Below are 57,671 nucleotides of genomic sequence, written 5' to 3'. Positions count from 1 at the left end.
CCAAGTTGGATCACTAAAAAGATGTATGGTTAATTCCTCTTTTCCTGGAGGAACAGGTGTCAAACAAGCGCGGATCACTTCCCCATCATCTAATTCCACAGTGCAAGCATGACAAGTTCCCATTAAACAACCAGTAGGAATTGATACCCCTGCCCTATCTGCAACATCTAATAAGGGTTCTCCGACTTCGGCCTCAACGGTAATATTATCTGGTAGAAAACGGATCTTCATAGTTATTAATTATTGCTCTTTATCTAAGACAAAAACGGTGTTAAATCTAAATGAGTTTCGATTTCCGTAGCTAAAGAATCTAAAATTTGTTCTCGTTGATCTCGATAATTAGCAACACCTGTAGGTAAAGATTTTAAACCTCTTTGTTGACGCAGACGATTTAACCATGCACGTCGCCAGGGGCCGTTATCAAAAATCCCGTGTAAATAAGTACCCCAAACAGATTGACAACTATCTACCAAACCTAAGTTAACATCATCAAATAGCGGTTGACAGATATTTTTACCTGTTGGTTGTTCTAGACGAGATCGTCCTTGATGAATTTCAAATCCATTTACAGGTAAACCCATCTGGGGATAATTAGAAGTAACTTGACGCTGACGAGCTATTTTTTGTCCTGTAATTACAGTTTTCATGGGGAATAAATTTAACCCTTCATATCTGCCAGCTTGGCCTTCTACCCCTTCTGGATCAGCTACTATTTCTCCTAACATTTGGAAACCGCCACAAATACCTAAAACCGTTCCCCCAGAAGCCGCATAGTTTTGAATTGCTGCCGCCATCCCAGTTTTTTGCAGCAGGATCAGGTCAGCAACTGTGGTTTTTGTACCGGGAATAATTACAGCGTCGGGATGTCCTAAATCTTGCTTAGGACTCAGGTATCTTACTGATACGCTGGCTTCTGATTCCAAGGGATCAAAATCAGTAAAGTTGGCAATTCTCGGTAAACGAATCACAGCGATATTTAATTCAGATTGTTCTTTATGGGGTTTGCGTTCCAGTAAGTCTAAAGAATCTTCCGCCGGAAATACTTCCTGTAGATAGGGAATAACACCAACAACAGGTATTCCTGTGCGTTCTTCTAACCATTTGATCCCAGGTTCAAGAATTGATCGCTGTCCCCGGAATTTGTTAATGACTACACCTTTGATTAAAGCTCTTTCGTCGGGTTCTAATAGTTCCAAAGTACCAACTACATGGGCAAAAGCACCACCTCGGTCAATATCAACGACTAATAAAGTAGGTGCATTCAAATGTTTCGCTACCCGCATATTAGTTAAATCACGGTGCTTGAGGTTGATTTCTGCGGGACTTCCTGCACCTTCACAAACGATTAAATCAAATTCTGTTTCTAGTAGTTTGAGTGATTCTTGAATTGCGCGCCAACCGATTTCAAAATATTGGGCATAGTAATCTGTTGCACTAACGTTGCCGACAGGTTTACCTTTGAGGATGACTTGAGAAGTCATATCACCTTGGGGTTTAAGTAGAATAGGGTTCATTTCTACTAAGGGAGCTACTCCCGCAGACCAAGCTTGCACTGCTTGAGCGTAACCTATTTCTCCACCACTGGCGGTGACATAGGCGTTTAAAGCCATGTTTTGACCTTTAAATGGAGCGACTCGCCAGCCACGGCGTGACAGAATACGGCAGATAGCTGTAGTTATCAGTGATTTCCCAGCGTGGGATGTTGTTCCCACTACCATGATTGATTTCATAGATTGACTTTTATGTTTTTTGAGCGGCGCTACAATTTTGGGTTGAAAGATTTGTTATTTGCTAGTCTGCTCATCAAACGAAAAAAAGAGCAGATCAAAAAACTAGGATCAGGGATCATAATTTCCTAAACCTAGCTTTCACTTTGACTTGCTTATTTGAAGATGTCAATTTTTCTCTAAAAAGGTAGTCGAAACCAACGGGTAATGGCATCATTAACGCGATCGCCTAATGATGGGCTAGGCCAAGTTGTATTTAGGAATTTTTCTACTAATTGATAACCCAGAGGTGTGAGCCGAAAACCGTCGGTAATACCTTGTCCATCCACTTCTCGCCGCAATATTCCCACTTCGATTAACCAACCTAAAGCATTATCACAGACTAATTCTGACAATGGGCGTTTGGTGTAACCTGTTTGAAAACCTGTTTCTGTGGCGATCGCCCCCAAGGATATACTCTGGGTTTGCATGGCTGTAAATAAACTCAGATGAAAAGGTGAACAGATCAGCGATCGCTCGGCTCTCTCTAATGTTTTCTGAGTGTAAACAAAGGGTTTCGGGTTTGGAGAATCTAATGTAGTCATAGGTTTATTGTTGCAGGGTGTGGGGAGTTGGGGTGATGGGGTGAAAATTAATTCTTTATTTTCAAGTTATTCTTTCTCCTAACTCCTTCTTACTGTCACCTGTCACCTGTTCCTTGGTAAAGTATTGTAAAATCTCAAGAGCATCAACAGTCTGAAACAGGAAAGGTTAATTATGGCACTAGCAGTTGGTACAGTTGCACCTGCATTTACCACTAAAGACACAAACGGCAATACAGTATCTTTATCTGATTTTGCTGGTAAAACAGTAGTTCTGTATTTTTACCCCAAGGATGACACACCAGGTTGTACCAAACAAGCTTGTAGTTTCCGGGATGCCCAACCTGAATATCAAGGTAAAGATGTTGTCGTTTTGGGAGTAAGTAGTGATGATGAAGCTTCCCACCAAGCATTCACCGCTAAATATAATCTGAATTTCCCCTTACTAGCTGACACTGAACAAGCTCTCATTAAAGCTTACGATGTTGATGGTGGTGGTTATGCCAAGCGCGTTACCTACGTCATTAGCCCCGAAGGCAAAATTACTCATGTTGATGGTGCTGTTAACACAACTACCCATGCTAGTGATGTTTTAGCTGCACTTGGTTTGTAGTTTTTTAGAAAAATCTTTTGGGGTGGGCATCTTGCCCGCCCAAGTCGTATCTCATAGTAGTGGGAAGTGCTGTAAAACCTCAACTTCTAACCCTACCGAGGATGAAAAGTTGAGGTTTTTGTTGATCATTTATCAGCAGGTAAAATCATCAATGGTGCTGCATTTTCACCGTTTATAGTTGGTGAACTGGTACTTGGTTGTTGCTGAAGCCAAAGTTTTCTTTGTTTGGCTCTAAAAGCCGCTGCGGCATCATTTAACTGTTGATTTTGTTCTTGCTGATTCCAGTTTAAGGGACCAAACTGGGCGCGGTGCATCAATTCAAACATATTAAAATCTGAGCCGTTACCAAATAATGAGTTGGCGTTTCTATCGGTTTCCAAACTACTAAATGGTTGCTCAGTATCAGCTAAACTAGGTTGTGCTACTAAGAAAGAAGCAAAGCTAATTCCAGCAAAGGTAGCAATTAGGATTTTGTGAACTGGTAAGAATGGTTTTTTCACGAGATTTCCCCTCACATTGTACAAATTTAATCATGCTTCTATTTTAAGCTAGTGTCTTGCGTAATCTAGGTTGAATGCTCAGTAAAGCTACTACTGCAAATCCTAGTAATACTAACAATGCACCCCCAAAGGTAATATCACCCCAGAAAGTGTGCATTACTACATCATTTAATCCCCAGTTGCTGTGGAGATATAAGTAACGAATTGGTTCTATGGCATAGCTGAGGGGGTTAAGGGTGGCGATAACTTGCAACCAACCTGGCATAAAGGATAAGGGTGCTAAGGCGGTGCTGGCAAATAGTAAAGGTAAGTTAGTAACAAAAATTACTGCAATTAATTCAATGTGTCCGGGTAATGCAAAGGCTAAACCCAGGGAAATAGCAGTTACACCTAAAGCGAGAAGGAAGACGATGAGGGCGATCGCACTCAAGCCCGCAGCATCAGGTAAACCTGCACCTAAAAATGCCGCCGCACCCACAATAACCGCCGCTTGCAGTAAACTTTGGCTGATGATAAAAATCGCAGAAGCAAACACAATGGAAAACCGAGAAGCTAAAGGTGCAACCAATAAGCGGTTTAAAAAGCCAAATTCCCGATCAAACATCACTGGTAAACCTGCATTTAATGCCCCAGCAAAGGCGGTAAATACTATTACACCAGCGGCTAAAAATTGCCCGTAATTTGTCGTAGCACCAAATAAACCTTGGGGGGCATTTTGGAATAATGCACCAAACAATACCAACCACATTACAGGTTGAATAATTCCTGCGGCTAAACTGGAAGGACGACGTTGTAATTGAATAAATAAACGACGGGTTAATGCTAGAGTTTCTTGGACTATTTCACCGAAGAAATTGGGTGGGTTTTCTGTTGATAGAGTGGGAGAGGTTATTTGCTGAAAATTGATATCTGTCTTCATAACATTTTTAACATTAGATATACAGGGTGTAAAATGTAAGAATTCAGGAGTCAGGAGTCAGAATATTTGATAAATCTATAAGATTATCAATCAATAGGTGATTTCTAGTCTAACCCTTAACAACCTGATGGCTGAATGCTTACTGTAAAATTAAGGAATCTGAATTATAAACATTTGCTTTTTTGGGCATGAGCAAGAAATATTTATAATTCTTAATATGACATTATATCAAAAAATGATTGAGAAAAGAAATTGCTCAATTTATACCAAACTGGGAGAATAGCAGATGATGTCTAAATTACTAACTCAAAATCTTTATGAACAGGATTATCATTTATGGTTAGAAACAACATTAAAACAATTACAAACTAAAGATTTAGAAAATTTAGATTGGGAACATTTAATTGAGGAGATAGAAGCATTGGGAAATGAGCAAAAGCGGAAATTAGAAAGCTATTTATTACAACTTCTCAAACACTTACTACTCTATCAATATTGGAGCGTTCCCGACTGTCAAAATCATTGGGAATTAGAAATTGATAATTTTCGAGTTGAATTGAGAAAATTAACTAAATCAAAAAATCTCTATAATTATATGTTGAAAGTGTTAGGAGAAGTTTACAATGATGCAAGAAGACAAGCAAAAAAGAAAAGTGGTTTAAATAATTTTCCTGATCAATGTCCTTACACTGTTGAGCAAATTTTAGATGTAGATTATTTACCACAATTTACTTACGGAACAAAATAAGTATAGAATTTATTTACAGTTCATTTAACTATAATTTAGCACAATATTTTTTAGAGAAAGCACTGATATCTGTGTTATGTTAGTATCAGTTACATTTTTGACAGAAAAAAGACAAATGAATCCAAATACTCCACCCACATCATTTAAACTGGTAGTTCACTACATCAACGGTACATCCCAAACATTTGAAGTTCCTGTTTAGGGTTGGTCACAAACTGGTAGTGCAGCAACTCAATTGATGAATATTGGGAAAGCAGATAAATTGTTTTTGTGTTTGTCTGATAATCGTTTAATTGGTATACCCTACAGTAGTATACTTTATTTTGAAATTGATCCATTACCGGAAAAAGTTCCTAATAATATTTTGAAGGATGTTATTTTATTGTCTGAGAATTAAAATAGCAAAACATTATTGTAGGGTGTGTGAGAACAAAGTTCGTAACGCACCATTCTTAAATTTGCAATTAGTTGTGAAAATTGATCAACCAACCTAATCTAAAACTTACCAAAATCACGATAGTTTGTAATACTGTAAAAAGACTAAAACTAAGAGTTTGATTTTTTTCTCTTTGTAGCTGAACTTGGGAATTATAAACTTCCAAATATTTACCATTTTCCTCTAAAATAGTCTTTGCTTCTGCAATACCAAACCTAAAATAGTTATAGTAGAAGTTTGACAGTTTTCGGAGACATCTAAATATTATCTGCGTTAATCTGCGTCTATCTGCGTTCAATTATATCCATGATTTCCTCACAATTAGAAACACAACCTTGAATATTCCAATCCGTTGCTATTATCTCCTGTTTATCACCAACTAAAATCACAGGTATCTCCTGGAAATTAAAATCAAAATCTATTCTCTGTGAACTCTGAAAACTCTGAACATCAATCACCAAATAAACAGGATAAGAAATAGGATAACCTACATCACCATTAATCAAAAAATGATCAGGAATAAAAGTACAAGTTTTAGACAAACTAAACAGAGATAATGAAATATGGATGTTGTTTCTAGTTCTTTGTTTCAATTTATGAGTTAATGATTGATAATCAAAACCAGAATCATCAGGATTAATAATTTCATCTTCTGGAAAAAACGAACAAAGAAATTGTGGATAATATCTAACAAAAGCAACTAAATTTTTACGTTGTTCTAAATTTAAACCAATCGCCAAAAATCTTGTTTGTGGTATATTTATTGCCGAATTTACTTGAGATATATCTTGAATTTGATAATTTATTCCCAAAGTTTTAGCGACGATACCTAATAAAACATCCTCTGAATAAGGTTTAGTAAAACGACCAACAATATCATATATATTCCAGAAATTAGGACGCATTCTATCTGGAAGACGACTACTAAGAATTGCAATGGGAATATTTTTTAACTGTTCATCTTTTTTCATTCTGCTGACAAATTCAATACCATCCATTTTCGGCATTTCTACATCACAGAAAATAAAATCACAGACTAAATTATCCTTTAATTTTTCCCAAGCATCTAAACCATCCCGCGCTGTTATTACTTCATAACCTACTTTATGAAAATTCATTGCTAATAATTCTCTCACTGTAATAGAATCGTCAATTACCATAATTCTTGGTTTTCTACCATCTAAAATAACTTTTGATTCTCTTCTTACTTCTATTTTTGTATTATCAGAAAGAGTAATATTTACAGTAGATAAGTTAGCCTGTTTATATTGTAGTTGATTCCATTCTTTACCTATGAAATGAGTCATTTTTAACCCAGATTTTGTAGTAATTAAATTTATAAAATTACAGTTTTCTAAAATAGCTTCTTGCCAATTACTATAACTACCATCACTTTTTTGAAAATCACAATTATTCAATCTACTATGATAAAAACTCGCTCCCCAAAAATCAGCACATCTAGCGTTGACATTTTGCCATTCACTTTGATCAAACACTGCTCGCAAAGCGTAACATTGGAAAAAATTAACTGCTATAAATCGAGAATAAGTAAAAATTGTTCCTTCTAAATTTGCTTTTTGGAAACAAGTATTTTCACCCTGGACATTCTCTAAATTAGCTTCGTAAAGATTGGCAGAATGAAAGTTAGATTGATTTAATTTACAACTACTAAGATTACTATGACTTAAATCAGATTTGATAAAATAACAACCTGATAAATCTAAACCTTGTAAATCAATTCCTCGTAAATTACCCCGGCTAAAAATACGCTCACCTTTAGATATAGCTTCTATCACTTCTTCTCTATTCCACTGCTTCCCTGCTGGAGAAATTACCCCAAATCTTTCTAATTTATCTTCTAACTCAAAAATTGCGACCCAACCTACACCACCTCCACCCATAATACCACCACCATAAAAATTTGGTTTGGTATAATCTCGCCAATAAAACCAAGGTAAATGACCAGATGGACAGTCTAAATTAAAGTTTACCTTGTTCACATCATAAGGAATAAAAATTTCATGACGACCAACTTTTTTGGCAAATATTTCTTCATCCAGATCATTTTCTATATCTAGCTGATAATATATTTGCCACTGGACACTAAACCCAAACTTACCTTGAGAATAATACACCCATAAACGGTCAATTTTTTGTAAAATATCCGCTTCTATTTCATCTAAATTATAATGAATCCAACCAGGATTTTTGACATCTTTGGGTGTTTTTCCACGGAAAAGAGCAAATGTAATTTCATTAGCTGCTTGCCAATTTCCTGCGGCTAAAAGATGTTCTAATTCGGTGAGTAATGTTTGTTTAGTGTATGTTTGATTGGCTTTTTTTTCTAAAGATTGTTCAATTAGAATAATAATAGCTGTGGCAATTTTTTCTACTGAATTCTTTGTATTATTAATATCTTGCCAAGCTGTTAAAGCTGTTTCAGTATAAGATTGATTTCTCAACCATTCAGAATTTGCTGTTAACTCTGCATAAACCGTCTTCGCCGCCCCTCCAGTACATCCTACGGGTATAACTATTGCCCCTGCATTCAAAGCCCACTGTGCTTCTTGTAATGCTCCTGGACCACCTTCCAACAGTAAATACACGGGTGCTAAATGAGCTAAAACCCATCTGCGTTGTGGAAATGTATCGCCGGCTGTGAGATTTTCCCCATATTCCCAAGGTATAAAACCTTTAGGTTGAATGTGCAAAATGCGGGAGGTACTTTCTGGTTTTTGGTGTCGCCAAAAGCTTCGGGATAGGGCTTCTGGTACACCGGAAACACCACCTGTTAACATGACAATATCCTCTATTTGCGCCAGTTTGCGGCCAGTGGTTTCACAAATAGCAGGGGTAGAATGATTCCAGAATGAGGTACTACCAATTACAGCAACTCGTCGGTGAGTGGTGAAGTTATTTTTTAATTCAGTGATTAAATCGTCCAGTGGAGATGACATCGGTGAGTAAATTTTCTTTCCTAGTATTTTCTCAGATGGTACTCGATGAAATAATTATATTGTGTGTGACAGATGACAGTATCAAAAGTGTCTTTAAAAATTTTTGGTAGTTCCATTGACATGAGTATATAAATTAAAACTAATAGTTGGTTCTGTCTTTATGAATTTTTGATGTTAGTTATTGATAATAAAAATGTTTTTTATATTGTTTGGTTAGATCCAGATTATTTACTTTATTCTTAGAGGAAGTTTGAAAAGTTTTCGGTAATTGATAATTAGCAATTATTCCCAATCACTAATCACCAATTACCAATCACCAAACAAAAATCACTCTATCTCATATTTTGCTTTTTCTCAGCTTTTGGATCACGATTTGCTACAGCAGCTAATTCTGCATCCATTAAAGTTTTACCAGTTGCAGCTAAATAAACATCATCTAAACTAGGACGAGATTGGGCAATTCCAAAAATAGGTAAATCTGCCTTATTTAACGCTTGTTGAATAGTAATTAAAGCGTCATTTTGGGGAGTAACTACTAAATTTAAAGAGTTACCTTGGGCGTTATTAATGATAATTTCTTGGACAAAAGGTAAGGCTGAGAGGATATTTTTGGCTTTTTCCGCTTCTTCGGTGGGTGAAAATTCGCGGATGCGTAAAGTAATGCGATCGCCTCCTACTTGATCTTTTAACTGAGAAGGTGTACCCGTAGCAATTACCAAACCCCGGTCTATAATTGTGACACGATCAGCTAAAGCGTCAACTTCTTCTAAATAGTGGCTGGTGATAACAACTGTAGTACCCGCAGCGCGTAACTTTCGTAAAAATTCCCATACCACAAAACGGCTTTCTATGTCAAGTCCTACAGTGGGTTCATCTAAAACTAAGACATCTGGAGAATGTAACAAACCAGCGGCCAAGTCTAAACGCTTGCGTAAACCACCGGAATAAGTGCCAGTTTTCTTATCTGCGTATTCCTGTAAACCAAGTAAGTCTAAAACATTATTAATGCGTTCTTTGATAACCTTACCGGGGAGGTGATAAAGTGCTGCTTGCAGTTGTAGCAGTTCTCGACCAGTTAAAACCTTATCTAAAGCGACTTCCTGAGCGACATAACCCAGCTTTTGACGTGCTAGTTTAGGGTTATCAAGAACAGATATTCCCGAAACTGCGATTTTGCCAGAGTCGGGGGTTGTGAGGGTACACAAAGACCGGAGAGTGGTAGTTTTTCCTGCACCGTTGGGACCGAGTAAACCAAAGATTTCTCCTGGTTCGACCTGAAAGGAGATATCCTTAACAGCTTCAAAAGTACCGTAGCTTTTTTTTAGATTTTCGATTAAAACCGCTGAGGTCATGACAGCTATAAATCCTAACTATACATTTCGCAACAATCTATCTTTATTGTACGAGTTAGACGTTAGCTGTGATGAGTTCAGTTCTACAATTATGGGAAAATCTCTGGTGAGTGTGGGAAGATGGAGAAACTACAGAGTCACAGAGGACACACAGATGTTATGTAATGGGTAATTGATCATAGGTAATTGATAATTAGGAAAAGGTCAAGGTTTATGAATCAGACTACTTTACAGTTTATTGAAAATAAAAATTATAAAAATTTGTCTTTACCGCATCCTGTGGAATTAGATAATTTGAATATTTTTATCGGTTCTAATGGTTCAGGTAAAAGTAATTTTATTAGTTGTTTAAAATTTTTAAAAGATTGTTTAACTACTATTTCTGATGAAAGTCGGGGTGTTAGTAGTTTTGAAGATGCAGTGAGCAAAATTGGGGCTGAGAGAATTTTAGATAATAGTGTAGACAGTCCTGCGGTTATTAATTTTAGCTACTGTTTTTCTGCAATTGAACAAAATCATGAATTGAAAGATAAAAATATAAAACTTGAATTCAATATCTATGTTAATCGAAAACAGCATATATTGATTCTTGAGAGAGAAATTTTATCAGATTCATCTGGATTTTATTTTTATGTTTTTGATGTAAATAATAGAAATATATCAATTTCTGATCAAGAAGGGCAAAATCATGTGATAGAGTTTGATTCTAATTCTAATTATAATAGGATTTTTAAGAATGTTTCAGTTTTAGGGCTTGATGTACTTCCATTATTCCTTGAAAGCAGCAAATTACGTCCTTATTATACACCTGCTTATAAAATTAGAAGACATTTAATTGATTTTATTTCCAAATGGCAATTTTATAACGCCAATAATATGGACTTGAATCAAATCAGAACTTCAGAACCAAAAATAGGAGGAAGAGATATTTATTTATCTGCTTCTGGGGATAATTTACCTTTAGTTTTAGATAATTTAATTCAGGAAAATATTGACTTTGAAGATAGTATTAATCAAGCTATGAAGTCAATTTTGCCTAAAACTCGTCGCCTTCGTCCTATCCGTTCGGGAAGATTATCTTTAACTGTAGAATGGTATTTTGAGGATAGTAAAGAACCGTTTTATCTAAGTGAAATGTCTGATGGAACTGTGAGAATGTTATGTTGGGCGACTATTTTATATTCTCCTGTACTACCTTCATTATTAGTTATTGATGAACCAGAGTTAGGTTTGCACGTTTCCTGGATGCCAATTTTAGCAGAATGGATTAAACAAGCTGCTAGAAAAACTCAAATTATTATCACTACACATAGTCCTGATTTGTTGGATCATTTTACCGATTGTTTAGAAAATGTCTATTGCTTTTATTCTGAAAATCAAACCCACTTTTCAATAAAAAGACTTAATCAAGAAATGCTAAATGATAAACTAGAAGAAGGTTGGGAACTCGGTGATTTATACCGGGTTGGTGATCCGACTGTGGGAGGATGGCCATGGTAATTTGGGTTTTTTCTGGTGGGGGAGAAGCTGAAGTTGGGATTAGGAATAAAGATAAAAGGGATGAAGGAGGACTAATTAAATTTTTACAAAAAAATTTTCCTGATTGTACATTTGTTCGCAAAACACCAGCACGGATAAAACCGGGACCTAAACCTGGTAAATCTGTTGGTTATGGTAAAACAGGTAAAAGTTTGATTGATCAAATAAGTAAAGAATTACCTATTGCTTTAAAAAATGAACCTAATAAATGTGATTTAATTTTAGTATTTGATGATTTAGATTGTCGAAATCCTATTTTACAAAAGGAAAAATTTTTAGTAGCAATTTCCAAAATATCTGGAACTAATGAAATAGAAAAATTTGTTGGTTTTGCTGCACCGGAAATAGAAGCTTGGATTATTGCTGATTGGGATAATTCAATAGGTAAAAATCCCGATTTTCGGGGTAGACATGAAAAAATGCGTTGGTGGTTAAGTACCCAAAAAAATATTCCCTTTGATCATCCTGAATCTTTTAGTGAATATGATTATAAAAGAGATTGTTGTCAAGAAAAATTATCAGAAGCATTAGTAGATTCAAGCACTTTAGCAGAGTTTGATAGTAGTGACACAAGATTTTCTAAAGGTTATCACACCCCCTTGCTTTTATTAGAAATAAGACCTGACGAAGTTCAAAGAAGATGTCCTTTATTTCGGGAACTCTATCAATATATTCATAATTTTTGCTAAAACCCTTGTAGAGACTTTCCATGGAAGGTCTCTACATTCATTTTTGGGAATGTCTATGACAAATTACTTTCTATTAACTGCCGATATTCACTTTTTTGTTTGACTCCTTTTAACTCTTTCACTAATTCTTTATCCTTAAATATCTGGACTGTGGGTGTGCCGACAATTCCCGCATTAGCAGCAATATCTTGATCTTGGTCAATATCAATTTCTACAAAGTGAATTTTACTGTCAAATTCATCCACGACTTTATTTAATATTGGTTTCAAAGTATGACAGGGACCACAACCAGGAGACACATATTTTACTAACAACACGCGATCGCTTTCATGGAATAATTTTCTTAACGCATAACCTCCATGATGGCGGGTATTTTCTAAATTAAATTCCGCTGCGGTTTCTGCTTTTTCGGTTTCTGGGTGGGGTGTTGTTCCCTCAACTTGGGTTTGATGGAATTCATGAATTAAATCCTTTGCTGATAACCATCTTTCTGCTAACATAGCCGCCATACAACCAGTTCCCGCAGCGGTGATAGCTTGTCTGAATTCATGGTCTTGGACATCACCGGCGGCATATACTCCCTCTATACTGGTTTTTACACCTCCATCTTGGGTGGAAATGTACCCCACCTCGTCTAATTCCAATTGTCCCTGAAATAGCTCTGTATTGGGCTTGTGACCAATGGCGTAAAATAAACCCTTAGCTTTAATAGTGCTTTCTTCCCCAGTTTGTTTATTAATAATTTGCACACCTGCCATTTCTTCCTTACCGTAGACATCTACCGCTTCGGTGTGCCAATGTACTTTAATTTTTGGGTTACTCAAAACCCGGTCTTGCATAGCTTTAGAAGCCCGCATTTTTTCAGAACGGACTAATAAATGGACTAAAGAACCATATTTAGTTAAATATATTGCTTCTTCTGCGGCTGAGTCTCCCGCACCAATTACTGCTAACTCTTGCCCACGAAAACAGGGTGTTGCCCCATCACAAATGGCACAAGCGGAAATTCCCCGACTCCAAAATTGTGTTTCACTTGGTAAACCTAAACGTTTAGCTGTTGCACCGGTAGCTATAACTAAACTATGGGCTTTTACTTCCCTTTCTTGGGAACGGATGGTAAAAGGACGCTGACTCAAATCAACGGATATCACATCTTCTGTATATAATTCTGCTCCCCACCGTTCTGCTTGTGCCTTCATGTTATCCATTAATTCCGGCCCGGTGATACCTTGGGGAAACCCTGGGAAGTTCTCAACCTCTGTAGTTGTCATCAGTTGGCCACCGGGTAAACCCCCTTTTTGGAAACCTTCAAAGACGACGGGTTTTAAATTTGCCCTTCCTGCATAGATAGCGGCGGTGTATCCAGCGGGACCAGAACCGATAATTACTAAGTTTTCGACAGGGGAATTAGTCATAATATTATACAAACTCATAACGACTACGTTTTAATTAGTATAGCATAGAGTAGGTGACAGGGAACAGGGAACAGGTGACAGTGTGAAAAGAATGTAGAGACGTTCCATGGAACGTCTCTACAAAGGTTATAGAAAACGCACATTGAATTTTTACCAGATTTCTCATTAATGTCAGAAGTCGGGAATCGAAATAGATGTTGAGTTAAATTAAATATCTGCACATAAATTATTAGTATCAGCTAGTATCATAGTCAACAAATAATTAGGAGGAATTACCATGAATACATCTAACTCAGAACTGTGGGATAAAATTCGTAATCAATTTGATAGCGCACCTTATCCGAATTATGCTTTGGATAAATCACCGAAAGAAGAGTATAAATATCTGTATATTCATAGTTTAGTTACTGCTTATTATTTAAGAAATCAAAAAGTTATAGATACAAAAGACAAAATTATTTTAGATGCTGGATGTGGAAGCGGTTATAAGTCCTTAACTTTAGCAGAAGCTAACCCTGGTGCGAAAATAGTTGGTATTGATATATCAGAAGAATCAGTTAAACTGGCACAAAAAAGATTAGAATATCATGGTTTTGATAATGCTGAATTTTATACTTTATCAATTTATGATTTACCTCAATTAAATTATCAATTTGATTATATCAATTGTGATGAAACTTTGTATTTTTTCCCTGATATAGCTTTAGCATTAACAGCCATGAAAGATGTATTAAAGCCAGAGGGAATTATTCGTAGTAACATCCATAGCTCGCTACAAAGATTTGGTCATTTTCGCGCTCAAAAAGTATTTAGTATGATGGGTTTGATGGACGAAAATCCAGGAGATATGGAAATAGAACTTGTTCATGAAATCATGAATTCTCTACAAGAAAATACAGAAATTAAGACAAAAGTTTGGAATCCTAATAAAAGTTCCTCTAAAGGAAAAGATGACCAGCAAAGAATATTAATGAACTACTTATTACAAGGAGATAAAGGCTTTAATATTAATGATATGTTTTCAGCATTCAGGACAGCAGACTTAGAATTTATTAAAATGGTAAACTGGCGACAATGGGACTTAATGAACTTATTTAAAGAACCAGATAACTTACCTGCTTTTTTGGGGATGAGTTTACCAGAAGCTTCTATAGAAGAACAACTACAGTTATTTGAATTATTACACCCCATTCATAGATTACTAGATTTTTTATGTGGACATCCCCAAGCAGGAAATACCTTTATACCCATTGATGAATGGACAAATACAGAATGGGAAAATGCTACAGTACATCTACATCCACAGTTTAATAATCCCATTGTTATCACAAATGTGATTGCTTGTGTGAGTGAAGGTAAAACTTTCCCAATTCGTAAAGATTTAGCTGTAACAGAGGACTTTGTTTATGTAGATAGTTCAATGGCACTTTGTTTGTTTTTCTTATTAGAAACATCTTTACCGATGATGTCTTTAGTAGAAAAATGGCAACAGTTTAGACCACTTGATCCTTTGAGTGGAGAACCGATAGAAAAAGTTAAAGTTTTTCAATTATTACAAAAGCTGCTGTTAGTCCTAGAAAGTTTCGATGTGATTATGTTAGAAACCAAATCTTCATTGTAGTAGTGAGCGATTAATCGCTCACTATAAACTTGAGTTTATTTATTGAGATAGGGACGAATATTATTAACTACAGCTAAGGAATCTAACCCGGTTTCTACTAATGCCGGTAATTCAGATAAAATTTTCATAATCACCGCTGCAAAGTTGTATTTTGGATTATCTCCATAATTAATCGTTAAGTATTCTAATAATTCTAACGCGTAATCGAAAAATCCCAAAGTATCAGCTATACAAGCTAATTTGAGGATCTTACCTGGTTCTTTCACCGCAGGATTGAAATTTATCCCTATAGGATCTTGTAGATAAAAGGCATCTGCCCATAATAGTTGTCCAGGGCGATTATTTGATATTATGGGTGAACTAGCGCGAGCGCAATAGGCACTTGCTAACTCAAATAATTGAAAACCATTTTTTCTGAGATGGATATCCACATCTGCAAATAAAGGTTGATTTAAATATAAAGGGGAAAACTCAACTTCAATCTGAATTCCTAACACTCCACGACTTAAAATTTCCGATGCTCCCTGTAAAACTTCTAAATCTGCACCTTGGACATCTATCTGAAGAAAATCTATACTATCAATTCCTTCCGCTTGACAAAAAGTATCTAATGTAGTGGTTTCAAGTTCTATCGTAAAATCTAAGTCCATTAATTCTGATAGATAGGCAAATCGTGAGATAAAAGGTTCATTAGGTTTATACAGCGAACTACACGCATGATCTTTAGTTACATACAAAGTTGACTCACCTACGGACTTACCCAATGCTAGGGGGATATGCTTTTCAGTCCAATTTATACCCCGTGCTTCCAACTCTGCTTCAGCTTCTTCACAAGCATCTGCATCTGCATCGAAACCATAAATAGTCAAGTTGGGTGCAAAAATGTTCCAGTCTCCAACGCCATAATCATCTGCGGATGAGATTTTGCGAGAACCGACATTACATATAGTGATATGAACCTGGTCAAGATGACCTTGTGCTTTCAGGGTGGGAACAAAAACAGGCATGATTTTTGAGGATAAACAGATAATTTGCTGGAACTGAACCTGACTGTACTATATATAACCAAAAATCGCAGGTTGGGTTCAGCGGTAGCGCAACCCAACACTATCTTATATCTTCAATCATGTTGGGTTTCCTTGGGTCAATCTCAGAGGTTGTTTGAAAAGTATTAAATAGAACCAATAATCACCAAAAACCTAACCCCCCTACCCCCCTTTCCTACCAGGGAATGGGGATTTTAAAGCCTCTCCAGTAATAAAAGTAATTCCTTTCCCCTCTCCTTGTAGGAGAGGGTTAGGGAGAGGTAGGGGAGAGGTTTGGAGAGGGGTTTAATTTGTACTTACGTCAACCTACTATACATAAATGTTCATTTTTATCCCTAAACCAACAATATCAACTAGGAGAGAAAATAATTTTACTGTTTTTATTTCCAGGTGTCGTTTTCTGGAAAGTATTCTATATCAAGGTTTTAGGCTATTTTGGCAGCATTTTTTCACCCCTGAGACAGATGGTAAAAAAAATTTTTTGCTGGGGATGATATGAAACTGATCAGAACTGGGTAAGTTCTTCTCATAAGGAAACAAACAACACTCCCCTCGAAAGGAAAACTACTATGAAAACTGAACTAAAAGCTAAATTCATCCAACACATCATTGGTAAAAAGAAAGATAGCGAAGGTTTCACCCTGATTGAATTGTTAGTTGTAATCATCATCATCGGTATTCTATCTGCTATTGCTTTACCTTCCTTCTTGAACCAAGCTAACAAAGCTAAACAGTCCGAAGCTAAAACCTACGTTGGTTCTTTAAACAAAGGTCAACAAGCTTACTTCACTGAGAAGAGTACATTTGGTACAGCCGCAGATGTTTTAGGTGTTGGTATTAATACTTCAACTGTTAATTATGACTACCTATCCGCCGGTGGTTTGACACGTGCTGATAGTTCTGGTGCTAGTAAAGTTGCTGTTCTCAGAAGCTATGGCGGTGCGGTAGAAGTACGACCTGTTGGTGGTAACAGCAATGACTTTACTAGTGTAGCTATTCTTTGCGAAAATGATGTTCCTGGCGCTGTTGCTGCTATCGCACCAACTGATGGTACAACTTGTGCTGGTGGTAGTACCCAAGTTGGTACCTAATTAGCATAGTTTAACTTAACTTTTCTAAATCTAATTTATTAATATAGTGAAAGGCACGATTAATCGTGCCTTTTCTGTTAGTATATTGTTCATAAAATAGACAAAAAAATAATTATGATTAATCAGTTAGGGAAAAATCAAGAAGGCTACCAATATATTATCCAAGGTAATTACCAGAAAGCAGCCAGTTACTTTGAAAAAGCTATTGAAAATGAACCAGAGATTAAGATTAATTACTGGTATTTGGGATTATGTTTAATTTTACAAGGTGAGGAAGAAGAAGCTACCCTAACTTGGTTTTTAGGGATGGGTGAAACAGAAGATGAAGCAGAAATTGAACTTTGGACATTAGAATTAAGTCAAGTATTACGGGAAGAAGCGGAACGACAAGAACAATTAGATGAGAAAAAATTAGCTTGGACAATTCGCCAACATTTGAGAAATATCAATCCCACAGATATTAATAACTTATTTGCAAGTATTAGATTAGCAATTGCATTAGAAATATTAGATGATGACTATTTAGATGAGTTAAATATTATTGAAATTCTCGAATCAGTACCTGATTATCATACAATTGACTCTAATTTAGTTGTCAAAGTAACTCAAGAGATTCTAGAATTTACACCTTTAGAAAAGCATGGTGTAGATTTAATTAGAATCTTCACCAATATCATCAAAACTCAAGGTCAAAATATCAATGAGTTTATTTATGCCATCATAGCTGGTTCTGTGAAGATCATGAGCTTTTTCACCAGACATAGTTATGCAGCCCAAATACTTGAGGTGTTATTATCAATAGCTCCTGAAGAACCAGAAATTTTAATTCCCCTCAGTACAGCCTACCAAAATGCACGTCAACATCTTGAAGGAATTAATACTGCGAAAAAGTTAGTTTTATATTCTGAAACTTTAGCACAAAAAATCTTTGCTAATCATGTCTTAATCAGAGCATTAATGACTTCAACAGGGTATTGGGGTGAAGCTTGTGCAGCTATCAACAGACAAAAAGAATTAATCTCCGCATTAATAGAAGAATCTCCAATCATAGAGGATGATTTATTTGTATTACGCTTATTTACTTCGATGTTCTTTTTACCATATTTTCAAGACGAACCGGAAAAAATTCGTCCTCTGCAAAATGAATTAATGAATCTGTCTCTGAAGAATATAGAAATTTCTTCTCAAGATACTATTAATAAATACCGTTATAACCAACCCATCAACAGCAAAAAAGATAAAGTTTTAAAAATTGCTTATATGTCTAGTTGTCTGAGACAACATTCTGTAGGCTGGATTTCTCGCTGGTTATTTACTCATCATAATCGAGAAGAATTTAAGATTTATTCCTATATAATTAGACCTACTGCAAATGACAATGGACTGCAAGAGTGGTTTATAGAAAAATCTGATCAATCATCTAGTTTTAGTTCCAATGATAAAAGAGAACTAATAGAGCAAATTCAGAAAGATGAAATTGATATTTTAATAGATTTAGATAGCATGACTTTTGACTATGCTGCTGAAGTCTTAGCAATTAAACCAGCACCAATTCAAGTTACCTGGTTAGGTTGGGATGCTGCGGGTTTATCAACAATTGATTATTTTATTGCTGATGATTATGTCCTGCCAGAAAATGCCCAAGATTACTATCAAGAGAAAATCTGGCGTTTACCACAAACCTACGTTGCAGTTGATGGTTTTGAGGTGAATGTTCCGACTTTAAGAAGAGAAGAATTAGATATTCCTGATGATGCAATTATTTATTTCGTCACACAAAGTGGTTATAAACGACATATTGACCATAGTAAATTGCAAGTAGAAATTATTAAACAAGTACCAAATAGTTATTTACTAATTAAAGGATACGCTGATGAGGAAGCAACTCAGAAATTTTATGAAGAAATAGCAGAATTAAAAGGTGTGGATATAAATCGCTTTAAGTTCCTACCTATTATGGCTACAGAAGCTATTCACAGAGCTAATCTTACCATTGCTGATGTGGTGTTAGATACTTTTCCCTACAATGGTGCAACCACAACCTTAGAGACTCTGTGGAGAGAAATTCCTTTAGTTACCAAAGTCGGACAACAATTTGCAGCTCGTAATAGTTATGGAATGATGATGAATGCGGGAATTACAGAAGGTATAGCTTGGAGTGATGAGGAATATGTGGAATGGGGTGTGAGGTTTGGTAAAAATGAAAATTTAAGAAAAGAAGTGACTTGGAAATTAAAACAAGGAAAAAAGAATGCACCTTTATGGAATGGTAAACAATTTACCCGTGAAATGGAAAAAGCCTATCGGCAGATGTGGGAAATTTATGTTGATAACTTAGATAAATAGATACTTTTTAGGAAAGGGAAAAAAGACCATGAATAATCAGTCTATGAAAGTTGAAGAAGGATATCAATATATTATTCAAGGTGATTATCAAAAAGCAGCTAATTACTTTGAACAAGCTATTGAAACTGAACCAGAGCTAAAACTTAATTACTGGTATTTGGGATTATGTTTGCTATTACAAGGTGAGGAAGAAGAAGCTACCCTAACTTGGTTTTTAGGCATGGGTGAAGCAGATGATGATGCAGAAATTGAAGTTTGGACATTAGAATTAAGTCAAGTATTAAGGGAAGAAGCAGAACGCCAAGAACAATTAGAGGAGAAAAAATTAGCCTGGACAATTCGCCAACATCTGAGAAGTATTAACCCTACAGATGTTAATAATTTATTATCGAGTTTTGATTTAGCTATTCAATTAAAAATCTTAGATGATGCGTATTGGGGTGAATTAAATCTTCTGGAAACTCTGGAATCAATCTCTGATTATAACCAGATTGACTCTAATTTAATTTTAAAGGTTACTAAAAATATTTTAGAGTTAACACCTTTAGCGCGTTATATATTGGACTTTATTAAAATCTTTACTAATATCATTAAACATCAAGACCAGAATATCCGTGAGTTTAGATATATTGTGGTTGCTGGTGTTATCAATATCAGGAATGTTTTGAAAAGAAATTATCATGCAGCCCAAATTCTAGAAATTTTATTACCAATAAGTCCTGAAAATCAAGATATTCTCTTACAATTAAGTACAGCTTACCAAGATTCATATCAATATGAACAAGGAATTAATACTGCGAAAAAATTGATTTTGTATTCAGAGACATTAACACAAAAAGTATATGCTCATCAAACATTACTCCGAGCATTAATGGCTTCCACAGGGTATTGGGATGAGGCTTATACTACTATTAAAAAACAAGAAGAATTAATTGCTGCGCTGATTGCAGAATCTCCCGTTATTAATAACAATGCCTTGATATCACGCCTATTTACTTCGATGTTCTTCTTTCCATATTTTCAAGATGAACCCGCAAGAATTCGTCCTCTGCAAAATGATTTGATGAATTTGTGTTTGAAAAATATAGAAATTTATGATCAAGATATTATTAAACAATATCGTTATTCCCAGCCTAGTAATAAAGAAAAAAATAAAGTTTTAAAAATCGGCTACATATCCAGTTTTCTTAAACAGCATTCAGTAGGTTGGATTTCTCGCTGGCTATTTACTCATCATAATCGGGAAAATTTTCAGATTTATTCCTATATGATGTTACCTACTAAAAATGATGATGGCTTACAAGATTGGTTTAGAGAAAAATCAGACAAATCATATAGTTATGGTACAAATCAAAATCATGAAGTTGTTAAACAAATTCATGAAGATGAAATTGATATTTTAGTAGATTTGGATAGTTTAACTTTCGACCTTTCTGTGGAGATTTTAGCAATTAAACCAGCACCAATACAAGTTACTTGGTTAGGCTTAGATGCTTCGGGTTTATCAACGATTGATTATTTTATTGCTGATGATTATGTCTTGCCAGAAAATGCCCAAGATTACTATCAAGAAAAAATCTGGCGTTTACCACAAACCTACGTTGCAGTTGATGGTTTTGAGGTGAATGTTCCAACTTTAAGAAGAGAAGAATTAGATATTTCTGATGATGCAATTATTTATTTCGTCACACAAAGCGGTTATAAACGACATCTTGACCATAGTAAATTGCAAGTAGAAATTATTAAACAAGTACCGAATAGTTACTTACTAATTAAAGGATACGCTGATGAGGAAGCAACTCAGAAATTTTATGAAGAAATAGCAGAATTAAAAGGTGTTGATATAAATCGGTTTAAGTTTTTACCTATTATGGCTACAGAAGCTATTCACAGAGCTAATCTTAGTATTGCTGATGTGGTGTTAGATACTTTTCCGTACAACGGTGCAACCACAACTTTAGAAACTCTGTGGAGAGAAATTCCTTTAGTTACTAAAGTCGGAAAACAATTTGCAGCCCGTAATAGTTATGGAATGATGATGAATGCAGGTATTACAGAAGGTATAGCTTGGAGTGATGAGGAATATGTGGAATGGGGAGTCAAGTTAGGTAAAGATGAAAATTTAAGAAAAGAAGTGTCTTGGAAATTAAAACAAGGGAAAAAGAATGCACCTTTATGGAATGGTGAAAAGTTTACTAGGGAAATGGAAAAAGCCTATCGGCAGATGTGGGAAATTTATGTTGATAGTAAATAGTATTTATATCATAATAGTGGTAAGAAAGCGACACTATAACACTCATAAAAAGAGGGTTTAGCATTGCTAAAACCCTACTAATTTATTCTACAAATCAGGTAAATTCAACCTTTAACACAGAGAACTTGTTTGAGGGTTGCAACTACTTCTACTAAGTCTGCTTGGTTTTCCATTACCTGTTCAATGGGTTTATAAGCACCGGGAATTTCATCTAAAACTCCTGTATCCTTACGACATTCTACCCCTTCTGTTTGGGCAATTAAATCATCTAGAGTATATGATCTTTTAGCTTTTGCTCTGGACATTAACCGCCCAGCACCGTGGGAACAAGAACAGAAACTATGAGCGTTTCCTTTACCTTTAACAATGAAAGATTTTGCTCCCATTGAACCAGGAATAATCCCATAATCTTCTTGTTTAGCTCTGACTGCACCTTTACGAGTGACATACACTTCTTCGCCAAAATGTACTTCTTTTTCGGCGTAATTATGATGACAATTTACTTCTAATAAAGGCTTAGTTGTTTTACCTCCATTCAGATGTTTTTCGATGATTTTTTTAAACCGTGACATCATTACATCTCGGTTAAAATGTGCATAATTTTGCGCCCATTGTAAATCTCGCCAATAGGCTTGAAATTCCGGTGTTCCAGTTACGAAATAAGCTAAATCTGGATCTGGTAATTTCTCACCTGCCATTTTTGCTAGTTGTTTAGCTGTGTCAATATGACATTGGGCTAGTTTATTACCAATGTTCCTTGAACCGGAATGTAACATTAGCCAAACTTGGTTCTCTGTATCGAGACAAACTTCGATAAAATGATTCAATTTGTTACTAATTGCCTGTTAAGCTTATTCAGTCTCCACAGTCTAAGTTGAATACTGTTTCGACTTCTACTTAATACTTCCATAATAGAAGAATTAAACGGTATCAGATTCTGGAAAGCCCACAATATATCTTCATCTTGCTTATGAATTTCTATACTTAAACGACCTCGATCACGAGTGTTATTGTATAAATTACCATCAGTTTGAATGAAGCCGAATAGGTAGGCATAATCAGAGTGATTGAGTGTGATATTAGTGGTTTCCATAATTCCACAATATCATCAATGAAAGTGGCAATTGATCAAGTCATTTCTGCTTGATTCTATACCTTCTTGTTCGGTATAGTTCGGAGTACACCTTCATCCTCATAAATTGACTAATATATCAGGATGCCCAAGTCCCTCTACTCTCTACGGGGCGTTTTACCGCTTCCCTCGGTATTAGCATCTCAGCTTTCACCGATTTGGACGAGTTTTTAATCCTACATTACTGTAAGATGGGGCAATTTTTCACCCCCACCCAGAGAACCCATTTGTTTCATGGCTTTACTTTCTAAGTCTTGCACCCCACGATGTAAGTCTTGGAAATTACTCCAGCGTTGCCAATTTGTGACTGATTTTTCAACTTTATCATTAGCATTAAATCCGGTGGGAATTGCTGCTTCAATATCTTGGCGAATTTTCTTGAGTTTTCCTGCTAATTGTTCACCTGTAAATGGCGTTTTTATGGCACTCATACCGCAACCAATATCTACCCCGACAGCAGCGGGCATAATTGCTTCTTTGGTGGCAATTACTGAACCGACTAATGCTCCTTTTCCTAAGTGAACATCGGGCATTAAAGCCACGTGTTTAAATACAAATGGCAAGGAGGCAACATTTTTTGCCATTTTGGTTTCATCGGAGGCTAAGGGATGATTTGCCCAAGATAATACAGGTGATGGTGTGTTAATTCCTAGTTGTTCGTAAGGCATAAAATTAAGTCAAAAGTAAAAGATTAATTTTTCCAAAGATTTAGTTTTTTGTCTGCATGGTAATTCATAATTTGAGATTTTACGACTTTTATATTACAAATATACTACATAATATATTTACCTGTCAATAGGGCAAAATCAAAAACCCAGTTTATTAACTTTTACTGGGGTCGGGGTTGGTAGTGATGCTGTGGTAATATAATTAGGGCTTTGCCAACATTATTCAGTTTTTTGTATAGTGGCATGAGTTTAAAAGCGGTATTATTAGATTTCAATGGTGTCATTATTAAAGATGAACCAATTCACTTAAAATTGATAGATGAGATTCTGTTACAGGAAAATTTGCAACCACAAAAGCCCCTTGAACGTCAAACTTGTCTGGGTAGGAGCGATCGCGCTTATTTTCAAGACTTGCTCAAACATCGTGGTAGGTTGGTAACAGAAGAGTATTTAGTTCAGTTGCTTAACCGTAAGGCTAAAGCTTATGTGCAGGAACTAGAAAAGCTAGAAAAGTTACCTTTGTATTCGGGAATCGAAGATTTAATTTTTCAGATGCGATCGCAAAATCTTAAACTAGGTTTAGTTAGTTGCGCGCTACATCAAGAAATAGACACTGTTCTACAACGAGCTAAACTGAATGATGTTTTTCATGTCATCGTTGCTGGTGATGATATTAGAACCTGTAAACCCCAACCAGAGGGTTATTTGTTGGCTGTAGAAAAATTAAATCAAGCATATCCAGATTTAAATCTGCAAAGTCAGGAATGTTTAGCTATTGAAGATACTCCTGATGGGATTCAAGCAGCAAAACGCGCTCAGATGCAAGTTTTAGGAGTTGCTAACACCTACCCCTTTCATATGCTACAACGCCAAGCGAACTGGACGGTTGACTATTTAACTGATTTAGAATTAGAACGGGTGCGGGAGATTTTTTCGCAACAAGATGTGAAAATTGTAGATTCTGAGTGTTAAGATGTAATTGCTATTTTGACTTCAGCATCCGCAAGGGGAATTAGCTCAGTTGGTAGAGTGCTGCGATCGCACCGCAGAGGTCAGGGGTTCGAGTCTCCTATTCTCCATTTGTACATCAAATTATTATTGTCACTTTTAAAGAATTATTGTCCAACAATAGCATCACAAGTGACCAAGCTACGCATTTTCAGGACTTTCAGGCATTTATCCGGTTTTAGAGAATTTTTGCTTAACAGGTGACAAGGTGGCTAAACAGCTTGTTTCATAAGGGATAGAGCCTGAAAGCCGCGTTGCAAAAACCAGTCTGCGTACTATTCGGACTGATTTACCCAGTTTGGCTCCCTTTGTCTTTCTCCATAGGTAATGGGTTAGCGAAGCTTACCGAAGGTATCGCATCGAGTAATTTTGGGATTAATTCCAATACTTCTTTATCACCTGCGGATAGTTCAGTGATAATCTCACTTTGAGATTGTTAAGTTACTGACTTAAATTTCTATCGTCAATAGCATTTGCTGGCCGATTATGCCACAATTTTATTTAGTTATATTTACAGGGTGTTGCTAGTCAGGTCAGTAAATTTGCTCATATCAACCTCTATGGTTTGCTAATGTGCAAGTTAAAAAGAAAAAAAAGAGCAATTTTGGCTATTTTAACTATTTTGACTTTCCTGATACCACGTTAAAAATATGAAAATTTGCAGTAAGTAATATTAGAGTTGATATTCTCAAATACCTTTAATAAAGATAAGTGCTTAAATTAAAGTTTACAAGAGGGAACAATGGCAGGAACTATACTTTTAGTAACAAATACATTAGCATCTAACTATTACATACCACATGGACATTGTTATCTGTGGCAAACTCCCTTAGTGGGACTACATTTAGTTAGTGATTTATTAATTGCGATCGCCTATTTTTCGATTCCGGCAATGTTAATCTACTTTGTCAAAAAGCGCGAAGATATTCCTTTCTCTAACGTTTTTATCTTATTTGGTGCATTTATAATTCTTTGTGGTGTGGGGCATCTTTTAGATATTTGGACATTGTGGCATCCTAACTATTGGATATCTGGGATTGAACGCGCTCTTACAGCTTTAGTTTCTTGTTATACTGCTTTACAATTAGTGGAATTACTACCGAAATTTTTAGCCTTGAGAACTCCAGAACAGCTAGAAAAAATTAACCAAGAACTACAACAGCAAATAGCAGAGCGAAAACGAGCGGAGGAAACCTTACAAAGCATTGTGATAGGAACTGCCACTGTTACTGGCGAAGAGTTTTTTAAAGCTCTAGCACGAAACCTCGCGGAAGCCTTAAATACCAGCTACGTGCTAGTATCTGAATTTGCCGATAATTCCCAGCAAAAATTACGTACAATTGCTTTATGGAATACTACCGATTTAGTAGAAAATATTGAATATGAATTAACGGGAACTCCTTGCCAAGTAGTCTTGGAAAAAAAAATGATATGTTCCTATGCAAATAATCTTCAAGAATCGTTTCCCAATGCCCCATTGCTAAAAGAAATTGATGCTCAAGGCTATGTAGGTATACCACTACTGGATGTAAATCAGCAAATAATTGGCAATCTTTGTATTATTGATGTTAAACCTGTAATTACCAATGAGCGAACCCAAGCCATTCTCAGTATCTTTGCTGCCCGTGCTGCCGCTGAATTACAACGTAAGTGGGCAGAGGAAGAAAAACGACAAGCTTATAATAGTTTAGAAACCAGAATCAAGGAGCGCACAGTAGCTTTAGTTGCTGCCAATAATGCCCTAGAAAATGAAATTAGTGAACGTGTGGCCGTAGAAACAACTTTAAGAGTGATGGCAGAAAGGGAAAAAGCCATCAACGGCATAATTTTACGAATGCGCCAAACCTTGGACTTGGAATCTATTTTTACGGTGACAACCCATGAATTACGCCATACTTTAGCTTGCGATCGCGTCCTCATTTACCGTTTTAACCCAGACTGGAGTGGCAAATTAGTCTCGGAGTCTGTGACTGAAGATTGGAATATGATGCTCCCAGGCAGGGCAGATGATCCCCAACTTACCCAGGTAGCTGTGGATGATCAGAACTGTATAACCACTAAACTGAGTACAGCAGAAGTAATCAGTCGTGATACCTATTTAAAGGAAAACCAAGGTGGTTCATTGAATAAAAAAAATAGCTATTGCTGTGTTACCGACATATACACCGCTGGGTTTAACGATTGCTATTTGAATCTACTCGAAGAGTTACAAGCTAGAGCTTATATCATTACTCCCATTTTCTGTAAACATCAACTGTGGGGTTTATTGGCAGTTTATCAAAATGACCAACCCCGACAGTGGCAAAATGCAGAAATAGGAATTGTCACCCAAATAGGTAATCAATTAGGAGTAGCTGTACAACAAGCAGAACTATTTGCCCAAGTCCAGAAACAAGCAGAAGAATTACAAATAGCCAAAGACGAAGCAGACGCAGCTAACCGCGCCAAAAGTGAATTCTTAGCTAACATGAGCCATGAACTAAGAACTCCACTGAATGCTATTCTTGGCTTTACTCAATTAATGCAGCAAGATCAATCCTTTAGTTCTGACCATCGCAGATATATTGAAATTATTAATAACAGCGGTGAGCATCTGCTCTCCCTCATTAATGATGTGTTAGAAATGTCTAAAATTGAAGCAGGAAGAACAACACTATGTGAAACAGAATTCGACTTACATAAACTACTTTTTTCCTTAGCCGCCATGCTGCAACTCAAAGCCAAAGCTAAAGGTTTAAAACTAAACTTTGACTATGATGTGAATTTACCACAATATATTAAATCTGATGAAAATAAACTGCGCCAGGTATTAATAAATTTGCTGGGTAATGCAATTAAGTTTACAGCAAAAGGAAGTATTATTCTACGAGCTAAACAAATAAATGATCATCAAACAGGAGAATCCAATTCTTCATCAATGATCAATCTCAAATTTGAAGTAGAAGATACAGGATTAGGTATTGAATCAGCAGAAATTGGTCAATTATTCCAACCATTTCAGCAAGCAAAAGCCGGACAAATATCTAAAGAAGGAACAGGTTTAGGTTTAAGAATTAGTCAGAAATTTGTAGAATTAATGGGGGGGGAAATTACTGTCAGCAGTCAAGTAGATAAAGGTAGTTGTTTTAGCTTTAATATCCAAACCAGTATAGCCCAAGAAAAAACCGATGATAAATTATTAAACTTTGATGATGTGGTGGGTATTGCTCCAGAGCAACACTATCGCATTTTAATAGTTGAAGATAATGCTACTAACCGACTACTACTGAGACAAATTTTAAAGAATTTAGGTTTAGAAGTACATGAAGCCGAAAACGGACAAGTGGCAATCGCTGTCTGGCAGGAATACAAACCAGATTTAATCTTTATGGATATGCAAATGCCTATTCTTGACGGCTATGCAGCTACTCAACAAATTCGTTTCCAAGAGCAAGAATTAACAGTGGGAATAAAACCCGAAAAAACAAAAATTATTGCTCTGACTGCCAGTGCCTTTGCTGAACAGCGACAACATACATTAATGGCAGGTTGTGATGACTTTGTGAGTAAACCATTCCGTCGAGAAGAAATTTTATCAACCCTTTCTGAACACTTGCAGATTCAATTCCTCTATCAAAAACATCTAGAAAATGAGAATATTCAAACCACAACCGAGCAACCAGAATTTATACTTGACAGCACTGTTTTAGGAATTATGCCTAGTGAATGGATTAATGAATTAAATTTTGCCGCTGCTCAAGGTAATGATGATAGATGTATAGAATTAGTTGCAGAAATTCCCACCGCTCAAACATCCCTAATTGCAGCATTAACAAAATTAATTGAACACTATCAGTTTGACCAATTAATGATACTCACTCAAGTAAGTAATAAGTAAACATTCAGCTATCAACTAATCACAGCAAAGATTTACAAATATTAATTGTATGCAAATGTTTTGCTAATGTTTGTTATGATTTTTTGTGTTCCAGTCCTCAAGGTTATTGCTGATTATTGAACTCCCCAGGCAATATTTAATAACTCATGTTTCCTATTGACTACAAGTTCTAAAAATTTAGGCTCATCTATGAATAATATAGTCTCGGCAGAACAGAATTTATCATCATCTACTTTCCCAAAAAATATTTTAATAGTTGATGATGTCTTAGAAAATATTCGTCTCCTATCTAGTATTTTAGAAAAGCAGGGATATCAAACCCGTAAAGCTATTAGCGGTAAAATGGCCTTAATGGCAGTTAAAACCGACCAACCCAGTTTAATTTTGTTAGATATTAGAATGCCAGAAATGACTGGCTATGAAGTTTGCCAACAATTGAAATCAAATCCAAAAACCAACAAAATTCCCATCATTTTTCTCAGTGCTGCCGATGAAGTGAGTGATAAATTACAAGGCTTTCAAGCAGGTGGTGCAGACTATATCACTAAGCCATTTCATATAGAAGAAGTATTAGCCAGAGTTCAACATCAACTAACTATTATCAAAGCCCATAAAACTATTTCTGACCTCAATACCAGACTAGAAGAAAGAGTAAAAGAAAGAACCCAAGAACTAGAAATAGCTAATAACCAACTATTGACGATGGCCTTTCAAGACTCCTTAACTAAACTGCCAAACCGAGCTTTATTAATGAAAGAACTTTGGCAATCCATAGAAAAACAAATAGCAAATCCTCATGATCAATTTGCTGTTTTATATCTTGATTGCGATCGCTTTAAAATTATCAACGACTCCCTCGGACATTTAGCCGGAGATGAGTTATTGATTGCTGTAGCTCAACGATTAAAATCTATCTTAAATACACAAGATTTACTAGCAAGATTAGGTGGGGATGAGTTTGTGATCTTACTGACTCAAATTACTGAGCAGTCACAGGTAAAAGAAATAGTCGAAAATATTTTTCAACGATTTACAGATTCTTTTACCCTCAGAGAAAGAGAGGTTTTTCTCTCCTTTAGTATCGGTGTGGTTACAGAATGTTCCCATTATCGTGATCCTGAAGCGTTGCTACGTCATGCAGATATAGCCATGTATAAAGCTAAATCTTTAGGTAAGAATCAATATCAAATCTTTGCTCAGGCAATGTACGAGGAAGCCTGTCAGCGATTACAGATGGAAACAGAATTACGTAAAGGGATGCAATTTTCAGGATTTACCCTTCATTATCAACCTATTATTGAGTTAAACACAGGTAAAATAGTTGGTACTGAAGCCTTGATCCGTTGGTATCATCCTACCCTGGGTTTGATTCCTCCTGCTGAATTTATTCCTATTGCCGAAGAAACAGGATTGATTATCCAAATGGGAGAATGGATACTCAAACAAGCCTGTTCTCAACTTCGTTCCTGGCAAGAACAAAAAATAGTTGATCCGTATTTTTACATTAGTGTTAATGTATCTGCTTATCAGTTTTCTCGACCTCAATTTGTGCAGCAAATAGACGATATTTTAGCAGAAACTCAGATTTCCCCCCAATGCCTACGGTTAGAAATCACCGAAACCGCGATTATGGATAACACCTCATCCGCTGCTATGGTAATTGATAATATTCGGCAAAGAAATATTCAATTAAGTATTGATGACTTTGGTACTGGGTATTCATCACTCAGCTATTTACATTCTTTCCCTGTGGATAATCTGAAAATAGACCGCTCCTTCATCGAGCGTTTACAAGATACTCCCGCAAGTTTGAGTATGGTACAAGCTATGATTCAAATTGCTAAAAATATGGGGATGAATATCATTGCTGAAGGTATCGAAACCAATGAACAATGGGAACAATTAAAATTGTTAAATTGTCCCTTTGGGCAAGGTTTTCTTTTCTCCCAGCCTCTAGATGCTGAAAAGATAGCTGATGTTATTATGAATGGTTTTCAGAAAAAGTAGCAGTTAACCTGACAGATATCTATGAATCGGGTAGTAGTGGTCTAATATCATACTACCCCAAATGTAACCCAGCCGGTAGTTAGTCAAGTCATCTGAGAGCCAAAAAATTTACTAAATTTTAGCCTGTTATCATCTCCTAAATGCTAAATGCTATGTATTGCAGAGTAAAATTACATCAATATTTATGGCCGTAAGATTTGAAAATATCTGCTTAGTGCAATGGTAATAACTAGGATTCAGAGGCAAGCTAATAAAAAAAATATTCATTAAATCAGAGATGCTAGAAATATAGTCAAATCGCCTTAAATGCTTGATCATTTATTCGCAAATTAGAACTAAAAGCCCTATAATAGTAGGTAATAAAAACTTGTGTTTTTCTCAAAACTAATCGTATTCAATTCATAATAAGCAAACACTGACAAATGACTATTCAGGATAAAACTATTTCATCTGATATTCTTATCGTTGATGATAAGCTAGAAAATATCCGCTTTTTATCTGATTTCTTATCTAAGCATAATTACCAAGTCCGCAAAGCAATTAACGGTAAATCCGCCCTAACAGCGATCAATACAATTCAACCTGACTTAATACTCCTGGATATTAATATGCCAGGAATGGGTGGTTATGAAGTCTGTGAATCTTTAAAAAGTAATCCGATAACAAGCTCAATTCCCATAATTTTTTTAAGTGCAGGTAGTGAGGTAACTGATAAAGTCAAGGCTTTTCAAGTAGGAGGTATTGATTATATTACTAAACCATTTCAACTAGAAGAAGTTTTAGTGAGAATTCAGACGCAGTTAAAAATTCAAACTTTACAGAGAGAATTAGAATCTCGTAATCAGCAACTACAAAAAACTCTTTTGTTATTACAAGAAACTCAAGCTGAATTAATTCAACAAGAAAAGCTTATTAACTCTGGTAGAATTGCCGCCGGCATTTCTCATGAAATTAATAACCCCTTGAGCTTTATTTTATGTAATCTTACTCCTGCCTCTGAATATAGTCATAAATTAGTAAAGTTAGTCAAACTTTATCGGCAAGCATTTCCTAATGCAACTCCAGAAATTCAAAGTTTCATAGATGATGTTGAATTAGATTTTATTAATTCTGATTTTACAAAAATTCTGGATTCCATGTATACAGGAGCAGAAAGAATTCGCTCGGTTATTCAAGCTATTCATGTTTTTTCCCGTTTGGATCAGTCAGGAGTTAAACCTTTTCTTATTCATGAAGGTATAGATAGCACTTTAATGACATTAAGCTATCAATTTGACTTAAAAGACTCAATTAGTATTACAATTGTTAAAGATTATGCAGATATCCCAGAAGCTAGAGGTTTTGCTAATCTCTTCAATCAAGCTGTGATGAATATTTTACAAAATGCCATTGAGGCCTTAGTAGCAAAATTGAATGTGAGTGATGATATTTATTTTCAACCAACTATCTGGATTAAGACCAAACTTACGGATGACAATAAAATTAGAATTACAATTAGAGATAATGGTATTGGGATTGATAAAAAATATAAAGACCGCATATTTGAGCTATTTTTTAGCACAAAATCACAACAGCAAGGTACAGGTTTAGGCTTATATACCAGTTATCAAATAATTACAGATATTCATAAGGGTAGTTTAACTTTTCAAGCACCTTCTGAAGGTGGTTCAGAATTTATGATTGAATTACCCATATCTGAAAATAAGTAGCTGATAGCAAAATAAAATCAGCTAAAATCCTTTGTCTATATTTTCGGTTTATATGTCTTACACCACAGAGACGTTCCATGTAACGTCTCTACAAAGGTATAAACGTATGCAAAATTATTTTTATCCCTAAAATCAGCAACACCTATCTTCTCTATTGAGGTGAATGATTTAGAATAGAATGACAAGGAATATCAGCCAAAAACTTAGTGATAGAAGCATAGATTTTTGGCGGAAATGCCTTGACCTTCTTTGAGAAATGAAAAGAGCAAGTACGAGATCAATCAGTAGTTGCAGTAGGTAATAGGCGACAGTGCTGAAAGAAAAGTCCGTTTGTTTCCTAGTTTCCTTAGAAGTTGCCAGATATCTAGTTGAATCTTCATTTTTTGTTCACTTTCTTATTTACAGTTATGACAATTAAACTTACAGTCCCAGGAATGGCTTGCTCTGCTTGTGCTAATAACATTACCAATGCGGTTAAAGCGGTAGATGCTAACGCGAATGTGGAAGCAGACACTAAAACCAAACTTGTAAATGTTGATACTCAAGCTTCAGAAACCGCAATTAAAGAAGCCTTAGTTGCTGCTGGTTATCCACCAGCGTAAGTTATTAGAAGTTATTAGGTGACAGGTGATAGGGAACAGGTGAAAGTTTTTATAATTACCCATTACCTATCACCAATTACCCATCACTAATTAGCTAATTTATTATGAATAATCTGACTCTGAAAATAAACGGAATGAGTTGCGCTTCTTGCACTAATAATGTAGAACAGTCTATACTTTCTGTTCCTGGTATTGTTGAATGTAATGCTAAATAAAAAAAATAAAAATGTTTTTTGGTAATGTTTTTTGGTTTTGTTTTATTTTAGTCGTAATTAGTTATTAGTCATTTGTTCATTTTACCCAATTAGCAATTACCGTACTTAATATTACTGTTTTTATCAGAATGGCGTGATATTTCTAGATTACCTGCTTTTTTATAAGTAAAAATCTAAAAATGAACGTCAATTATACCAATTTAAACTACTCTAAAAAACCTAAAGTTTTTAATCGTCCAGAACGTTTTATTGAAGGTTGGTATTGGGTAATACCTTCTAAAAAATTGGGGGTTGGTGAAATTAAACCTGTGACAATTTTGGGTAGAGAATTAGTAATTTATCGTGGTGAAGATCAACAAGTTGTAATTCTTGATGCTTATTGTCCCCATTTTGGCGCTCATCTGGGAGAAGGTACAGTTGAAGGTAATGAATTACGCTGTTTTTTCCATCATTGGAAGTTTGATGCTGCTGGTTTTTGTGTCGAAATTCCTTGTTTGGATGAACCTGTTAAGGTAAAAACTAAAAGTTGGCCAACTGGGGAAAAATACGGTTTGGTTTGGGTTTGGACTGGTGAAACTCCTCAGCAACCTTTACCTTTTATTCCTGAGTTAGAACTGGATGAATGTGTTAGTGCTTTTGGGAAACGGTTGATCATGAATTGTCATCCTAATATTTTTATGATCAATGCTATTGATACTCAACATTTTAATACTGTCCATAATTTGTTATCAGAGTTTAATTTTGAAAAACAGGAACTAAATGAAAATGCTATTACTTTTACCAATACTACTGATGAAAGTCCTGATTCTTTTTTGATTAAACTGATTCGTCCTTTCTATAAAAAGTCTGTTAATTTCTCTCTTTGTTATTGGTATGGAATGACGGGTTTTATTACTATTGGGATAGGTATTCTACAATTTAATATTATGTTTGCATCCCGAATAATTGAAGCTGGAAAGGCAGAAGTTATGACAGTTTTTATTGCCAAAAAACGTCAGAGTATTGTGGGGAAACTATATAATATTTTGGTTTTGTGGTTGAGTCAGTTTGTGATTGAATATTTTATTAATAATGATGCTAAAATTTTACGGAGCATTCAGTTTAAGTTAAAATCTCCGATTGATTTTGATCAATCAATTATTGAATTTGTTAATCATTTGGAAAATCAAAAAGCTTTAAAATGGGAAACTTGGTATATAGATAGAATACGTGATGGGGAAATGGGAGAAATAGAAAAGCGTCCAAAACGGGAAAAATGGAACGATGAATTGGTAAATGATTAAAAGGAGATCAAGGAGTCAGGAGTTATAATTAGTACCAATAACTAATGACTAAATAAAAAATAAAAATGAAGTGGTTTGTTTTGCCACTTCATCAATTCCCAGGTAGAACCTTTGTGTACAGTATAACCACTAAAGATTTTTAAAATCGTATAAGATTAAACAGAATTGAAAATTTTATCTGAAAAATTCTGTCTTAGTCAGGTAGGGTGTGTTAGCAACAGCGTAACACACCATCAAGTAGATGTTTCACGCAGAGGCGCAAAGTCGCAGAGAGTTAGATGTATGATTGTAAAATTTGCGATCGCCTAATGCACCGTTACAAATTAAAAAAGGTAGTATGATTTACAGATCAAGGTTTACTAGCTTTGTGAAAACGGAGTTGGAACAGGAGAAAAACCTAAACTAAAACCCGTTACCAATTACCTAAAATATCAAAGACAGTAGTCAATAAATCAGTCACAGAGTAGGGTTTAGAAATAAACTTTATGGCCCCAGCGGCGATGGCTTTTTCTTGCCAAGGTAAACCACTTGTAGCAATAACTTTTACCTGAGAATTATAATTTTTGAGTATTCCAATCGTAGTTAAACCATCTATATTAGGCATCACCATATCTAACAAAACCGCCTCAATTTCCTGGTGATGTTGAGCATAAATAGCGATCGCCTCCCTCCCATCCTTAGCTACTAGAGTTTGATAACCGTACTTTTCTAAAGTCTCTTGGGTAGTTTGTCTTATTACCGCTTCATCATCTATCACTAAAATCAAATTACCATTACCTCTAGGTAATTCTCCTTCTATAGTTTTGTGATTGATTTTTCCCTCTACCCTGGGTAAAAAAACTTCAAATTTTGTGCCTTTACCGACTTGACTCAATACCTCTACAAAACCACCATGATTTTTAACAATACCTAAAACCGTAGATAATCCTAAACCTGTACCTTCACCAGTATTTTTAGTAGTAAAAAAAGGATCAAAAATCCGGTCTAAAATATGTGCAGGAATTCCCGTTCCTGTATCTGCAATAGTAAAAGCAACATAATCACCTGCATGAGCATCAACATTTCTTCTACTATAGGCATCACTAATTATACAATTTCTGGCGTTAATTGTTAGCACACCACCATTAAGCATAGCATCACGAGCATTCACAGCCAAATTCATTAATATCTGTTCTAATTGAGTCGGATCAGCCTCCAAAATCCACAAATCATCACTATGAATAGAGGTGGAAATTGTAATAGATTTAGGAAAAGTTTCTTGAATCACTGTTACGAATTCTTTGAGTAAAACTCCAGGTTGAAACAGAATATTTTTACCTTCTTTACCACTAGCAAAGGTGAGAATTTGTTTGACTAAATTTGACCCACGCTGACAACTATTTTCTAAAATTTTAAACATTTCTCGAGTCCGACTATCTGCATTTTTGCACCTTAAAGGTAACAATTGAGCAATCATCATCATCGGTGCAAAAACATTATTGAGATCATGGGCAATACCACTAGCTAAAGTACCTATACTTTCCAAACGTTGAGCGCGATAAAATTGGGTTTCCAGTTGCTTTTTCTCGGTAATATCAGTATTGACTACTAAAATAGATTCTGGTTGACCAAAGTTATCCTTGACTAATGTCCAACGACTAGCAACAATAATTTCTTGCCCAGTTTTAGTAATTTGTTGTAACTCACCTTGCCAAGAACCAGTTTCTAAAGTAATTTTTATTCCTGCTTCAAGTTGAGATAATGACTCTCGGTAGAATATTTTATGTGCTTGTTTACCCACACTTTCCTCCGCAGTCCAACCATATAATTTTTCCGCACCGTTACTCCAGAAAAGAATATGATTTTCTAAATCCCTCACAAAGATGGCATCAGTAGAAAAATCAATTAAAGCAGCTTGTTCACGGATTTTCTGTTGTGCTTTTTTATTTTCTTCTATTTCTTTCTGTAGCCGTAGATTTGCTTGTACTAATTCAGAAGTACGTTTGTCTACCTCTAATTCTAATTTTTCCCGCGCCTCAAGTAATGATTTTTCAACCGAACGACGTTGTACTACTTCTTTTTCTAACTGGAGTTTACTTTTCCTAAGTTGTTCCGTTTGTTCCTCAACCTTTACTTCTAAGGCTTGAATAACTTTAATTACTTCCCCTGGATCAATTACTTCTAAAAGATTAGTTTGTGTCACCAGTCCTTGCATTTCTCCTTGTTCACCAACTACCACTAACCGTCTCACTCCCAGTTCTTTCATCAACTGGTTAACTTGCCATAAAGATTCATTTACACGAATGCTAAAAACAGGTTTACTCATCATAGTTTGTACCTGGGTTTCGGCTACATTTATTCTCTGTAACTGAGCTTTAATAATATCTTTTTCAGTAAATATCCCCACCGGCATTAATAGTTTTTCTTGGGGTTCAACAATTACCACACAACCAATATGGCGATCGCTCATTATTTGGGATAATTTCAACACAGATGTATTAGGTAAAACATGAATCACATCTGTCACCATTACTTCTTTGACAGACCGCAATTTTAACAGGTGAGATGGTTCAATAATCTGGCGAATTTTATCTTGAGTAATTAAACCTACTAATTCCCCTTGTTTATCTACCACAGGCAAATGATGAATTTGATATTTGCACATCACAGACAAAGCAGCCAGGGCATTTTTTGTTTTAGTTAAATTTATACTAATAACTGGTTTTGTCATCACTTCAGAAACTTTTACTTGAGATAAATTTATTCCTAACCCAGTTAATTTTACTAAATCTCTTAAAGTGAATATACCTATTAAGCTAGTTTGATCAACTACTAAAATACAACTACTAAAATCAAAATTATCCCCAGATTTTACTGCTCTACCTCCCCCTAAATTCATCATCACTATGACATCAATCAATAGAGTATCTGGTGAAACCATTAAAGGAGAATATTCAATTGCCTGTTCTATACTAGGCGATTCTACAGTATAAACTGATTGCATTAGTTTAGTTAGTCACTAAAAAGACTCAATAATTTATTTCTTATTTAATTTATAGTATAACAAACTAATAAATTGATTGTAAAAAAAAGATGATTGCATTGATATTAACCCACCCGATAAAATAGGACAAATTAATAAAATAAAGCTAAATAATAAAATCTAAATTAGTCAAAAAAACTCTTGAATATAGCTTCTTACTTGAATATTAAGCCAAATTTTAACACCAAACTATTGATTGTGATCATTCAAAAACCACAGTTTTATTCCCATAAACCAAGACCCGATTTTGTAAATGCGATCGCACTGCCCTAGCTAACACAATTCGCTCTAAATCTTTACCTTTTCTAATCAAATCTTCCACAGTATCCCGATGACTCACCCTAACTACATCTTGCTCAATAATTGGCCCTGCATCTAAATCAGCAGTGGCATAATGGGCAGTTGCACCAATAATTTTTACACCTCTTTCAAAAGCCCGATGGTAAGGATTAGCACCAATAAATGCAGGTAAAAAAGAATGATGAATATTAATAATTTGCGGAAACTTAGTAATAAAATCCGCACTGATCACCTGCATATATTTAGCCAATACCACTAAATCAATTTTATACTCTTGCAGTAATTCTAACTGTTTAATTTCCTGTTCCTGTTTATTATCCTTAGTCATAGGAATATGATAATAATCAATCCCGAATTGTGCAGCTACAGCCTGTAAATGGGGATGATTACTAATAATTAAAGATATATCTGCATTAAATTCCTTAGCCTTATTTCGCCAAATTAAATCAAATAAACAATGATCTTGACGACTTACCCAAATTGCTACACGGGGAACAGTATCAGAAAAATGTAAGTCCCATTTTGCACCCAAAGGTTGAGCAATAGAATTAAAAGCTGCCCCAATTAAATCTTTTGGTAAATTAAAACCCTCTAACAGCCACTCTATCCGAGTTAAAAATAAACCCGCTTCAAAATCTGTATGTTGATCAGCATCAATAATGTTACCACCATTAGCATCAATAAAATTAGCAAATTTAGCCACTAAACCACGTTTGTCAGGACAAGAAATTAGTAAGGTTGCGGTTGGTTTCATTATCAGAGGTAATGGGTAATGGGTAATTGGGAAATTCTGACTTCTTGATTTCCTGTATGATGAAATTATTGACTATTATTTTTCATAGCGTCAGGTAAACCAGGTAAAGGCTCTGATTTACTATTTTCATCTTCTTTGTTACTCACGTCTTGCCATTCTGACAATTCCCGATTTACAGCATTAGCGAAATTATTAGAAACTAAAAATAACTGCATATTTTCATCACTATTATTACCTGGAGCAATCTGAGCATATAACAAACTATTACTAAAATTAGACTTACCAATAATCAATTTATGACTTTGTTGATTTTTGAGTTTAATCTCAATAGTTGCCAAAGGTTTATCTAACCCAAACTCACTAATTTGATTAGATGTAGTTGATGTAATTTTCTCACCTTTACCTACCAATAAATCCATTAAATAAGTCACAATGGCATCATTAGCATTTGCAGAAATAGGAGATTTAAGTAACCATTTAGGTGCTTCTGCTTTATCACTCCTTTCTATATTGATAGTGCTTTCGTTTGTCTGAATAGACAAAGATTGAACATCATCAGCAGAAAAAGCAAAAATTGGTTGTTGAGTTTGTTTAACTTCTTCCTGTTTATTTGCACCTCTAATTTCAGCAAAATAAACAAAACCACCTAAGCCAAGAGCTAAAAGCATTAAAATTAAAGTTGATTTTTTCATCAGTTATTAGGAGTCAGGATAAGTATTACCAATTACTAATTAATTATCTTCGTTTCCACCAAATAATTGCCCCTGTTGCAAAACCCAGAAAAGGTAAAATTAACAAAGTAGAAATACTTAAAATATTTGCCTTGGCAGTAGACATAATAATACGGCGATTTGTTGGTTCTTTAGGACGAATAGAAAGAGGTTGTTTTTCTTGTTGACTCAACCAAGTTACTGAATTCAGAAATACATCTCCATTTAATTGTTGTGGAAATAAACCATCTTTAGCAAAATCAGCATTTCCTAACACTACTAACCGAGATTCTTTAGTTTTATTCTCATTAATTTTATTCTCATTATTTTCTTCAGTTGATGTTGGTGAAGTTGTCGGAGTTGGTGAAGTTGTGGGAGTTGGTGAAGTTGTGGGAGTTGGTGAAGTTGTGGGAGTTGGTGAAGTTGTCGGAGTTGGGGAATTTGTGGGAGTTGGGGAATTTGTGGGAGTTGGGGAATTTGTGGGAGTTGGGGAATTTGTGGGAGTTGTCGGAGTTGGTGAAGTTGGTAAAGATAGCTTTCTTGTTAATGCGACACCTAAAGTTAGAGGACCTTTTAAATCTTCACCTTCATTAAATTCCAAACTTTCACTATTTTGATTGCTTTCTGCCCAACTACTAGGATAGGATTTAGTTCTTAATAAAGGAGTAGATTCAACACCAGGAGTAGGTTCAATTAAAATAGGACGAGCTAAAGGATAAAAAGAAATACCATTACCAAAATCTTTAGTAATAGGATGTTGTCCATATTCTGTGACAGAAGGTGCAGCAGGCCCAAGACCTAAACTTTGTCCAGAGACATCAACCGCTAAACGATTATCTAATTTTACACCCCAATCTTTGAGCAAATCATCAATTTTAGGATCAGTATTTGGGTCAATCATTAACATTAAATTACCACCACGATTTAGATAATCCTGTAAAGTGGTAACTTCACCTGCTAATAACTCTCGTTTTGGTCCAGCAACAACAACAACAGCAGCATCATCAGGAACTGTAGGTTGTTCTGTTAAATTCAGAGGTAATGCCGCAAAACTTTTATCTGTTAATCCTTGTACTGCTTGAGAAATAGAGTCTTTAGCCGTTGTTATTTCTAACTCTCCGTGACCTTGGAGAAAATAGACTTTAGCAGTATTATTAGTAATAACTTGTTGTAATCTGCTGGTTAATCTTACCTCGGATAGACGTTCATTTTCATTTACAGTTTGGACTAATTGACGTTTATCATCCAACTCTAAATAAACTTCACCAAAATCTTTAACCCCGAATTTTTCAGCTAAACCCGGTCTAGTTTGGGGGTCAATATATTCAAATTTAAAACTTCGATTTTGACGACGATAATTTTCTAATAATTCTTGGTCTTGCAGATTTTTATCTCTAGTAAATAACCAAACTGTTACAGGTTTTTCTAAATTACGTAGTAATTCCTTTGATTGAGGTGCCAGGGTAAATAATTGAGTTTCTGTTAAATCTAATCGGAATTGATAGCGTGTACCTAAAAAATTGATTAACCCTAAAATAGTTAAAACTGCCAAAGTTGCTACTAAAGCATTAGTAGTAGATTGGGTAGAACGGTTAGCCCAAAATTTACTTTGATAAAGTGCCAAACTTACCCAAGCAATACAGATTAACAACCCAAGGATGATAAATATTAAAGGTAATAAATCCCATTTATCTGCAATTAAACCAACTGTTAAACCAACAGTTAAAAAGAATGGGCCAAGCAAAAAGAGAAATTTAACGAAATTTTTTTTAGGTATTTTTTTCATTATTTGTACTGGGTAATTGGGGATTGGGAAATTGATGATTGGTGATTAAATAATATCTATTCTCTCTTAACTGTCACCTATCACCTACCTGTCACCTATGCTTTAACTATTGCCTTTGAAAACGTAGTGCATCAATTGATTGGGCTGTCAAAAAAATGCCTAAAATAATGTAACTGGCAAATAAAATTAAGCCACTCGTATCAAAAACCCCTTGAATAAATGTATTGTAATGTTTGAGTAAAGATAGATGACCTAAAGCTTGTCCAATGGGGCCGGGTATAGCTTTAGCAATAGAGTCTATTAATAACAAAAAAATAATCACAGCAAAGGTGAGAACTGCTGACAAAAGTGTACTATCTGTTAAGGAGGAAACAAACATTCCTAAAGATAAAATTGCTGCTGCTAGTAAGATTAATCCTAAATGACCAATTATAGGAATAATGGGGGACATGGGAGGATTTGATTCGCTAATTGCTAGAGCTTCAAATCCCAGTAATGGTAAAATCATTGTGATGAAAAATGTTAGCACTCCTAATAATTTACCTACAGCTACAGCCCAGTTAGTTATAGGTGATGTGGCTAATAATTCCAAAGTTCCCCGCTTACGTTCATCGGCATAAAGTCCCATGGAAAGGATAGGTAAAATAAACAATAATAACCAACTAATGCGGTCTAAAAATGCCCGGATAAATTCATAGGGGACATCAATGGGTGGAATAGGTATTCCAAATTGTTGACCTTGGACATCATAGGTAGCAATTGTCGGTAAAATTCCCCCTGGTCCGATGAGAATCATTACTAGAAATAACCCAGAGATAAACCAAAAAATACCAGCTATACCATAAGCCAAAGGTGAGACAAAATAACTTTGTAATTCCCGGCGATAAATGGCAATAATATTAGCAATAACGATACCCATTTATATGGTTTCTCCTTCTGTTTCTGTTGTTTCTGTTTCTGTGGTTTCTGTTTCTGGGGATAATTGTTTTTCTTCGGTGGTTAGTTGTAAAAAAACATCTTCCAAACTAGCGCTAACCCTTCGCATTTCATATAAATCAAATCCTCCCCGAATTAATGCAGCAGCAATATCTTTTCCTGGTTCTGTTCCTGGTTGGGATATTACCCGCAGATGGGGACGATAATGATCACTGGTAGGCATTGATTCTACCAAAATCACGCCAGATATATTTTGTAATACCTGTTTTGCTAGTGCAGGTTCTCCAGAAATTTCCAACTCATAACCAGAACCTCCGGTTAACTGCGTCATTAAATTTTCTGGGGTATTGGTAGCTACGACTTTTCCACGGTTGATGATAGCTACACGGCTACAAGTCATACTCACTTCTGGGAGAATGTGGGTAGAAAGGATAATTGTATGTGTTCCTGCTAGACTTTTGATCAGGTTGCGGACATCAATAATTTGTCTGGGGTCTAGTCCCACGGTGGGTTCATCGAGGATAATGGCCGGGGGATCGTGTACTATGGCTTGAGCTATACCAACTCGTTGCCGAAAACCCTTAGAAAGCTTACGAATAATGACCTTGCGTTTTTCTTGCAGGTTGCAGCGTTGCATAGCTGCTTCCACTTTTTGACGGCGATCGCCCGCAGATATCCCTTTAATTCGGGCTACAAAGTGCAGAAATCCCTCAACTGTCATTTCGGGGTATAAAGGTGGTGTTTCCGGTAAGTAGCCGATTTTTTGGCGGATAGCCAGAGAATTTTCATGGACATCATACCCTGCTATTTTGGCCGTTCCTTTGGTTGCTGGTAAATAACCGGCTAAAATCCGCATTGTTGTGGTTTTACCCGCACCGTTGGGACCTAAGAAACCTAAAATTTCTCCTGGTTCTACGCTAAAGGTGATATCACTTATCGCTGCGGTAGAACCATATATTTTACTGAGGTGTTCAACTTCTATCATTTGGATGTTATCGCTGTGAATTAAAAGATCCCCGACTTCTGATTGTATCTTGTCAATAAATTATAAATTTTATAAATTGATGTGAAAAGCTGGGAATCTCACTTGCCTATATAGTTATAGCTGTGAAATTATTACAGAAAAATAAAGTTTATCTACAAATAAATCAATACATCATTCTTTGTAACTATGTACTAATTTTTTACTTTATTAATAGAAATTGAAAAAGCGACAAGAGCGCCCAAAGCTCGCGGAAATTCCCTTAGTTGGCAACCAGGAAAAAAGCGTCACCGTAAAAACCCTTGCCCCATTGTTAAAAAACAGTATCACGACTACTTAAAGAACCATCAATTGCTGTTTAATACCTCAGATTATTTATACTTTTGCTAAGTCTCTGATTAACTCAGCCCTGCTGGGTTATTTTTCATGGTTTAGTCTAAACTACAGTGAATGTAAAATCCCCGTGTCTTTAGAGCGGTGAGTGTCAATTGCGGACTTTGCCGCTAAACCCAGAGGCTTTAAATTGCTTGAGTTTTAAAGGAGTAGGCTGGTTTTCCGGTACGGATATTCTTAACTCAAAATCACTAATACCTGGTGGAACTTCAGGAATAGAACCTAAGCGGGTACGATTTTGTAAGATAGGGTTATTGTTGGCATCATAAATGCGTCCAAAGATATCTGCATCATAAACTGTTTTATAAGTGCTATTTTCTGCTTTACCTGTGACAATAAAACAATTAGCTGCTGCTGAACCGCTACTAATAACAGCGCCTTTTGCTAGTTCTGGGGGACAGTCTTGATATGACAAGTCAGATAGTTTAAGTTTTGTTAAAGCTTGAGCAGGGATAGTAAATGTCCAGGTGAAAAAAAAGATGAGAAAAGAGAGGAAAATTAGCTTTAGTGAGCGTAATAACATGAAATACACCTTAAATTTGCTGAAAGTATAGACAGGTTTTAACTTTAAATTCCCGAAAGTTCCCGGTGAAGGGATAGAAGAGTTGAATTTAAGTTTGCAATAATTGTAAACAGAAACCATCATTTGCGGGAGCTTATGACTAGCGATGAGATTGAAGCAGCCCTGAAAACAGCTTTTTATCGTTGTGATGCAGCTGGCTATCCTCTCAGTGATACGCAGAAACAAATATTGCTGCAAGTAATCAAGCAAATTCAGAAGAACTCAAAATCTAGGGTATCAGATACTGCTAATCCTTTGGATGAACTCACCCCAGAAGAGTTGGAGGCGTTTTTGGCGTTTGTGAAAGCGGAGGAGGAGCAAAACCGCACTTGGAAAGTACAGTTGTTAAATGATTGGCTGTTGGGGCAAGATTCGGGTAAGGTGCAGTTTATTCGTGATCACTATGGTTTACCCTGGTTAAATCGGGTGGAGGACTACCATTTTGATAAATATTCTTATTTTGAAGAGGCTTTAAAACTCAGGATAGGCGATCGCGTTGAGGTTTCTAATGCTTTGTGGGAATGGATACCAGGAAATGATGCTGATCAACGAGAATGGTTTCCTTGTATGGTAATTCAGATTTATGAACCGGATCAAGATGATTTTACTAATTGTCTAATCCGGTTTTTGAATGGGACTGAGTATGAAATTCAAGGTATTTATGAATGGAATCGTTATAATTGGCGTTGGCCACAAAAGTAGGTTTTTATCTATCAGGATTTAGATACTAATTTATTAAAATTGAAACTAGGAAACCCAGGCTGACAGATGGAATTATAGACTATGAAGACGTTAGTTAAATAGACAGTTTCTGACTCTTCAGTCATCAGATAGAGAATGACTCAACGCTGGGATGCTGATTTTGGGTAGTTATGTGGTTGATTGTAAAGATTTATCAAAATAAATGATAAATGCTAGAAAATTTTGGGTATCCTAACCGTAAATAACTAAAGTTTAAAATTATACAGGTCTGAAATATGAACTCTACAGCTACTAATGATAATTCTTATGTAAATTATCTTCAAAATCTCCTACCATCTGTTGCTGATCAGACTTTAGAGAAAATAGCTCATATTCTTGATCAGACTTCTTGGGATGAACCAAATAATGCTGCTGACTGGAATAATATCGCGGTAGTAGCAATGGCTGAAGCAGAACAGTCTGAAGATTTAACTATGCGTTCTATGTATTTAGAAATGGCATTTGACGCATTAAATAATGCTTTGGAAATAGATAAACATCCAATTTTTTCCGCTCATTTAGCATTAATTCATAGTTGGATTGGAGAAAAATCAAAGGCTTTAGAAATAGCTTATAACGCATTTATTAATGCTGTACATTATGCTTACAACGTATCAATAGAAAATAACAATTATTTAATCTATCTATCTGTAAATCAGCGAAAAATAGCAATAAATGATCAAAAGTGTTTAGAAAAAATCTTATCTGAAAATATTTTTCAGCAAGTCTTAGTTTTACTGAGTGAAATTATTTCTAGCTCACAAATTGCTTTTTACACTCCTGTCAGCGAGAGGTTTCTATACCTAGCCAACCAAACTCTACCTAATTTAGTTAATTTGAGCTTAAAGATAGGGATTGCTAATTTAATGTCTCGCAAAATAGAAGGTATTTTATATTTACAACAAGCCAGAAAATTACAACCAGATTACGCACCTATTTTGCAATCTTTATATTTAGCTCATCGAGATTTGCAACAAGTAACATTAGCAGATTATTGGCTAAAAACAGCTAGTGATTTTTATCAGTTTAATGCCTCATCTCCAGAATGGAAATGGACACAATTACCATTAGATAGTTTATTTACATATCTGCCTTTTGAAAGTAATTTGATCATGGCAGTTGAACCAAGTTTAAAAAGTATTGTCACCAGTGTATTACTAACTGAGCAAGATTGGTTCGAGAAAGAAATGGAATTTTGGCGCAGTTATATCCAACCAGGAATGACAATTATTGATGTCGGTGCAAATGTCGGTGTTTATACTTTTAGTGCAGCTTTAAAAGTCGGAAATACAGGACGAGTTTTAGCAGTTGAACCATTTTCTGGTTGTGTCCGTTGTTTGCAAGAAACCTCTAGAATAAATGAGTTACCCTGGGTAAAAGTTTGTGTAGGTGCAGCAAGTGATAAAAACAGCACTGTCAAATTATTATTACACGCTGCCAATGAACTTAATGAAGTAGTTAGTGATGATACTATAGATATAGCTGCGGGTACTTTTGAAGAAGTTCCTTCTTTTACCTTAGATAGTTTAGTGGAACAAGAAAATATTCAGCAAGTTGATTTTTTGAAAATGGATGCAGAAGGACATGAAATGGCAGTTTTAGCGGGGAGTAAACAGTTAATAAATCAGTTTAAACCAGTAATTCTTTATGAAAATATCGCAGGTAGTCAAGGTAGCAATATTGAAGTAGCAAAGTATTTAGAAAGTATTGGTTATCAATTATTTTATTATCAGCCTTTTATCCAAAAATTAATCCCTGTTAATTCTCCTGAAAACTTCCAGCAGTTAAACTTTATTGCTGTATCACCAGAGAAAATTTCAATGTTTAACATTTAATATTCTCTGGTAGCCCACCTGACTTATACTTTTGCAACCACCTTGTCATGGTTGAGGTATCTTTTGCCAAACGTTTTCCAATTTCTTATAGTAACTCCATATATTTATGAATGTCTCCCTAGAAGTATTAATAGAAAATGCCAAAGCTGGAAAATTGATCAGCTTTCCTACCGATACTGTTCCTGCACTAGCTACCATTCCCGCCCAAGCACAATTGATTTATAATGCTAAACAACGCTGTTTAGATAAACCTTTAATTTTAATGGCTGGTCAAGCTGAAGATATATGGGATTATGTTCAAGGAAGTAATGCAGAATATCAAATCTGGCAAGATGTAATTAATCAATATTGGCCTGGTGCTTTAACTTTAGTATTACCAGCTAATACAAAAGTTCCTAAAGTTATGAATCCCCATGATCCAAATACTATTGGTGTCAGAGTGCCAAATCATCAAATTGCCCAAACTATTTTAATTCAAACTGGTCCGATGGCTACAACCAGTGCCAATTTATCAGGACAACCTACTTTAGAAAATAGAGAAGAAATAGAAACTCAATTCCCAGAAGTTTTTACTTTAGCATCTACAGAATATAAAGGTTTAGGAATTCCTTCCACTGTTGCTAAATGGACTGGTCATGGTTGGCAAATTTTACGTCAAGGAGCAATTACAATTAACTCATAATTTATAATTTATCCCTGAAAAGTTGGAAAAGAAAAAAATTATCTTTATAAAATTATGAACTTCACTAACTGGCTATATTTAGGAACAGGTATAGGATTAGGAATTGGCCTTTGTAAGTTATTTTTACAGACTCCCAAGACAGTATCTAGCCCTATTAAAACAGTCCCAATACAGGAAGAAACTGGAATTTTAGAGGAATTAAACCAAACGACATTAGCTTACGAAATGGCTAGGGAAATGAGCCAGTTTCAAGCTGGTTTTTTAGCTAGAACTAGCCATGAATTGCGATCGCCATTGAATGGGTTAATCGGTTTACATCAGTTAATTTTAAATGATCTGTGTGAAAATCCGGCTGAAGAAAGGGAATTTGTCAGCCAAGCCTATGATAGATCACTTAAACTACTGAAAATGATTGATGAAATTCTCAGTGTTGCCAGAACAGAACATGGTAAAAACAAGTTAGAACTTCAGCCTATTCAGCTAAATGATGTTTTTCAGGAAGTTCATAAATTAACTTATATGCTGGCGGCAAATCGTAATTATCCTTTTCATGTATCATTCCCAGAACCTGAAATTTACGTTTTAGCTGATCTGCGCTGGCTACGCCAAATATTAGTAAACTTAATAGACACTGCTATTTTAAAGATGGAAGAAGGCAGTATTTATCTTGCCGCTAATATTGCATCTATGGAGCATAAAAGTAATTTTGTGCAGATTTGTTTAGATGTCCCTAGTGATGCTGTTATATCTAGTGAAGCAGTAGATTTAGTTGCATCTAAAGAAGTAACAAATCAGGAAGATCCGGAACTATCTTCAGGAATGAAACTATTATTAAATCAGAAATTATTAGCAGTGATGGGAGGAAAATTAGAAGTTATTTCCTCTCCTATCACCCATGAAGTAACACAGGATTGGACTAGATTACAAATATCTATCCCTTTAGCGATTCCTGAAGTTTAACTTCTCCCGTAGGAATAGAACTAAGATCGGTTTGATTGTATAGTACCATCGTGGTTGTACTGTTGGTTTGAAACCCGATCTTTTCGTAGAATTTTTGTTGGTTAGTAGTCATTAGGTAAACACGCTCTACTTGCATGACTGGGTGAGCTAAAACTGTTTCTACTAACTTGATACCCAGTCCCTTACCTTGATATTCTGGATGAATAACCACATCCCAAATTGTAGCGCGATAGATACCATCAGAAGCCGCCCTTGCAAAACCAATTAATTGTTCTTGATTCCAAACAGATATAACTGGTTTACTGTTAGCAATAGCTGTTCTCAAATCCTTTATACTACGCCCTTTTGCCCAAAAAGCGGCAAGATTAAACAGGTGTTGAAGTTGGTAAAGATCAATTTCCGTGAGGCGATCGCTAAAATGGATCTGAGAATTTTTCATGTATAGACACCAAATTGTAGTAGTATCTGTGCTTTTGTTATGGCATATTTTCTAGGAAAATACTATAACTGTACATATCTATGCAACCCAGTAAAGATTAATTTTTTATTAATAACCACAACTTAGATAATATCAGCTTATTAATTGTGGTTGGAGTGACGATCAACTTTCAATATTTTCCTTTATCTCTGGGTTTAGCATTGCTAAACCTTGTGATCAAGTTACAAATCTCTTTCAAACTTCGTCAGGAATTTTAACGCCTTCAAGATATAAGTAGCACAATCACTGGGAGAAGTATTATAAAAATTAGGCCATGCTAAACCCTTATCTTCGTCATAGCGATCGCCCCTTTCTGGATGATTTTCTAACCATGCTAATCTGACCGCATGACCAACTAAAACATCTAAAACAATATATTCTTCAATGTGTAAATTCGGATTATTAGCTGCTATTGCTGCTAACTCCATCAACGCTTCTACATTGACTTGGCGATATTCTGGGGCTTCAATTTTATTCAGTAAATGTTCAATTCTCAGAGCAAAATTTCTTTCCCCAGCGGTCATTTCTGAAATCATCAACTCACTTTCCAAGCGATTTCTTCTTTCTAACTTATCCCCAATTACCAACCCTTTACAATGGTGCATTAACAACCAAACTTGTTTAAAAAAGTCCTTGGGAACTCGATTTATTGCCCCTTCTGCTTGACGATATCTGCGCCAATTTTCTGGTTCAACTTCAATTTCTTCCCTAATTACTGGTTGCACCACCCAAGCAATATCACTTTCTTTCTGCTTAATATGCAATGATTCCTGTTGACGTAATAAACCAGTAACACCACTATAGCTAGTTAAGACTTTTTCCAGACGATCCTTAACTTCATAAGGTGAAAGCTGCATCAAATGATCATAAGCTTCATCCTGAGTTACACCTAATTCTTGGGCTAATTCGCTAGTAATTAACAGAATCAAATAACCAACTCTCAGTGTTAAAAGTCCCTTAAATAATTCCGGTTCTGACTTAATTAACACACCCAAATAAATCATCACTTCTTGAGTCAAAACGCGATCGCGGATATCCTCCCGACAGAAATTATTAATCTTCTCAGCAATTTCATGATGAGACATAGGTACAGTGATCAATGAAGCCTCACTATAAGCCCTACCCACAGCAATTTGTTTACCACAAACCAAAATACTTGTCACCGCATCAGACAAAGCAATATCCACCATTTGTCTTAAAGCAGCAGCTCGTCGTACCACCGCCCACAAACCTAAAGAACCAGCTTTAGTGTAAACTTCATCCAATAAATCTCCCACTGTCACTGCATAACCAGCTTCGCCATAACCAGTTTCAAAATCCAAACCCTTTAAACGACTTAAAGTTTGCAATAATTCAATTTGTTCATAAATATTTTCCGAGGAACGTAAATAACTCAGCAAAGCATCTAAGTTAGTTTCACATTCCATGTGAAATTCCTGTGTATGTCCCAACCGCCAATTTTTACTAGGATTAGAAAACAAATGATAGTAACGCAGCTTGGCATCCTTAACAGGAGGAGAAAATAACTTAATATCTTCCAGAAAATCAATTCTTTGCAAAGCAGCAGTCAGCATTAATTGATTCAATCTGCCTAATTTTACCTTCACACCACCACAAACACCATCCTTGAGTTCCTGCATTAATTCTAATAATGCTTCTGCACCAGTTTCTAACATGGTACGAGTAATCATTAAAGTCAAAGTCGGCCGACCTAAATCACTCCAACACTTTTGGATATAAGCTAACTCACCACGAATTTGATCAACTAAAAAATGGTAATCCAGGGTTAAATAAAATTGTTGTGAATCCAAAAAAGTAGGTAAAAAAGCAATAGTTTGATCTTGAATCCGGTACATTCTTGATATTGTCAAACTCCGCAACCTCCGCATCGGACGGCCTGTCAAACCTAATTTATCATTACGCCCAATTTGCGTATAAATTTGTGAAAGTTCCCCAGCGTGCCTAATTTGAATTGGTTCTACTTGGTTAGGTGTTTGAGTTTCAATACCATACACTTCTAACTCAGATTGTAATTCTTCATCTTCTGCCAGCAAAGCAATTTGTACCATTGCTTCCCGATTTTTACCCACCCGTAAATGTCTACCTAAAGGATCAATATCTCCTACTGCAATTAAACCTTCGGTCAACATTTCTCCCAAAAAATATAAACTTTGCGCCCACACCAAAGGAATATTTTCATTAGGTAATCTAGTTTGTGTATGAGGCTCTAATTTTTCCGCCTCAATATTTTCTTCAGGTACATAATACAATTCCGGTAATAACTTCCAGCCATCCCTTTCAACAATAACTTCGGCTAAAAGTTGTTGATATTTTTCAACTTGTTCATCATTCTGACTAAAAATACCATCAAGAATTAAATAAGTGAAAAACAACGGCCATTCACATTCGATATTTTCAAATTGTTTCAGTTCCCAAGGTTCATAATGTAACCGGTGAGAGTCTTCTAAAACCGTTTGGTGTCCATCTCTCAAAAAGCGTTTACAGCCATATCTACCACCCAATTTATTAATAATTTCATTAAAGGTGCGTTGTTGTAACTGTAAATCTTCCACTGCAAAGGCAGGATAACTAATAATACTCAATAAAGCCGCATCAACTTCTTTAGATGCTGATTCCCTTGGTAATAAAGATTCTAAGGTAATTCTCGCCCTAGCAATTTCATCTGGGAGAACATGAATTACTGAGGCTTGACAACCATTGACACCAAATAAATTCAGTCCATTCATCGCCTCTAGTGCAGCTTTAGCCATACCCAGAGAACTGGCATTTAGTTCGGCACTACCGTGATTAATTTTATTACCTCGCTCCCAAATCCCAAAATCTGGGGTGCGGTAAGCTCTCCCAATGTAATAAACCAAATTTTGGACAAAGTTAACTTCATCCAAGGTAAAAATAATTGATAAACCTGATGCTGTCATTTGTGCCAACATCAACAGATATATAGATGTCGCATCTAGTTGTAAATGTCCCCATTCATCATCCCCAACTACAACATCACCAGTGGCAGTATTGTATTTGGCGTGCAGTCCATCTAGTAAAGATTGTGTGTGTTTAAATGTTTCTACCTTATGGGACTGTCGCATCATTGCAAACAGCAAACCACGCATCAATTTGACTACACTATATTCCAATTCATAGGTACGTCCTTGATCGTCATCTATTTTGCGGTAAGCTAATGCTAAACCCCAGACTGCCAAAATACTATAAACATTATCTCTCACCCAAGCATCTGTATAATCACCGTGGGCAGTAATGGCGGTACTGGCTGGTAATAAACCGGTGATGGGATTTTGACGGGAGAGAATAATTGTTTTGATTTGTTCGTAGTAATAATCTAAGCGAATTGGTAATTCTGTAGGTGTTTTCATAGTTGTTAAGAAAGTGCAGAAGAAAATCAAGGCGATCGCCTGGAACTAAATATCTCTTTTTAAGATAGTCAATTAATGAGTAAAAATGGTGTAAACACAAATGAATAAAGGATTTAGCTCTTGTATCTAGACTTCATCATATGAAAATTTAGTAGTTTTAGTTAATCACAAACTTTTGGCCTTGCATAATTGCGAGATAAAACCCTTAGAGACTTTTTACAAAATCTGTCTCCTTGAGCTTTTGCTTCTTTGCGCCTTGGCGTGAGACAAAAATCATCTCATTATTTAGCAATGCCAAACTTTTTGATCTTGGTTTAGCCGCTTAACTCTCACCTATGAAGCCTTTTCATTACCAATCACAAATTGCCACTAGCAAACTTACAGTTACAATTTGACGATTAAAACGATATCATATAAGGCATCACTTCAGACATCATAGACTGAACGCACCATGAAAGTAAAAACAATTCGCACGACGTTAACGATCCCGAAAGAACTGCTAGAAGCTACAGATAAAGCCGTACTGGAGGGAAAAGCCAAAAGTCGTAATGATTTTGTGGTGCAAGCTCTGAAACGAGAGTTAGCAGCACAAAAGCGAGCGGAAATAGACGCAGCACTGGCAGAGATGACGAGAGATCCTGATTATCAAGCGGAAGTCTTAAAAATCGAGGCAGAATTTGCTACGGCTCAATGGGAGGCGTTGCAGTTAGGGGAATCTCCAAGATGAGAAGGGGTGAAGTTTACGATGCGCGTCTAGAAATGACTGAAGGTTCAGAACAAGGAGGAACACGCCCGGTAATTATAGTTAGTCGTGACGTAATTAATTTATCTAGCCCAGTAGTTTTAGCAGTACCGTGTACGACTTATCAAACGGGCAAACGAGTTTATCCTACCCAAGTTTTAATTTTATCTCCAGATGGTGGCCTGAGAAAAGACTCGATCGCAATGGCAGATCAGGTGCGGGTATTATCAAAAACGCGCTTTTTGCGGTTAAGAGGTGTACTTTCTGAGGTGGTAATGGCACATCTAGCACAAGCTTTGTTAATCGCTTTGGATCTACCAGGGGAAGTAGATATTAGTATCTAAGACAGAAAGTAATTAACAACTTTCCGGACTTACGTAAAATATGCTAATTATTTATTTGTATTCTCTGTGTATCTATTTGTGATTAGTTATTTTCTGACTATTGCGTAAGTCCTAAATTAGAGATTTTGCAGTCAGTTTGAAAGTTAGTTAAAATTAGTGAAGACTAGAGACAAAAACTAAAATTTTATTTTATTTTATTTTATTTGCCGTCTTTCACACCACTAATTCTTAAAACATCACTCATAGTTACACAGTAATTAGGTAAATCAAAACTACCAGGATTGATGGCATTAGAATAGGTAAAATGCCGATAACTCATACAAAATCTATCCCATGCAGCCATTTGAATTCTAAATAATTTAATAATTACATTCGCTAAACCTAAAGATAACGGAATGCGGAAAAAAATCTTTTTACCTAGATAATCACAAACTTCTTCTACAGCTTGATTAACCGTTAACCCAGATTGGCCTAAAACAAATCTGCGCGGATCGCCCGCTTGTGGTGGATAATCAATTAAATACTGGACAACTGTACCAATATCTTTTCCATGAATAAAGTGAAAGCTACCATCCGCCTGTAAAAAACGAATGATATTAATAAATTTAGTAACTTCAGAAATACCAGATGTTAAATGAGAATAGGGTTTTGTCTCATCACCACCTAAAACCAAGGTAGGAAACACTGTAGTAATCTTAGGAAAAATAGCTAATTCTTCAATTTTATGTAAACAATCATATTTAGAACTAATATAATCTGTGCCAATTTCTCCCGCTTCTTTTAATGGTTGGTTATCATGATTTAAAACACTCGCTGTCGAAAAATAAATTACCTGTTGACATCTTTCTGGGTTTAACAAACTCATCAACTCTATGGTTTTATTAACATTAATATCAAAAATATTATCCCCACCCCAGGAAGTTGCTGTTAAAACCGCAGTGTCAATGGTTTTTAGGAGGTTGGAAAATTTGTTAATTTCCTGCATATCACCTTGTAAAATGGTGATTCCTGTCCGTGTTTGAGTATCAACTTGCAATTTATTAGGATTTCTCACTAATAAATAAAGTTCGTGTTCAGTGTTTTCAATTAACGCTTCGCTAATGTAGTGACCGATACAGCCACTTGCACCTGTGATTAAAATTCGTTTTTTAGACATGAAGTAATTATAATTTAAAAATTAAGAAATCAAACTTTCAATCAGTGAAATCAGTTGCCAATTTTCAGTTTTGATCACTGACAACTGATAACTAATAACTGATTAAACCAAAGCGTTGAGGTTTTTGGCAGTTTCAAAGAAATGAGCGACATTTTCTTCTGGTGTGGTTGGTAGTACACCATGTCCAAGGTTGAGGATATGTCCCCAATTACCGGCTTTACGAACTGTATCCAAAATGCGATCGCGGATAAATTCCTTAGAACCAAATAACACACCGGGATCAAGATTACCCTGTACTTTCACTTCCTTACCCAGTCTTTTCCGTGCATCTGCCATATCCACAGTCCAGTCAATGGTGAGGATATCTGCACCAGAGGTAGCCATTCTTTCTAAAAGTCCGGCACTACCTGTAACCAACAAAATTAATGGTGTATCAGGATGGGTTTCTTTCACCTTTTCAAACACCATTTTTTGATAGGGTGCAGCAAATACTTCATAATCTTGAGGGCTTAATTGTCCCGCCCAAGAATCAAACATTTGCACCACTTGAGCGCCACAATCAATTTGATAGCGTACATAATCTGCTATAGATTCAGCAAATTTAGTGAGTAACTGATGCAAAATTGCTGGTTCTGAGAAAGCCATGTTTTTGATGATGGAATAGGTTTTAGAACCTTTACCTTCCACCGCATAAGCTGCTAAAGTCCAGGGTGCGCCCACAAAGCCCAACACCGTTGATTGATTATCTACTTCCTGCCTTAATGCCTGCAAAATCGTTTTAATGAATGGCAGGGATGTTTCTGGATCTAGTGGACGTAGTTGATCAACTTGTTCTTGAGTGCGAATGGGCGCGTTAATAATTGGGCCTTTACCTTCCGCAATATCCATGTCAATTCCCATACCAGGTAGGGGGGTGACAATATCGGAAAATAAAATAACTCCGTCGGGTTGGAAAGCTCTCCACGGTTGGAGGGAAACTTCAATCGCTACTTCAGGAATTTCTGAGCGTTCCCGAAAAGAAGGATATTTTTCCCGTAAATCCCGATACGCTTTCATATAGCGTCCCGCTTGTCGCATCATCCATACAGGGGGACGATCTACTTGTTCACCACGTGCAGCCCGAAGGAGGAGAGGAGCCGTTGAGGAAACACCCATTTAACACTACATCCTAAGTCACTTTGTTATTTCACTGTTTAGCTTATCATCCCTGGATTACGGTTGAGTCCTATACTCCAAAAGCTCTTAGGGTTGCTTTACTTAACTTAATAAAACGTCATAATTTACCCAGTCACTGGACTGATTTTCAGAATCAAGGATCGAAAAATCATCTTTCTATCTGCATTCTATATAGTTAGCTGAGAAAATAGCGTTCTTGAATTTGTGTTTTAAAAATTTGTAACCATTCAGCTTGGGGATTTTTCAGAATTTCTTGATCATAAATATCATCTATTTCTAAACTGAAATTCATATATTTTCTAGTCTCTTCCTTGGCTAATTCGTTTTGAATAGATATCTGATCATTATTTATTTTTGCCAGTAACCTTTGTTTATTTTGATGAGAAGTTGCATGGGTATCGGCAGAATTACAAACAGAACCTTCACGCCTGTAATAAGTATGCAATCTATCAGACTCAAAACCAATAAATTCAATGTGATTAAAAAATGACATCAAAAAAACCAAATCTTGCGCTCTAGCCAAATCATTTTCATAGTATAAATTAGGAATTTTTGCTCGATCATATAAATAAATACTATAGGTATGCAGACAAACGGGAATGATATCTTTTGCAGAAAGAAAATCATTTTCAGGTAACTGATTTAATTTTTCCAAGGCAAGGTAAGAATCGCTATCTCGAAACTCAATATCAGAAACAGCCGCACCATACTTTTCTACCAAAGGTATCATCTTCGATAACTTTTGAGATTTAAACTCATCATCTGCATCAAGGGAAGCTATATACTGTCCTTTAGCAGTCTCTAAACCTTTATTCCTAGCATTACTTGCACCTGATCCTAACTTATTAGTTGAAGTAAATTGCAATCGTGCATCTATAATATTATTTTCTTTGAGAATCTGCTCATAATTTTGTAAATCATCACTAATAATAATCATTTCCCAATCAGGAAAATCTTGTTTTATTACACTTTTAACGGCTCTAATGATGGTATTTTCAGCTTTATAAGCTGGAGTAATAATAGAAATTAAAGGATGTTTCATAGGATTGAATATTTGGTTTTATTGGTAATTAGCAAACCCTGAATTTATTAATTCTAGATTAACTGATGAAATTGGATTTACCTGACCTAAAAAAAAGGGCAAACTTACTTTAACATAATCGTAGCTTAAATCAAAATTTTTTCATTCATCTTGCATAAACATAGAACCGACAAAACACTCATAAATTTTTGTTTAACCTGTGGTAAGCTACTACATTTTAATTCTTGTAGCATCCCGCAACAATAAATATTATGATATTATTACGAGATTAAGTTTAAATAAACTAATAGATAAAACTAAAATTTATCAATCAATTCCCCGACCATAAGGCAAAAATTGGCGTTGCTGAATTGAAGGATGGAATTGAAAAATTAAAAAAAATAAGCTCTTACTCTCTGGGACTCTGCGTGGAACAAAATCATACTCTTAATCAGCAATACCAAATTATGATAAAAAAATATAGCATTCCTACTTGATTTTGAAGATGATTCATTTAGGATAAATACCACAATTTTTTTTTGAGGATATTAATGATGACGAATCCATCTTACAAATTATTATTCATGTCCACCGCCGTTGGTACATTAGGTTCAGGGTTGAGTGGTGGAGTAGAAGTAACCCTATCTAATACTGCCAAAGCAATGCTAAAACGGGGACACAAAGTGGATATTGTAGCACCGGAGGGTTCTCGGAGTGGTTCGTTACCTCTAATAGAAATACCTGGAAACACACAAAACCCAGCCCAAGATCAAAAGCGTGATGAGCAAATTTATATTCCTAACAATTCAGTTTTGGCGAATATGTGGAGTTATGCTGATCAAGTACAGGAAAATTATGATTTAATTTTAAATTTTAGCTATGACTGGTTGCCATTATATTTAACACAATTTTTCACTTGTCCAGTAGCTCATTTAATTAGTATGAGTTCTTTAACTGATGCTATGGATGACATGATTACAAAAGTAGCAACTAAGTTTCCAGGAGCTATTGGTGTCCACTCTAAAACTCAAGCTGCTACTTTTCCTTGTGCAGAAGAATGTGTGTGTTTATTGAATGGGTTGGATTTATCTTTGTATCAATTTTGTGATCAACCAGGAAATAGTTTAGGGTGGGTAGGTCGCATAGCGCCAGAGAAGGGTTTAGAAGATGCAGTAGCAGCAGCAAATACCCTGGGAATGCCTTTAAAAGTGTTTGGTTTAATTCAAAATGAGGAATATTGGCAAAAAATTCGTCAGGACTATCCCAATGCACAGATAGATTACCAAGGATTTCTATCTACAACAGAATTACAAGCAGGACTAGGGCAATGTCAAGCTATGTTAGCTACTCCCCATTGGATAGATGCT

Annotated in this window: 44 protein-coding genes, 1 tRNA gene and 2 pseudogenes (2 of these 47 only partly in view); 24 read left to right on the top strand and 23 right to left on the bottom strand. The window is 35.7% G+C overall.

Translation table 11 applies throughout. From position 1 onward, the window contains the following. The 3 genes from WJM97_RS09115 to WJM97_RS09105 all read right to left on the bottom strand — a co-directional run. Positions 1–237, bottom strand: partial view of a 2Fe-2S iron-sulfur cluster-binding protein gene (locus WJM97_RS09115; RefSeq protein ID WP_353933135.1) — the 5' portion only. 3 nt of this gene lie to the left of the window's left edge; the window shows 237 of its 240 coding nt (coding positions 1–237); its start codon is at positions 235–237; the stop codon falls past the left edge of the window. A 17-nt stretch (positions 238–254) separates the two neighbouring features. Next, positions 255–1,730 (bottom strand): cobyric acid synthase CobQ, encoded by a 1,476-nt coding sequence (cobQ, locus tag WJM97_RS09110; RefSeq protein WP_353932720.1) that lies wholly within the window; start codon positions 1,728–1,730, stop codon positions 255–257. A 176-nt stretch (positions 1,731–1,906) separates the two neighbouring features. After that, a complete protein-coding gene (locus WJM97_RS09105; protein WP_353932719.1) occupies positions 1,907–2,311 on the bottom strand; it encodes an Npun_F0494 family protein in 405 nt (134 codons plus the stop codon). 172 nt (positions 2,312–2,483) lie between these two features. On the opposite strand from WJM97_RS09105, the gene WJM97_RS09100 reads away from it, so the two are divergent. Beyond that, on the top strand, positions 2,484–2,921 hold the full coding sequence (locus WJM97_RS09100; RefSeq protein ID WP_353932718.1) for a peroxiredoxin: 438 nt from the start codon (positions 2,484–2,486) through the stop codon (positions 2,919–2,921). 125 nt (positions 2,922–3,046) lie between these two features. On the opposite strand, the gene WJM97_RS09095 is transcribed toward WJM97_RS09100, so the two are convergent. Both WJM97_RS09095 and WJM97_RS09090 read right to left on the bottom strand, forming a co-directional pair. Next, the gene (locus WJM97_RS09095; RefSeq protein WP_353932717.1) at positions 3,047–3,421 is read right to left on the bottom strand and encodes a hypothetical protein; all 375 of its coding nucleotides are present in this window, start codon (positions 3,419–3,421) and stop codon (positions 3,047–3,049) included. A 43-nt stretch (positions 3,422–3,464) separates the two neighbouring features. Then, positions 3,465–4,340 carry an ABC transporter permease gene (locus tag WJM97_RS09090; RefSeq protein ID WP_353932716.1) on the bottom strand — a complete coding sequence of 292 codons (876 nt, stop codon included), beginning with the start codon at positions 4,338–4,340 and terminating at the stop codon, positions 3,465–3,467. A gap of 286 nt (positions 4,341–4,626) precedes the next feature. Between WJM97_RS09090 and WJM97_RS09085 the strand changes: the two genes are divergently transcribed. After that, complete coding sequence (locus WJM97_RS09085; protein WP_353932715.1) at positions 4,627–5,088, top strand: DUF29 domain-containing protein; 462 nt, start codon at positions 4,627–4,629, stop codon at positions 5,086–5,088. A 76-nt stretch (positions 5,089–5,164) separates the two neighbouring features. Then, complete coding sequence (locus WJM97_RS09080; protein ID WP_353932714.1) at positions 5,165–5,290, top strand: hypothetical protein; 126 nt, start codon at positions 5,165–5,167, stop codon at positions 5,288–5,290. Between the two features lie 518 nt (positions 5,291–5,808). Here WJM97_RS09080 and WJM97_RS09075 read toward each other — a convergent pair. Next, positions 5,809–8,481, bottom strand: coding sequence for a GUN4 domain-containing protein (locus WJM97_RS09075; RefSeq protein WP_353932713.1), 2,673 nt, complete (start codon positions 8,479–8,481; stop codon positions 5,809–5,811). 332 nt (positions 8,482–8,813) lie between these two features. Beyond that, positions 8,814–9,833 (bottom strand): ABC transporter ATP-binding protein, encoded by a 1,020-nt coding sequence (locus WJM97_RS09070; RefSeq protein WP_353932712.1) that lies wholly within the window; start codon positions 9,831–9,833, stop codon positions 8,814–8,816. A 213-nt stretch (positions 9,834–10,046) separates the two neighbouring features. Here WJM97_RS09070 and WJM97_RS09065 point away from each other — a divergent pair, with 213 nt between their 5' ends. Together WJM97_RS09065 and WJM97_RS09060 are read left to right on the top strand one after the other, a co-directional pair. Further along, positions 10,047–11,333 (top strand): AAA family ATPase, encoded by a 1,287-nt coding sequence (locus tag WJM97_RS09065; protein ID WP_353932711.1) that lies wholly within the window; start codon positions 10,047–10,049, stop codon positions 11,331–11,333. After that, positions 11,327–12,061 carry a hypothetical protein gene (locus tag WJM97_RS09060; protein ID WP_353932710.1) on the top strand — a complete coding sequence of 245 codons (735 nt, stop codon included), beginning with the start codon at positions 11,327–11,329 and terminating at the stop codon, positions 12,059–12,061. The genes WJM97_RS09065 and WJM97_RS09060 overlap by 7 nt, the downstream gene beginning before the upstream one ends. A 53-nt stretch (positions 12,062–12,114) precedes the next feature. Here WJM97_RS09060 and trxB read toward each other — a convergent pair whose 3' ends face one another. Further along, positions 12,115–13,476 carry a thioredoxin-disulfide reductase gene (gene trxB, locus WJM97_RS09055; RefSeq protein WP_353932709.1) on the bottom strand — a complete coding sequence of 454 codons (1,362 nt, stop codon included), beginning with the start codon at positions 13,474–13,476 and terminating at the stop codon, positions 12,115–12,117. Positions 13,477–13,753: 277 nt separating this feature from the next. Between trxB and WJM97_RS09050 the strand changes: the two genes are divergently transcribed. After that, positions 13,754–15,097, top strand: coding sequence for a class I SAM-dependent methyltransferase (locus tag WJM97_RS09050; protein ID WP_353932708.1), 1,344 nt, complete (start codon positions 13,754–13,756; stop codon positions 15,095–15,097). A gap of 35 nt (positions 15,098–15,132) precedes the next feature. Here WJM97_RS09050 and WJM97_RS09045 read toward each other — a convergent pair whose 3' ends face one another. Next, a complete protein-coding gene (locus WJM97_RS09045) occupies positions 15,133–16,104 on the bottom strand; it encodes an FkbM family methyltransferase (RefSeq protein WP_353932707.1) in 972 nt (323 codons plus the stop codon). A 608-nt stretch (positions 16,105–16,712) separates the two neighbouring features. Here WJM97_RS09045 and WJM97_RS09040 point away from each other — a divergent pair. The 3 genes from WJM97_RS09040 to WJM97_RS09030 all read left to right on the top strand — a co-directional run bounded on the left by WJM97_RS09040 (position 16,713) and on the right by WJM97_RS09030 (position 21,834). Then, positions 16,713–17,234: a type IV pilin-like G/H family protein gene (locus WJM97_RS09040; RefSeq protein WP_353932706.1), complete on the top strand. Its 522-nt coding sequence runs from the start codon at positions 16,713–16,715 to the stop codon at positions 17,232–17,234. Positions 17,235–17,348: 114 nt separating this feature from the next. Beyond that, positions 17,349–19,580 carry an O-linked N-acetylglucosamine transferase, SPINDLY family protein gene (locus WJM97_RS09035; protein WP_353932705.1) on the top strand — a complete coding sequence of 744 codons (2,232 nt, stop codon included), beginning with the start codon at positions 17,349–17,351 and terminating at the stop codon, positions 19,578–19,580. Between the two features lie 28 nt (positions 19,581–19,608). Continuing rightward, on the top strand, positions 19,609–21,834 hold the full coding sequence (locus tag WJM97_RS09030; protein ID WP_353932704.1) for an O-linked N-acetylglucosamine transferase, SPINDLY family protein: 2,226 nt from the start codon (positions 19,609–19,611) through the stop codon (positions 21,832–21,834). Positions 21,835–21,938: 104 nt separating this feature from the next. Here WJM97_RS09030 and WJM97_RS09025 read toward each other — a convergent pair. Together WJM97_RS09025 and WJM97_RS09020 are read right to left on the bottom strand one after the other, a co-directional pair. Continuing rightward, positions 21,939–22,658 (bottom strand): annotated as a pseudogene (locus tag WJM97_RS09025) (RtcB family protein); the annotation flags it as partial. A gap of 514 nt (positions 22,659–23,172) precedes the next feature. After that, a pseudogene (locus WJM97_RS09020) lies at positions 23,173–23,634 on the bottom strand (RtcB family protein); the annotation flags it as partial. 243 nt (positions 23,635–23,877) lie between these two features. Between WJM97_RS09020 and WJM97_RS09015 the strand changes: the two are divergent. From WJM97_RS09015 to WJM97_RS08980, 8 genes are all read left to right on the top strand, one after another. Beyond that, a complete protein-coding gene (locus WJM97_RS09015; protein WP_353932703.1) occupies positions 23,878–24,606 on the top strand; it encodes an HAD family phosphatase in 729 nt (242 codons plus the stop codon). A 34-nt stretch (positions 24,607–24,640) separates the two neighbouring features. Beyond that, positions 24,641–24,713, top strand: a tRNA-Ala gene (locus WJM97_RS09010). Positions 24,714–25,384: 671 nt separating this feature from the next. Continuing rightward, positions 25,385–28,519: a GAF domain-containing protein gene (locus WJM97_RS09005; protein WP_353932702.1), complete on the top strand. Its 3,135-nt coding sequence runs from the start codon at positions 25,385–25,387 to the stop codon at positions 28,517–28,519. A 189-nt stretch (positions 28,520–28,708) separates the two neighbouring features. Continuing rightward, a complete protein-coding gene (locus tag WJM97_RS09000; RefSeq protein WP_353932701.1) occupies positions 28,709–30,526 on the top strand; it encodes an EAL domain-containing protein in 1,818 nt (605 codons plus the stop codon). A 422-nt stretch (positions 30,527–30,948) separates the two neighbouring features. Next, on the top strand, positions 30,949–32,235 hold the full coding sequence (locus WJM97_RS08995) for a response regulator (RefSeq protein WP_353932700.1): 1,287 nt from the start codon (positions 30,949–30,951) through the stop codon (positions 32,233–32,235). Between the two features lie 407 nt (positions 32,236–32,642). After that, positions 32,643–32,837 (top strand): heavy-metal-associated domain-containing protein, encoded by a 195-nt coding sequence (locus tag WJM97_RS08990; RefSeq protein ID WP_353932699.1) that lies wholly within the window; start codon positions 32,643–32,645, stop codon positions 32,835–32,837. A 104-nt stretch (positions 32,838–32,941) separates the two neighbouring features. Then, positions 32,942–33,052 (top strand): cation transporter, encoded by a 111-nt coding sequence (locus WJM97_RS08985; RefSeq protein ID WP_353932698.1) that lies wholly within the window; start codon positions 32,942–32,944, stop codon positions 33,050–33,052. 179 nt (positions 33,053–33,231) lie between these two features. Then, positions 33,232–34,335: an aromatic ring-hydroxylating dioxygenase subunit alpha gene (locus WJM97_RS08980; RefSeq protein ID WP_353932697.1), complete on the top strand. Its 1,104-nt coding sequence runs from the start codon at positions 33,232–33,234 to the stop codon at positions 34,333–34,335. A gap of 412 nt (positions 34,336–34,747) precedes the next feature. On the opposite strand, the gene WJM97_RS08975 is transcribed toward WJM97_RS08980, so the two are convergent. The 7 genes from WJM97_RS08975 to WJM97_RS08945 form a co-directional block, all read right to left on the bottom strand. Beyond that, positions 34,748–37,318: a CBS domain-containing protein gene (locus WJM97_RS08975; RefSeq protein WP_353932696.1), complete on the bottom strand. Its 2,571-nt coding sequence runs from the start codon at positions 37,316–37,318 to the stop codon at positions 34,748–34,750. Between the two features lie 241 nt (positions 37,319–37,559). Further along, positions 37,560–38,414, bottom strand: coding sequence for a formyltetrahydrofolate deformylase (purU, locus tag WJM97_RS08970; RefSeq protein ID WP_353933134.1), 855 nt, complete (start codon positions 38,412–38,414; stop codon positions 37,560–37,562). 62 nt (positions 38,415–38,476) lie between these two features. Then, the gene (locus WJM97_RS08965) at positions 38,477–39,103 is read right to left on the bottom strand and encodes a DUF4340 domain-containing protein (protein WP_353932695.1); all 627 of its coding nucleotides are present in this window, start codon (positions 39,101–39,103) and stop codon (positions 38,477–38,479) included. A gap of 43 nt (positions 39,104–39,146) precedes the next feature. Beyond that, entirely contained in the window at positions 39,147–40,907 is a 1,761-nt protein-coding gene (locus tag WJM97_RS08960) for a Gldg family protein (protein ID WP_353932694.1), read from the bottom strand. Positions 40,908–41,013: 106 nt separating this feature from the next. After that, positions 41,014–41,826, bottom strand: a complete 813-nt coding sequence (locus WJM97_RS08955; RefSeq protein WP_353932693.1) for an ABC transporter permease — start codon at positions 41,824–41,826, stop codon at positions 41,014–41,016. After that, positions 41,827–42,828: an ABC transporter ATP-binding protein gene (locus tag WJM97_RS08950; RefSeq protein ID WP_353932692.1), complete on the bottom strand. Its 1,002-nt coding sequence runs from the start codon at positions 42,826–42,828 to the stop codon at positions 41,827–41,829. Between the two features lie 481 nt (positions 42,829–43,309). Then, positions 43,310–43,741: a biotin carboxylase gene (locus WJM97_RS08945; RefSeq protein WP_353932691.1), complete on the bottom strand. Its 432-nt coding sequence runs from the start codon at positions 43,739–43,741 to the stop codon at positions 43,310–43,312. Positions 43,742–43,876: 135 nt separating this feature from the next. On the opposite strand from WJM97_RS08945, the gene WJM97_RS08940 reads away from it, so the two are divergent. The 4 genes from WJM97_RS08940 (at position 43,877) to WJM97_RS08925 (ending at position 47,998) form a co-directional block, all read left to right on the top strand. Then, positions 43,877–44,482 (top strand): hypothetical protein, encoded by a 606-nt coding sequence (locus WJM97_RS08940; RefSeq protein ID WP_353932690.1) that lies wholly within the window; start codon positions 43,877–43,879, stop codon positions 44,480–44,482. Positions 44,483–44,757: 275 nt separating this feature from the next. Continuing rightward, positions 44,758–46,356, top strand: a complete 1,599-nt coding sequence (locus WJM97_RS08935) for an FkbM family methyltransferase (RefSeq protein WP_353932689.1) — start codon at positions 44,758–44,760, stop codon at positions 46,354–46,356. Positions 46,357–46,462: 106 nt separating this feature from the next. Beyond that, the gene (locus WJM97_RS08930; protein ID WP_353932688.1) at positions 46,463–47,038 is read left to right on the top strand and encodes an L-threonylcarbamoyladenylate synthase; all 576 of its coding nucleotides are present in this window, start codon (positions 46,463–46,465) and stop codon (positions 47,036–47,038) included. 54 nt (positions 47,039–47,092) lie between these two features. Further along, positions 47,093–47,998, top strand: a complete 906-nt coding sequence (locus tag WJM97_RS08925) for a HAMP domain-containing sensor histidine kinase (protein WP_353932687.1) — start codon at positions 47,093–47,095, stop codon at positions 47,996–47,998. Here the strand turns inward: WJM97_RS08925 and WJM97_RS08920 are convergent. Then, positions 47,970–48,437 carry a GNAT family N-acetyltransferase gene (locus WJM97_RS08920; RefSeq protein WP_353932686.1) on the bottom strand — a complete coding sequence of 156 codons (468 nt, stop codon included), beginning with the start codon at positions 48,435–48,437 and terminating at the stop codon, positions 47,970–47,972. The genes WJM97_RS08925 and WJM97_RS08920 overlap by 29 nt on opposite strands. 221 nt (positions 48,438–48,658) lie before the next feature. Further along, a complete protein-coding gene (locus WJM97_RS08915) occupies positions 48,659–51,865 on the bottom strand; it encodes a glycoside hydrolase family 15 protein (RefSeq protein ID WP_353932685.1) in 3,207 nt (1,068 codons plus the stop codon). 451 nt (positions 51,866–52,316) lie between these two features. On the opposite strand from WJM97_RS08915, the gene WJM97_RS08910 reads away from it, so the two are divergent. Together WJM97_RS08910 and WJM97_RS08905 are read left to right on the top strand one after the other, a co-directional pair. Next, on the top strand, positions 52,317–52,592 hold the full coding sequence (locus tag WJM97_RS08910; protein WP_353932684.1) for a ribbon-helix-helix domain-containing protein: 276 nt from the start codon (positions 52,317–52,319) through the stop codon (positions 52,590–52,592). After that, a complete protein-coding gene (locus WJM97_RS08905) occupies positions 52,589–52,951 on the top strand; it encodes a type II toxin-antitoxin system PemK/MazF family toxin (protein WP_353932683.1) in 363 nt (120 codons plus the stop codon). Before WJM97_RS08910 ends, WJM97_RS08905 begins: the two co-directional genes overlap by 4 nt. A 199-nt stretch (positions 52,952–53,150) precedes the next feature. Here WJM97_RS08905 and WJM97_RS08900 read toward each other — a convergent pair whose 3' ends face one another. The 3 genes from WJM97_RS08900 to WJM97_RS08890 all read right to left on the bottom strand — a co-directional run bounded on the left by WJM97_RS08900 (position 53,151) and on the right by WJM97_RS08890 (position 56,325). Further along, positions 53,151–54,107: an NAD(P)-dependent oxidoreductase gene (locus tag WJM97_RS08900; RefSeq protein WP_353932682.1), complete on the bottom strand. Its 957-nt coding sequence runs from the start codon at positions 54,105–54,107 to the stop codon at positions 53,151–53,153. A 102-nt stretch (positions 54,108–54,209) separates the two neighbouring features. After that, positions 54,210–55,262 carry a uroporphyrinogen decarboxylase gene (hemE, locus tag WJM97_RS08895; RefSeq protein ID WP_353932681.1) on the bottom strand — a complete coding sequence of 351 codons (1,053 nt, stop codon included), beginning with the start codon at positions 55,260–55,262 and terminating at the stop codon, positions 54,210–54,212. 196 nt (positions 55,263–55,458) lie between these two features. Next, positions 55,459–56,325, bottom strand: a complete 867-nt coding sequence (locus WJM97_RS08890; protein WP_353932680.1) for a glycosyltransferase — start codon at positions 56,323–56,325, stop codon at positions 55,459–55,461. A gap of 533 nt (positions 56,326–56,858) precedes the next feature. On the opposite strand from WJM97_RS08890, the gene WJM97_RS08885 reads away from it, so the two are divergent. Next, positions 56,859–57,671, top strand: partial view of a glycosyltransferase family 4 protein gene (locus WJM97_RS08885; RefSeq protein ID WP_353932679.1) — the 5' portion only. 264 nt of this gene lie beyond the right edge of the window; only the first 813 of its 1,077 coding nucleotides appear in the window; the start codon lies at positions 56,859–56,861; its stop codon lies off the right edge, out of view.

It is taken from the genome of Okeanomitos corallinicola TIOX110 (genome assembly GCF_038050375.1).
Taxonomy (GTDB): Bacteria; Cyanobacteriota; Cyanobacteriia; order Cyanobacteriales; family Nostocaceae; genus Okeanomitos; species Okeanomitos corallinicola.
The sequence above is the reverse complement of the archived record's forward strand: the minus strand, read 5'-3'. Positions and strand labels throughout refer to the sequence as shown.

Bases quoted from the DNA above. Each gene is read 5' to 3' on its own strand.
- cobQ (WP_353932720.1), bottom strand. From the start codon at position 1,730: ATGAAATCAATCATGGTAGTGGGAACAACATCCCACGCTGGGAAATCA.
- WJM97_RS09105 (WP_353932719.1), bottom strand. From the start codon at position 2,311: ATGACTACATTAGATTCTCCAAACCCGAAACCCTTTGTTTACACTCAG.
- WJM97_RS09100 (WP_353932718.1), top strand. From the start codon at position 2,484: ATGGCACTAGCAGTTGGTACAGTTGCACCTGCATTTACCACTAAAGAC.
- WJM97_RS09090 (WP_353932716.1), bottom strand. From the start codon at position 4,340: ATGAAGACAGATATCAATTTTCAGCAAATAACCTCTCCCACTCTATCA.
- WJM97_RS09085 (WP_353932715.1), top strand. From the start codon at position 4,627: ATGATGTCTAAATTACTAACTCAAAATCTTTATGAACAGGATTATCAT.
- WJM97_RS09080 (WP_353932714.1), top strand. From the start codon at position 5,165: ATGTTAGTATCAGTTACATTTTTGACAGAAAAAAGACAAATGAATCCA.
- WJM97_RS09075 (WP_353932713.1), bottom strand. From the start codon at position 8,481: ATGTCATCTCCACTGGACGATTTAATCACTGAATTAAAAAATAACTTC.
- WJM97_RS09070 (WP_353932712.1), bottom strand. From the start codon at position 9,833: ATGACCTCAGCGGTTTTAATCGAAAATCTAAAAAAAAGCTACGGTACT.
- WJM97_RS09065 (WP_353932711.1), top strand. From the start codon at position 10,047: ATGAATCAGACTACTTTACAGTTTATTGAAAATAAAAATTATAAAAAT.
- WJM97_RS09060 (WP_353932710.1), top strand. From the start codon at position 11,327: ATGGTAATTTGGGTTTTTTCTGGTGGGGGAGAAGCTGAAGTTGGGATT.
- trxB (WP_353932709.1), bottom strand. From the start codon at position 13,476: ATGACTAATTCCCCTGTCGAAAACTTAGTAATTATCGGTTCTGGTCCC.
- WJM97_RS09050 (WP_353932708.1), top strand. From the start codon at position 13,754: ATGAATACATCTAACTCAGAACTGTGGGATAAAATTCGTAATCAATTT.
- WJM97_RS09045 (WP_353932707.1), bottom strand. From the start codon at position 16,104: ATGCCTGTTTTTGTTCCCACCCTGAAAGCACAAGGTCATCTTGACCAG.
- WJM97_RS09040 (WP_353932706.1), top strand. From the start codon at position 16,713: ATGAAAACTGAACTAAAAGCTAAATTCATCCAACACATCATTGGTAAA.
- WJM97_RS09035 (WP_353932705.1), top strand. From the start codon at position 17,349: ATGATTAATCAGTTAGGGAAAAATCAAGAAGGCTACCAATATATTATC.
- WJM97_RS09030 (WP_353932704.1), top strand. From the start codon at position 19,609: ATGAATAATCAGTCTATGAAAGTTGAAGAAGGATATCAATATATTATT.
- WJM97_RS09015 (WP_353932703.1), top strand. From the start codon at position 23,878: ATGAGTTTAAAAGCGGTATTATTAGATTTCAATGGTGTCATTATTAAA.
- WJM97_RS09005 (WP_353932702.1), top strand. From the start codon at position 25,385: ATGGCAGGAACTATACTTTTAGTAACAAATACATTAGCATCTAACTAT.
- WJM97_RS09000 (WP_353932701.1), top strand. From the start codon at position 28,709: ATGAATAATATAGTCTCGGCAGAACAGAATTTATCATCATCTACTTTC.
- WJM97_RS08995 (WP_353932700.1), top strand. From the start codon at position 30,949: ATGACTATTCAGGATAAAACTATTTCATCTGATATTCTTATCGTTGAT.
- WJM97_RS08990 (WP_353932699.1), top strand. From the start codon at position 32,643: ATGACAATTAAACTTACAGTCCCAGGAATGGCTTGCTCTGCTTGTGCT.
- WJM97_RS08985 (WP_353932698.1), top strand. From the start codon at position 32,942: ATGAATAATCTGACTCTGAAAATAAACGGAATGAGTTGCGCTTCTTGC.
- WJM97_RS08980 (WP_353932697.1), top strand. From the start codon at position 33,232: ATGAACGTCAATTATACCAATTTAAACTACTCTAAAAAACCTAAAGTT.
- WJM97_RS08975 (WP_353932696.1), bottom strand. From the start codon at position 37,318: ATGCAATCAGTTTATACTGTAGAATCGCCTAGTATAGAACAGGCAATT.
- WJM97_RS08965 (WP_353932695.1), bottom strand. From the start codon at position 39,103: ATGAAAAAATCAACTTTAATTTTAATGCTTTTAGCTCTTGGCTTAGGT.
- WJM97_RS08960 (WP_353932694.1), bottom strand. From the start codon at position 40,907: ATGAAAAAAATACCTAAAAAAAATTTCGTTAAATTTCTCTTTTTGCTT.
- WJM97_RS08955 (WP_353932693.1), bottom strand. From the start codon at position 41,826: ATGGGTATCGTTATTGCTAATATTATTGCCATTTATCGCCGGGAATTA.
- WJM97_RS08950 (WP_353932692.1), bottom strand. From the start codon at position 42,828: ATGATAGAAGTTGAACACCTCAGTAAAATATATGGTTCTACCGCAGCG.
- WJM97_RS08945 (WP_353932691.1), bottom strand. From the start codon at position 43,741: ATGTTATTACGCTCACTAAAGCTAATTTTCCTCTCTTTTCTCATCTTT.
- WJM97_RS08940 (WP_353932690.1), top strand. From the start codon at position 43,877: ATGACTAGCGATGAGATTGAAGCAGCCCTGAAAACAGCTTTTTATCGT.
- WJM97_RS08935 (WP_353932689.1), top strand. From the start codon at position 44,758: ATGAACTCTACAGCTACTAATGATAATTCTTATGTAAATTATCTTCAA.
- WJM97_RS08930 (WP_353932688.1), top strand. From the start codon at position 46,463: ATGAATGTCTCCCTAGAAGTATTAATAGAAAATGCCAAAGCTGGAAAA.
- WJM97_RS08925 (WP_353932687.1), top strand. From the start codon at position 47,093: ATGAACTTCACTAACTGGCTATATTTAGGAACAGGTATAGGATTAGGA.
- WJM97_RS08920 (WP_353932686.1), bottom strand. From the start codon at position 48,437: ATGAAAAATTCTCAGATCCATTTTAGCGATCGCCTCACGGAAATTGAT.
- WJM97_RS08915 (WP_353932685.1), bottom strand. From the start codon at position 51,865: ATGAAAACACCTACAGAATTACCAATTCGCTTAGATTATTACTACGAA.
- WJM97_RS08910 (WP_353932684.1), top strand. From the start codon at position 52,317: ATGAAAGTAAAAACAATTCGCACGACGTTAACGATCCCGAAAGAACTG.
- WJM97_RS08905 (WP_353932683.1), top strand. From the start codon at position 52,589: ATGAGAAGGGGTGAAGTTTACGATGCGCGTCTAGAAATGACTGAAGGT.
- WJM97_RS08900 (WP_353932682.1), bottom strand. From the start codon at position 54,107: ATGTCTAAAAAACGAATTTTAATCACAGGTGCAAGTGGCTGTATCGGT.
- hemE (WP_353932681.1), bottom strand. From the start codon at position 55,262: ATGGGTGTTTCCTCAACGGCTCCTCTCCTCCTTCGGGCTGCACGTGGT.
- WJM97_RS08890 (WP_353932680.1), bottom strand. From the start codon at position 56,325: ATGAAACATCCTTTAATTTCTATTATTACTCCAGCTTATAAAGCTGAA.